Source organism: Cohnella sp. AR92 (assembly GCF_003990975.1).
In the GTDB taxonomy this organism is placed as follows: Bacteria; Bacillota; Bacilli; order Paenibacillales; family Paenibacillaceae; genus Cohnella.
The window spans coordinates 115,344-173,014 of the sequence record NZ_RZJR01000008.1 but is presented as its reverse complement, the minus strand read 5'-3'; the positions used below and the strand labels follow the sequence as shown (position 1 = coordinate 173,014).

47 protein-coding genes and 1 pseudogene (2 of these 48 cut by a window edge) are annotated in these 57,671 nt (G+C 58.6%); 33 read left to right on the top strand and 15 right to left on the bottom strand.

The genetic code is table 11. The features are described from left to right. The 12 genes from ELR57_RS14690 to pnp all read left to right on the top strand — a co-directional run. Positions 1-1,020, top strand: partial view of a PolC-type DNA polymerase III gene (locus ELR57_RS14690; RefSeq protein WP_126959850.1) — the 3' end only. The gene continues 3,303 nt to the left of window position 1, outside the view; only the last 1,020 of its 4,323 coding nucleotides appear in the window; the start codon falls outside the window, past its left edge; its stop codon occupies positions 1,018-1,020. Between the two features lie 187 nt (positions 1,021-1,207). Beyond that, a complete protein-coding gene (gene rimP, locus ELR57_RS14685; RefSeq protein WP_126959849.1) occupies positions 1,208-1,669 on the top strand; it encodes a ribosome maturation factor RimP in 462 nt (153 codons plus the stop codon). 25 nt (positions 1,670-1,694) lie between these two features. After that, positions 1,695-2,795: a transcription termination factor NusA gene (gene nusA / locus ELR57_RS14680; RefSeq protein WP_126959848.1), complete on the top strand. Its 1,101-nt coding sequence runs from the start codon at positions 1,695-1,697 to the stop codon at positions 2,793-2,795. Positions 2,796-2,849: 54 nt separating this feature from the next. Then, a complete protein-coding gene (gene rnpM / locus ELR57_RS14675) occupies positions 2,850-3,167 on the top strand; it encodes an RNase P modulator RnpM (protein ID WP_126959847.1) in 318 nt (105 codons plus the stop codon). Beyond that, on the top strand, positions 3,154-3,483 hold the full coding sequence (locus ELR57_RS14670; protein WP_126959846.1) for a L7Ae/L30e/S12e/Gadd45 family ribosomal protein: 330 nt from the start codon (positions 3,154-3,156) through the stop codon (positions 3,481-3,483). Before rnpM ends, ELR57_RS14670 begins: the two co-directional genes overlap by 14 nt. Positions 3,484-3,538: 55 nt before the next feature. Then, positions 3,539-6,469: a translation initiation factor IF-2 gene (infB, locus tag ELR57_RS14665; protein ID WP_483296222.1), complete on the top strand. Its 2,931-nt coding sequence runs from the start codon at positions 3,539-3,541 to the stop codon at positions 6,467-6,469. 27 nt (positions 6,470-6,496) lie between these two features. After that, a complete protein-coding gene (gene rbfA / locus ELR57_RS14660) occupies positions 6,497-6,853 on the top strand; it encodes a 30S ribosome-binding factor RbfA (RefSeq protein WP_126959844.1) in 357 nt (118 codons plus the stop codon). After that, positions 6,850-7,833: a DHH family phosphoesterase gene (locus tag ELR57_RS14655; protein WP_126959843.1), complete on the top strand. Its 984-nt coding sequence runs from the start codon at positions 6,850-6,852 to the stop codon at positions 7,831-7,833. The genes rbfA and ELR57_RS14655 overlap by 4 nt, the downstream gene beginning before the upstream one ends. Beyond that, positions 7,830-8,771, top strand: coding sequence for a tRNA pseudouridine(55) synthase TruB (truB, locus tag ELR57_RS14650; RefSeq protein ID WP_126959842.1), 942 nt, complete (start codon positions 7,830-7,832; stop codon positions 8,769-8,771). The genes ELR57_RS14655 and truB overlap by 4 nt, the downstream gene beginning before the upstream one ends. 46 nt (positions 8,772-8,817) lie before the next feature. Further along, on the top strand, positions 8,818-9,789 hold the full coding sequence (locus ELR57_RS14645; protein ID WP_126959841.1) for a bifunctional riboflavin kinase/FAD synthetase: 972 nt from the start codon (positions 8,818-8,820) through the stop codon (positions 9,787-9,789). A 147-nt stretch (positions 9,790-9,936) separates the two neighbouring features. After that, positions 9,937-10,206 (top strand): 30S ribosomal protein S15, encoded by a 270-nt coding sequence (gene rpsO, locus ELR57_RS14640; protein WP_126959840.1) that lies wholly within the window; start codon positions 9,937-9,939, stop codon positions 10,204-10,206. 191 nt (positions 10,207-10,397) lie between these two features. After that, entirely contained in the window at positions 10,398-12,494 is a 2,097-nt protein-coding gene (gene pnp / locus ELR57_RS14635; protein WP_126959839.1) for a polyribonucleotide nucleotidyltransferase, read from the top strand. 139 nt (positions 12,495-12,633) lie between these two features. Here the strand turns inward: pnp and ELR57_RS14630 are convergent, their stop codons facing one another. Continuing rightward, complete coding sequence (locus tag ELR57_RS14630) at positions 12,634-13,545, bottom strand: LysR family transcriptional regulator (RefSeq protein WP_126959838.1); 912 nt, start codon at positions 13,543-13,545, stop codon at positions 12,634-12,636. A 136-nt stretch (positions 13,546-13,681) separates the two neighbouring features. On the opposite strand from ELR57_RS14630, the gene ELR57_RS14625 reads away from it, so the two are divergent. From ELR57_RS14625 to ELR57_RS14600, 6 genes are all read left to right on the top strand, one after another. Continuing rightward, positions 13,682-14,437, top strand: coding sequence for an SDR family NAD(P)-dependent oxidoreductase (locus ELR57_RS14625; protein ID WP_126959837.1), 756 nt, complete (start codon positions 13,682-13,684; stop codon positions 14,435-14,437). A gap of 21 nt (positions 14,438-14,458) precedes the next feature. Next, complete coding sequence (locus ELR57_RS14620; protein ID WP_126959836.1) at positions 14,459-15,202, top strand: SDR family NAD(P)-dependent oxidoreductase; 744 nt, start codon at positions 14,459-14,461, stop codon at positions 15,200-15,202. 225 nt (positions 15,203-15,427) lie between these two features. Next, positions 15,428-16,447 carry a polysaccharide deacetylase family protein gene (locus tag ELR57_RS14615; RefSeq protein ID WP_126959835.1) on the top strand — a complete coding sequence of 340 codons (1,020 nt, stop codon included), beginning with the start codon at positions 15,428-15,430 and terminating at the stop codon, positions 16,445-16,447. 85 nt (positions 16,448-16,532) lie between these two features. After that, positions 16,533-17,813: a M16 family metallopeptidase gene (locus ELR57_RS14610; protein ID WP_126959834.1), complete on the top strand. Its 1,281-nt coding sequence runs from the start codon at positions 16,533-16,535 to the stop codon at positions 17,811-17,813. After that, positions 17,776-18,219, top strand: coding sequence for a dUTP diphosphatase (gene dut, locus ELR57_RS14605; RefSeq protein WP_126959833.1), 444 nt, complete (start codon positions 17,776-17,778; stop codon positions 18,217-18,219). Before ELR57_RS14610 ends, dut begins: the two co-directional genes overlap by 38 nt. Positions 18,220-18,341: 122 nt before the next feature. Next, positions 18,342-18,809 (top strand): SRPBCC family protein, encoded by a 468-nt coding sequence (locus ELR57_RS14600; RefSeq protein ID WP_126959832.1) that lies wholly within the window; start codon positions 18,342-18,344, stop codon positions 18,807-18,809. Positions 18,810-18,955: 146 nt separating this feature from the next. Here the strand turns inward: ELR57_RS14600 and mtnB are convergent, their stop codons facing one another. From mtnB to ELR57_RS14565, 7 genes are all read right to left on the bottom strand, one after another. Further along, entirely contained in the window at positions 18,956-19,612 is a 657-nt protein-coding gene (mtnB, locus tag ELR57_RS14595; protein ID WP_126959831.1) for a methylthioribulose 1-phosphate dehydratase, read from the bottom strand. Then, entirely contained in the window at positions 19,609-20,298 is a 690-nt protein-coding gene (locus ELR57_RS14590; protein ID WP_126959830.1) for a 2-hydroxy-3-keto-5-methylthiopentenyl-1-phosphate phosphatase, read from the bottom strand. Before ELR57_RS14590 ends, mtnB begins: the two co-directional genes overlap by 4 nt. Further along, positions 20,295-21,542, bottom strand: a complete 1,248-nt coding sequence (locus ELR57_RS14585; RefSeq protein WP_126959829.1) for a 2,3-diketo-5-methylthiopentyl-1-phosphate enolase — start codon at positions 21,540-21,542, stop codon at positions 20,295-20,297. The genes ELR57_RS14590 and ELR57_RS14585 overlap by 4 nt, the downstream gene beginning before the upstream one ends. A 34-nt stretch (positions 21,543-21,576) precedes the next feature. After that, positions 21,577-22,449, bottom strand: a complete 873-nt coding sequence (gene proC / locus ELR57_RS14580) for a pyrroline-5-carboxylate reductase (protein WP_126959828.1) — start codon at positions 22,447-22,449, stop codon at positions 21,577-21,579. 90 nt (positions 22,450-22,539) lie between these two features. Continuing rightward, positions 22,540-23,787, bottom strand: a complete 1,248-nt coding sequence (locus ELR57_RS14575; protein ID WP_126959827.1) for a glutamate-5-semialdehyde dehydrogenase — start codon at positions 23,785-23,787, stop codon at positions 22,540-22,542. Then, complete coding sequence (proB, locus tag ELR57_RS14570) at positions 23,784-24,905, bottom strand: glutamate 5-kinase (RefSeq protein WP_126959826.1); 1,122 nt, start codon at positions 24,903-24,905, stop codon at positions 23,784-23,786. The genes ELR57_RS14575 and proB overlap by 4 nt, the downstream gene beginning before the upstream one ends. Before the next feature lie 516 nt (positions 24,906-25,421). Then, positions 25,422-26,600 (bottom strand): pyridoxal phosphate-dependent aminotransferase, encoded by a 1,179-nt coding sequence (locus ELR57_RS14565; RefSeq protein WP_126959825.1) that lies wholly within the window; start codon positions 26,598-26,600, stop codon positions 25,422-25,424. Between the two features lie 187 nt (positions 26,601-26,787). Between ELR57_RS14565 and ELR57_RS14560 the strand changes: the two genes are divergently transcribed. Beyond that, on the top strand, positions 26,788-27,606 hold the full coding sequence (locus ELR57_RS14560) for a carbon-nitrogen family hydrolase (protein WP_192896575.1): 819 nt from the start codon (positions 26,788-26,790) through the stop codon (positions 27,604-27,606). 63 nt (positions 27,607-27,669) lie between these two features. Here ELR57_RS14560 and ELR57_RS14555 read toward each other — a convergent pair whose 3' ends face one another. Next, positions 27,670-28,590, bottom strand: a complete 921-nt coding sequence (locus ELR57_RS14555; protein ID WP_126959823.1) for a LysR family transcriptional regulator — start codon at positions 28,588-28,590, stop codon at positions 27,670-27,672. Between the two features lie 488 nt (positions 28,591-29,078). Between ELR57_RS14555 and leuC the strand changes: the two genes are divergently transcribed. The 11 genes and pseudogenes from leuC to gyrA all read left to right on the top strand — a co-directional run bounded on the left by leuC (position 29,079) and on the right by gyrA (position 48,049). After that, positions 29,079-30,500 (top strand): 3-isopropylmalate dehydratase large subunit, encoded by a 1,422-nt coding sequence (gene leuC, locus ELR57_RS14550; protein WP_126959822.1) that lies wholly within the window; start codon positions 29,079-29,081, stop codon positions 30,498-30,500. 18 nt (positions 30,501-30,518) lie between these two features. Continuing rightward, positions 30,519-31,127 carry a 3-isopropylmalate dehydratase small subunit gene (gene leuD / locus ELR57_RS14545; protein WP_126959821.1) on the top strand — a complete coding sequence of 203 codons (609 nt, stop codon included), beginning with the start codon at positions 30,519-30,521 and terminating at the stop codon, positions 31,125-31,127. Between the two features lie 216 nt (positions 31,128-31,343). Then, positions 31,344-32,918: an N-acetylmuramoyl-L-alanine amidase family protein gene (locus ELR57_RS14540; RefSeq protein WP_126959820.1), complete on the top strand. Its 1,575-nt coding sequence runs from the start codon at positions 31,344-31,346 to the stop codon at positions 32,916-32,918. A gap of 56 nt (positions 32,919-32,974) precedes the next feature. Continuing rightward, on the top strand, positions 32,975-35,680 hold the full coding sequence (locus ELR57_RS14535; RefSeq protein WP_126959819.1) for an S-layer homology domain-containing protein: 2,706 nt from the start codon (positions 32,975-32,977) through the stop codon (positions 35,678-35,680). A 171-nt stretch (positions 35,681-35,851) separates the two neighbouring features. Next, positions 35,852-36,490: pseudogene (gene nth / locus ELR57_RS14530) on the top strand (endonuclease III); the annotation flags it as partial. Positions 36,491-36,700: 210 nt separating this feature from the next. Beyond that, positions 36,701-40,420, top strand: a complete 3,720-nt coding sequence (locus tag ELR57_RS14525) for a dynamin family protein (RefSeq protein ID WP_126959817.1) — start codon at positions 36,701-36,703, stop codon at positions 40,418-40,420. 189 nt (positions 40,421-40,609) lie between these two features. Further along, positions 40,610-41,494, top strand: coding sequence for a GDSL-type esterase/lipase family protein (locus tag ELR57_RS14520; protein ID WP_126959816.1), 885 nt, complete (start codon positions 40,610-40,612; stop codon positions 41,492-41,494). Between the two features lie 34 nt (positions 41,495-41,528). Continuing rightward, positions 41,529-42,494 carry an ABC transporter ATP-binding protein gene (locus tag ELR57_RS14515; protein ID WP_126959815.1) on the top strand — a complete coding sequence of 322 codons (966 nt, stop codon included), beginning with the start codon at positions 41,529-41,531 and terminating at the stop codon, positions 42,492-42,494. After that, positions 42,487-43,473 carry an ABC transporter permease gene (locus tag ELR57_RS14510; protein ID WP_126959814.1) on the top strand — a complete coding sequence of 329 codons (987 nt, stop codon included), beginning with the start codon at positions 42,487-42,489 and terminating at the stop codon, positions 43,471-43,473. The genes ELR57_RS14515 and ELR57_RS14510 overlap by 8 nt, the downstream gene beginning before the upstream one ends. Before the next feature lie 110 nt (positions 43,474-43,583). Continuing rightward, positions 43,584-45,557, top strand: coding sequence for a DNA topoisomerase IV subunit B (parE, locus tag ELR57_RS14505; protein WP_126959813.1), 1,974 nt, complete (start codon positions 43,584-43,586; stop codon positions 45,555-45,557). A gap of 20 nt (positions 45,558-45,577) precedes the next feature. After that, entirely contained in the window at positions 45,578-48,049 is a 2,472-nt protein-coding gene (gene gyrA / locus ELR57_RS14500; protein WP_126959812.1) for a DNA gyrase subunit A, read from the top strand. Here gyrA and ELR57_RS27885 read toward each other — a convergent pair. Further along, positions 48,040-48,216, bottom strand: a complete 177-nt coding sequence (locus ELR57_RS27885) for a hypothetical protein (RefSeq protein WP_158630041.1) — start codon at positions 48,214-48,216, stop codon at positions 48,040-48,042. The two genes, gyrA and ELR57_RS27885, sit on opposite strands and share 10 nt — an antisense overlap. 208 nt (positions 48,217-48,424) lie before the next feature. Here ELR57_RS27885 and ELR57_RS14495 point away from each other — a divergent pair, with 208 nt between their 5' ends. Next, positions 48,425-48,946 carry a MarR family winged helix-turn-helix transcriptional regulator gene (locus ELR57_RS14495; RefSeq protein ID WP_238162533.1) on the top strand — a complete coding sequence of 174 codons (522 nt, stop codon included), beginning with the start codon at positions 48,425-48,427 and terminating at the stop codon, positions 48,944-48,946. 11 nt (positions 48,947-48,957) lie between these two features. On the opposite strand, the gene ELR57_RS14490 is transcribed toward ELR57_RS14495, so the two are convergent. Genes ELR57_RS14490 through ELR57_RS14480 form a run of 3 tightly spaced genes read right to left on the bottom strand, consistent with a single transcriptional unit; the run spans position 48,958 to position 51,964 of the window. Further along, the gene (locus ELR57_RS14490) at positions 48,958-50,274 is read right to left on the bottom strand and encodes a CapA family protein (protein WP_158630040.1); all 1,317 of its coding nucleotides are present in this window, start codon (positions 50,272-50,274) and stop codon (positions 48,958-48,960) included. Positions 50,275-50,309: 35 nt separating this feature from the next. Continuing rightward, positions 50,310-51,179 carry a class I SAM-dependent methyltransferase gene (locus tag ELR57_RS14485; RefSeq protein ID WP_126959809.1) on the bottom strand — a complete coding sequence of 290 codons (870 nt, stop codon included), beginning with the start codon at positions 51,177-51,179 and terminating at the stop codon, positions 50,310-50,312. Between the two features lie 59 nt (positions 51,180-51,238). Then, positions 51,239-51,964 (bottom strand): response regulator transcription factor, encoded by a 726-nt coding sequence (locus ELR57_RS14480; protein WP_126960022.1) that lies wholly within the window; start codon positions 51,962-51,964, stop codon positions 51,239-51,241. Between the two features lie 132 nt (positions 51,965-52,096). Between ELR57_RS14480 and ELR57_RS14475 the strand changes: the two genes are divergently transcribed. Further along, positions 52,097-54,202: a sensor histidine kinase gene (locus ELR57_RS14475; RefSeq protein ID WP_158630039.1), complete on the top strand. Its 2,106-nt coding sequence runs from the start codon at positions 52,097-52,099 to the stop codon at positions 54,200-54,202. Positions 54,203-54,261: 59 nt separating this feature from the next. On the opposite strand, the gene ELR57_RS14470 is transcribed toward ELR57_RS14475, so the two are convergent. After that, on the bottom strand, positions 54,262-54,618 hold the full coding sequence (locus ELR57_RS14470; protein ID WP_126959807.1) for a helix-turn-helix domain-containing protein: 357 nt from the start codon (positions 54,616-54,618) through the stop codon (positions 54,262-54,264). A 244-nt stretch (positions 54,619-54,862) separates the two neighbouring features. Here ELR57_RS14470 and ELR57_RS14465 point away from each other — a divergent pair, with 244 nt between their 5' ends. Then, on the top strand, positions 54,863-56,302 hold the full coding sequence (locus ELR57_RS14465) for a nicotinate phosphoribosyltransferase (RefSeq protein WP_126959806.1): 1,440 nt from the start codon (positions 54,863-54,865) through the stop codon (positions 56,300-56,302). 105 nt (positions 56,303-56,407) lie between these two features. On the opposite strand, the gene ELR57_RS14460 is transcribed toward ELR57_RS14465, so the two are convergent. Further along, positions 56,408-57,671 carry the 3' portion of a catalase gene (locus ELR57_RS14460; RefSeq protein ID WP_126959805.1) on the bottom strand. It continues 359 nt past the right edge of the window, so only the last 1,264 of its 1,623 coding nucleotides appear in the window; its start codon lies beyond the right edge, outside the window; the stop codon is at positions 56,408-56,410.

Below are 57,671 nucleotides of genomic sequence, written 5' to 3'. Positions count from 1 at the left end.
ATGATGCGGATGCTGCAGGACTTGACCGGCGTGGACCCGACGACGATTCCGATGAACGATCCGAAGGTCATGAGCATCTTCAGCTCCGTCGACGCCCTCGGCGTCCGGCCGGACCAGATCCGGACTCCCGTCGCGACGTACGGCGTTCCCGAGATGGGAACTCGATTCGTTCGCCAGATGCTCGAAGAGACGAAGCCGTCCTCGTTCGCCGACTTGCTTCAGATATCGGGGCTGTCGCACGGAACGGGCGTATGGCTCGGCAACGCGCAGGAGCTGATCAAGAACGGCACGTGCACGATCAAGACGGTTATCGGGTGCCGCGACGACATCATGCTGTACCTGATTTACAAGGCGGGCATGGACGCGTCGCTCGCGTTCAAGATCACGGAGAGCGTCCGTAAGGGCAAAGGATTGACGCAGGAATGGATCGAAGAAATGAAGCGCTGCGGAGTGCCGCAATGGTACATCGATTCCTGCCTGCGCATCGAGTACATGTTCCCGAAGGCGCACGCCTCCGCTTACGTCATCTCCGCGGTGCGGACCGCGTACTTCAAGCTGTATTACCCGATCCAATATTATGCGACCTACTATTCGGTGCGCGCCGCCGACTTCGACGTCGACCTGTTCTGCCAAGGCTACGACGCCATCCTGAAGATGCTCGTCGAGATCGAACAGAAGGGCTTCCAGGCGACGACCAAGGAGAAGAACATGATCTCCATCCTCGAGATGGGGCTCGAGATGACGGCCCGCGGCTTCAAGTTCAAGCCGATCGACCTGTACCGTTCGGACGCGACGCGCTTCATCATCGACGGAGACTCGCTCATTCCTCCGTTCGCGGCGATCGCCGGCATCGGGGAGAACGCGGCCAAGAGCATCGCGGCATCCCGCGACGACGGCGAGTATCTGTCAGTCGAAGACTTCCAGCGCAGGTCCAAGGCGAGCAAGACGATCGTCGAGGTTCTGTCCGGAATGGGATGCTTCCGGGGCCTGCCGGAATCGAACCAGCTATCGCTTTTCTAGGCTTCCTTATGCCAAAATTTCAATTGCTATCCGATTCAAGGTTATGGTATATTATTTCTGGTAATCATGTGGATATCACTGTCTGCAGAAGAGTGGGGAAACCCACTCTTTCCGTTTTGCCATGGGACTTTTCGGTCTTACGCAGCGGAAGCGATAGAGCCATTCGCAGCAAGCGGGAGGTCATGATTTGAGCGTATCCAAGATCAAATCCATCGTAGAAGCCTTCGTCTCTCCGTTCCTGGAAGAGAACGGCTATCAGCTTGTGGATGTAGAGTATGTGAAAGAAGGAAGCAACTGGTTCCTCCGCGTCTATGCGGATAAGGAAGGCGGCATCGATCTGGACGATTGCAGCCGCATAACCGAATTCGTCAGCGCGAAGCTGGATGAGCTGGATCCGATCACCGACCCTTACTTCCTGGAAGTAAGCTCGCCGGGAGCGGAGCGTCCGCTGAAGAAGCCCGAGGATGTGGCCAAGGCCGTCGGCAAGCATGTGTTTGTCACGACTTACGAGCCTTTTGACGGCGCCAAAGAGTTCGAAGGAAGGCTGGCAAGCTTCGACGGACAAGAGATGCAGATCGAGATCGGCCGTCGTACGACTTCCATCCCTTACGATAAAGTGGCCTCGGCTCGCCTGGCCATTGTTTTCTAATCCTGGAAGGAGGAATCATTCCCCAATGAGCATGGAGTTTATCGAGGCTTTGTCCGAAATCGAACGTGAGAAAGGCATAACCAAAGACGTTCTGCTCGAAGCGATCGAAGCGGCATTGATCTCAAGCTACAAGCGCAACTTCAACACCGCGCAGAACGTGCGCGTAGACATCAATCGCACGACCGGAGTGATCAAGGTGTACGCCCGCAAGACGGTCGTCGAAGAAGTGCTTGATCCGCGGCTCGAGATTTCCGTTGAAGCGGCGCGCAGCATCAACCCGCATTACCAACTGGAGGACATCGCAGAGATCGAAGTGACGCCTCGCGACTTCGGCCGGATCGCCGCCCAGACGGCCAAGCAGGTCGTCACGCAACGCATCCGCGAAGCGGAACGCGGGCTCATCTACAACGCATACGTTGACAAAGAGCAGGATATCGTAACGGGCATCATTCAACGCCAGGATCTTCGCAACCTGTACATCGATCTTGGCAAGGTGGAAGCGGCTCTTCCGTTGACGGAGCTGATGCCGACCGACAAGTTCAAGCAAGGCGACCGGGTCAAATCTTATATCACGAAGGTCGAGAATACGAGCAAGGGACCTCAAATCATCCTTTCGCGCACTCATCCGGGTCTGTTGAAGCGGTTGTTCGAGCTTGAGGTGCCGGAGATCTTCGACGGCACGGTAGAGATCCGTTCCGTTGCGCGCGAAGCCGGCTTCCGTTCGAAGATCGCGGTTTATTCCCGCAACGAGGAAGTCGATCCGATCGGCTCCTGCGTCGGACCTAAGGGCATTCGCGTGCAGACGATCGTTACCGAGCTCAAAGGCGAGAAGATCGATATCGTACGCTGGTCCGAATCGGTCGAGGAATACGTAGCGAACGCGCTCAGCCCTTCCAAGGTGCTTGAGGTTATCGTGTTCGAGAACGAGAAGATGGCCCGCGTCATCGTCCCGGACTACCAGTTGTCGCTGGCGATCGGCATCAAGGGGCAGAACGCCCGCCTGGCCGCCAAGCTGACCGGTTGGAAGATCGACATCAAGAGCGAGACGCAAGCGGAGCAGGAATACGGCCGTCCGAAGACGACGAACGCCGACGTCATGCACCAGGACAGCGTGTCCATCGATTGATCGCAGGATCGCGGGGCGTTCCGCTCTAGACTTCAAGGGGGGAGGGGATAAACCTTGAGAACGAGGAAAATTCCGCAGCGAAAGTGTGTGGCTTGCCAAGAAATGATGCCGAAGAAGGAACTGATTCGCATCGTTCGCTCGCCTGAAGGGGACATCCAAATCGACTTGACAGGCAAAAAGCCGGGGCGCGGAGCTTATCTTTGCGGGAAGACCAGTTGCTTTAAGCTGGCCAAGAAATCGAAGGCGTTCGAGAGAGCGCTGAAGACTCCTGTCGCGCCGGAGATATACGATAAGCTGGAAGCGGACTTCATTAAGGTGGAGGACGAATTCCAGGCGAACAAGGAGCTCGTGCAGGACGATGACGACGAATAAAGCATTGTCGCGGATGGGACTTGCGATGCGCGCGGGAAAGCTGGTCTCCGGGGAGGAGATCGTGCTGAAGGCCATTCGGTCCGGCGAAGCGAAGCTTGTCCTGCTGGCAGAGGACGCCTCGGACAATACGAAGAAAAAAGTTGCCGACAAATGCGAAAGCTATGGGGTAGAGCTTCTTATCGGTTATACCCGTTTCGAGCTTGGGGGAGCCGCAGGAAAACCCGAACGGGTATTGTTCGCCGTGACGGACAAGGGTTTCGCGGACATGATTCGAAGCGGTTGGGTTCAACATTCGGAGGTGGAGAATATTGAGTAAACAAGAAGACAACAAGGATAAGCTGCGGGTTTACGAATACGCGAAGCAGCTCAATATGAGCAGCAAGGAAGTCATTACGATCCTGAAGCGGGTGAACCTGCCCGTCAACAACCATATGAGCGTCATGGAAGACAACATGGTCGGCGCCGTGGAGAAGTTCTTCCGCGACGTGAAGGCGAATGCCGCGGCCAAGATGGCGCAGGCTCCTAAGCAAGGTGGCGCGCAAGCGGTCGGTACGGCCGCGCAAGCTAAGCCTGCCAACGGCGGAAGCCAAGGCCAGGGCCCCGCACCGCAGCCGCGCAGATCCGAAGAGGCTCCGGCTGCGGCACGTCCCGCGGCTCCGCAAGCGTCCGTCGCGTCGACGCCGAGCGCAAGCTCGTCTTCCGCTCCTGCGGCCAGCCAATCGAACGATCGCCCGCAAGGCGACCGTCCTCAGGGAGATCGTCCGCAAGGCGACCGTCCGCAAGGCCAAGGCGGCTACAACCGTCCGCAAGGCGACCGTCCGCAAGGCCAAGGCGGCTACAATCGTCCGCAAGGCGACCGTCCGCAGGGCCAAGGCGGCTACAATCGTCCGCAAGGCGACCGTCCGCAGGGCCAAGGCGGSTACAACCGTCCGCAAGGCGACCGTCCGCAGGGCCAAGGCGGGTACAACCGTCCGCAAGGCGACCGTCCGCAGGGCCAAGGCGGGTACAATCGTCCGCAAGGCGACCGTCCGCAAGGCCAAGGCGGGTACAACCGTCCGCAAGGCCAAGGCGGCTATAATCGTCCGCAAGGCGACCGTCCGCAAGGTCAAGGCGGCTACAACCGTCCGCAAGGCGACCGTCCGCAGGGCCAAGGCGGGTACAATCGTCCGCAAGGCCAAGGCGGCGGATTTAACCGCCCGCAAGGCGATCGTCCGCAAGGCCAAGGCGGCGGCTTCAACCGTCCGCAAGGCGGCCAGAGCAGCGCGGGAGGCTTCGGCGGAGGCCGTTCGCAGAGCGGCTTCGGAGCGGGTGTCGGCGCCGGCCGTTCTTCTTCCGCACCGGCTGCGGCAGGCGGCAATCGCAATGCCAGCCGTCCGGGCGGACGTCCGGATTCGAACCGGAGAGACCAGGATTCGAATCGCAATGCTGCGGGCAAACGCAAGGATAACGAATTCAATAACCGGTTCGGCGAAGACCGGTTCCGCTCGAAGGGCAAGGGTGGCAAGAATGCCAAAGGCAAGAACCAGCCGCCGCGCGAGAAGATCGACAACACGCCGAAGAAAGTTATCGTCCGCGGCGACATGACGGTCGGAGAACTCGCTAAGATCCTGCATAAGGACGCTTCCGAGGTCATCAAGAAGCTGTTGATGATGGGCGTCATGGCCACGATCAACCAGGATCTTGACCTCGATACCGTCTTGCTTGTTGCAGGCGAGTTCGGCGTCGAGACGGAAGTCAAGATCGTCGTGGAAGACACGAACTTCGAGACGATCGAAGAGAACGACAACGAGGATGATCTCATAACGCGTCCTGCCGTCGTCACGATCATGGGTCACGTCGACCACGGCAAGACGACCTTGCTGGATGCGATTCGCGAAACTCATGTCGCGAGCGGCGAAGCAGGCGGCATCACCCAGCACATCGGCGCTTACCAAGTCGAAGTAAAGGGCCAGAAGATTACGTTCCTGGATACCCCGGGCCACGAAGCGTTCACGACGATGCGCGCCCGCGGAGCACAGGTTACCGATATTACGATTCTCGTCGTTGCGGCGGATGACGGCGTCATGCCTCAGACGGTCGAAGCGATCAACCACGCGAAGGCGGCGAACGTTCCGATCATCGTAGCGGTCAACAAGATCGACAAGCCGGGAGCCAACCCGGACAAGGTGAAGCAAGAGCTGACCGAATACGGTCTCGTTCAAGAAGCATGGGGCGGCGATACGATCTTCGTCGAGCTGTCCGCCAAGCAGCGCATCAATCTGGACGGCTTGCTCGAGATGATCCTTCTCGTAGCCGAAGTGAACGACTACAAGGCGAATCCGAACAAGCGCGCCCGCGGTACGGTTATCGAAGCCGAGCTCGATAAGGGCAAGGGACCGATCGCCCGCATCCTCGTGCAGAACGGTACGCTTAAGGTTGGCGACGCCTTCGTTGCCGGCGATTGCTTCGGACGCATTCGCGCGATGACGAACGATCGCGGACGCCGCGTGAAGGAAGTCGGCCCGTCGACGCCGGTTGAAATTACAGGTCTGACGGAAGTGCCGCAAGCCGGCGACCCGTTCATGGTGTTCGAAGACGAACGCAAGGCTCGCGAGATCGCGGAGAAGCGTTCGATCAAGACTCGCCAAGAGACGATGAAGTCCAACCAGAAGGTAACTCTCGACGATCTGTTCAGCAAGATCAAGGAAGGCGAGATCAAGGATCTCAACGTCATCCTGAAGGCGGACGTGCAAGGCTCCCTCGAAGCGCTCAAGGGCTCCTTGGAGAAGATCGAAGTCGAGGGAGTACGCGTCAAGACGATCCACAGCGGCGTCGGCGCCATCACCGAATCCGATGTTTCCCTGGCTCTGGCTTCGGCAGCAATCGTCATCGGCTTCAACGTTCGTCCGGAACCGCGCGCGGCCGCAACGGCTGAGCAGGAGAAAGTGGACGTTCGACTCCACCGCATCATCTACAAGGTGATCGAAGAGATCGAACAAGCGATGAAGGGCATGCTAGATCCGATCTTCAAGGAGAAGGTCATCGGCCACGCCGAAGTTCGCGAGACGTTCAAGGTCAGCAAGGTCGGTACTATTGCCGGCTGTATGATCACGGACGGCAAGGTGGCTCGCAACGCAGAAGCCCGCGTCATTCGCGGAGGCGTTGTCGTGCATGAAGGCAAGCTGGACTCGCTCAAGCGGTTCAAGGACGACGCGAAGGAAGTATCCGAAGGCTACGAGTGCGGCATTACGCTCGAGAAGTACAACGATCTTCAGATCGGCGACGTCATCGAGGCCTTCGTCATGGAGAGCGTTGAACGTTAAAGCGTCGAATAAAGAGGTGAATACCGCATGGCGAAATTTCGCGTAGGTCGAGTGGGAGAGCAGATCAAGAAAGAGATCAGCACGCTCATCCAAACCGAGCTCAAAGACCCGCGCATCGGGTTTATCACGGTAACGGGAGTCGACGTGACGAACGACTTGTCGCTCGCTCGCGTATACCTCAGCATTCTCGGCAACGAGGAGCAGAAGGAAGCTACCCTGCACGCGCTCGGCAAGGCGAAGGGCTTCCTTCGCTCCGAGCTCGGCAGAAGAATGAAGCTAAGGCATACCCCGGAGATCGAATTCCGCTTCGACAGCTCCATCGAATACGGAAGCCATATCGAATCGCTTCTCGCCGAGATCAACCGGGAGAACCGCAACTTATGACGTGGACGGAGCAGCTCGAGGCGGCGGCCGATTACATTCGTGAGCGGGACGACTTCCTGGTGGTGGCACACGTCCAACCGGACGGGGACGCCATCAGCTCCACCGTTGCGGTCGGATGGCTGCTGGAGAAGCTCGGGAAGACGTACACGATGTATAACGACGGCCCCGTTCCTTCGAGGCTCGCTTACTTATGGAAGAGCGAATCGATCGCAACCGCGGCATCTCGCCCGGATCGCAAGTTCAAGCATGTGATTAGCGTGGACTGCGCGGATTTCGGACGCTGCGGAGCGTCGAAGGAGCTGTTCGAGGAAGGGTACGACCTTCTGAACATCGACCATCATCCGACGAACGACGGATTTGGCACCGTTAACCTGCTGGACTTCGAAGCGGCGGCGACGGTCGAGATTCTGCACGATCTGTGCGAGACGATGCAGATGACCATGGACGAAGCGGCTGCTACGGCTATCTATACCGGACTCATGACGGATACCGGAGGTTTCCGCTACTCGAATACGAGCGCGAAAGTGATGGAGATCGCTTCGGCCTTGCTTCGCGCGGGAGCTAACGGCCCGCAATTGGCCGAGACTCTCCTGGAGCGCATGACCATGGGCCAGATGCGAATGATTCAGACGGCTCTTACTCGTTTGGAATTCAGTTCGGATCAGCGAATCGGATGGTTATGGGTGACCGGCGAGGATCTGGCCGAGACCGGCGCATCGAGCGAGGACCTGGAGGGACTCGTCAACTATCCTCGCAACGTCGAGGGAGTCGAGGTCGGCCTCTTGTTCAAGCAGACGGCTCCGGATTCGGTCAAGATCAGCCTTCGTTCTGCCGGCGTGGTGGACGTATCGGCCGTGGCCCAGCAATTCGGAGGCGGAGGGCACATTCGCGCGGCCGGCTGCCGCGTGGGCGCGACTCTCTCGGAGGCGATCCCGCAAGTCGTCGCCGCCGTCCAGAAAGCGTTGGATGAGGCCGGATGAACAAGAATTCCGTAACCGTTCCAGAAGGGGTATTGGGCATCTGGAAGCCTGCAGGCTGGACTTCGCACGACGTAGTCGCCAAGGCAAGAAGGATACTCGGCGTGAAGAGAATCGGTCACACGGGAACGCTTGATCCTTCCGTGACCGGGGTTCTCCCGATCTGCGTCGGACGGGCTACCCGGATGGTGGAATACCTTCAGGAGATGTCCAAGACGTATGAAGCGACTCTTCGTTTCGGGATTGCGACCGACACGGAGGATGCCGACGGCAACGTAGTGGAGACGGCCGACGCCAGCCACCTGACGGCAGAGCAGATATCGGAAGCCGTGCTTTCCTTCGTGGGGGATATCGAACAAATTCCTCCGATGGTATCCGCCTTGAAGGTCGACGGCAAGCGCTTGTACGAGCTGGCGCGCGAAGGCGTAACGGTCGAGCGCAAGCCCCGGCCGGTCACGATCCACGAGATCGAGATTCTCCATATCGAAGGCAATGGACCGTACCCGGAGGTTCGCTTCTCCGTACGATGCTCGAAAGGGACTTATATCCGAACGCTATGCGTGGATATCGGACGCAAGCTCGGGGTGCCCGCGGTTATGGCCAGCCTGATCCGGACGGCCAGCGCCGGGCTGACCCGCGAGAATTGCGTGACCTTGGAGGATCTGGCGGAGCTGAAACGGCAAGGCGACTTGTCCGCTCGCTTCCTGCCGGCGGATGAGATGCTCGCGTTCCCGCGAACCGTAGCGCCGGAACGCGAGGCCGTCTTCGCGCTGCAAGGCAAGACGCTTGCCGGATCGTCCTTGCTTCCACCTCCCGATCGGGAGGGGCTGTGGAGAATCTACCGAAGCGGGGATGGCGTCTTTCTGGGGCTTTTCGACAGCGATCCGGCACGCGGTACGGTTCGGCCGATCAAGGTGTTCCATCCCGCGGAAGAAGGCTGACGAACCATCCGAAGGACGGCTAGTTTGGGATCCAGGAGGACAGCAGGTGGAACTTTACGAAATATCGTTTGATGAGCAGACGAACTCTTTCGTCATACCGCAACAAGCCGTTAAGCCCCAAGGGCTGTCTCTCGCGATCGGCTTCTTCGACGGCGTGCATCTCGGGCACTGCGAGGTCATCCGCAAGGCTGTGAAGTTAGGCCGCGAGCGCGGGCAGACGCCGGCCGTTCTGACGTTCGACCCTCACCCTCGGGTCGTTCTTGGGCGCGATCAATACCATTCGGTGCTTACGCCGATGGAACATAAGCGGGAGCTGTTCACGGACAATGGGGTAGAAGCGTCGCTTATCATGTCGTTCGACAAAGCCTTCTCGCAGGTAACGGCCGAGCGCTTTATCCGGGAGCTGCTGCTTCCGCTTGGCGTTCGGACGGTCGTGATCGGATTCGACTTCCGGTTCGGCCACCGCGGACAGGGCGATGCCGAGCTGCTGAAGCATTTCGGCGGCGAACGGCTGGATGTGCAGGTCGTAGAGCCTGTTTTCCAGGACGGCTCCAAGGTCAGCAGCTCCCGAATTCGCGAGTTGCTCTCCGAAGGCGACTGCAAGGAAGCTTCCAAGCTGTTGGCCCGTCCTTATGAGATCAGAGGCGAAGTCGTTCATGGCAAGGCGCTCGGCAGACAGCTTGGTTTTCCGACGGCTAACGTGAACCCCGCATTTTCCTATTTTCTTCCGAAGCACGGGGTTTACGCTGTAACGGTCACGCTGGATGAGGATCCGGAATCCGTCCCTTACAAGGGAGTCATCAATGTCGGTCTCCGTCCGACGGTGGAAGAGGGGGCCGCAGAGCCCAAGCTTGAAGTCCATCTGCTGGACTTCAACCGGGATTTGTACGGACAGAACCTCAGGATTCTTTTCCATGATTTCCTTAGGCCGGAGATGAAGTTCGGGTCGCTCGACGCGCTGATCGAACAGATCGGCAAGGATGCTCGGGAAGCGAGAAATCGATTGGCATTATTGTAACGGACATTTGACTATGTTATACTAGTGAACGTTGCGGACATGGCTCAAGCTAGGAACGCAACCGAACCTTGGCTTGGCTGAACGCTCTCACCGGCGTCGGCGAGGCTAACGGCGATTACGAAGTAGAACCCAGGAGGTGAATGAATCATGGCATTGACCCAAGAACGCAAGCAAGAGTTGATTCAGGAACATAAGACTCATGCGACGGACACCGGATCCCCGGAAGTCCAAATCGCTATCCTGACGGAGAACATCAACAACTTGACGGAACACTTCCGTTCCCACAAGAAGGACCATCACTCCCGTCGCGGATTGCTGAAGATGGTTGGTCAGCGTCGTAAGCTTCTGGCTTACCTGAAGAACAAAGACGTTAACCGTTACAGCAGCCTGATCGCGAAGCTCGGCCTGCGCCGCTAATTCGCTTTGGTAGAGAGCAACCTGATCGTGTCGCGAGGGAGGGTTCCCGACCGACACCGGGTTGCTTTTCCTACTTTACGGGAATAAATTGGGTTGCGTCCGCGAATGAACGCTTGCCTAAGAAGCTAGAAGCAGGAAATAATGAGTAATGTGTCGAAAATACATAAGTCTACTATGAGGAGGGAATAGAAGTGGCACAAAGCGTTGAAATGCTGTTGGGAGGCCGACCGCTGTCTCTGGAGACGGGACGTCTGGCCAAGCAAGCCAACGGCGCTATCGTCGTCCGATATGGAGATACCGTCGTGCTGTCCACCGTAACGGCGTCGTCCGGTCCGAAGGATCTGGACTTCTTCCCGTTGACGGTCAACTATGAAGAACGTCTTTATTCCGTCGGCAAGATCCCGGGCGGATTCATCAAGCGCGAGGGACGTCCGAGCGAGAAAGCGATCCTGGCCAGCCGTTTGACCGACCGCCCGATCCGTCCGCTCTTCCCGGAAGGCTTCCGGAATGACGTTCAGATCGTGAACCTGGTCATGAGCGTGGATCAGGACTGCTCGCCGGAGATTGCCGCGATGATCGGCACCTCGGCTGCCCTGGCGATCTCCAACGTTCCGTTCAACGGACCGATCGGAGGCGTTGTCGTCGGTCGTATCGACGGCCAATTCATCATCAATCCGACCGTCGCCCAAGAAGAGAAGAGCGACATGTATGTCGTCGTCGCCGGTACCCGCGACGCGATCATGATGGTCGAAGCGGAAGCCAACGAAGTGCCGGAGATGGACATCCTGGAAGCGATCATGTTCGGCCATGAAGAGATCAAGAAGATCGTCGATACGATCGACAAGCTGACGGCCGTTGCCGGAACGCCGAAGATGGAAGTGAAGCTTCACGAGGTGGATTCTGCCGTTGCGGCAGAAGTGAACGCCTTCGCTCAGCAGCGTCTGGTCGAAGCGGTCCGCATCGAAGAGAAGCATGCCCGCCAAGAAGCCATCGACGCGATTAACGACGAGACCGTAGAACACTTTACCGCCGTGTATGCGGAGACGCCGGAGAAGCTGGCCGACGTGAAGGAAGTCCTGTACGATATCGTCAAAAACGAAGTTCGCCGATTGATCACTCACGACAAGGTGCGTCCGGACGGCCGCAAGCCGAACGAGATCCGCCCGATCTCCGGGGATGTGTCTATCTTGCCTCGCACGCATGGCTCCGGCTTGTTCACGCGCGGCCAGACGCAAGCTCTCAGCATCTGTACGCTGGGACCGCTCGGGGACGTTCAGATTCTCGACGGCATCGGCACGGAAGAAACGAAACGCTTCATGCATCATTATAACTTCCCGCCGTTCTCGGTCGGGGAAGCTCGTCCGCTTCGTCCGCCGGGCCGCCGCGAGATCGGACACGGCGCACTCGGGGAACGCGCCCTGCTGAAGGTCATTCCTTCGGAAGCGGAATTCCCGTACACGATCCGCCTCGTCTCCGAAGTGCTGGAATCGAACGGCTCTACCTCCCAGGCAAGTATCTGCGCGAGTACTCTCGCGATGATGGATGCGGGCGTTCCGATCAAGGCTCCGGTAGCCGGCGTGGCCATGGGTCTAATCAAGGACGGCGAACACTTCACGATCCTGACCGATATCCAAGGGATGGAAGACCATCTCGGCGATATGGACTTCAAGGTCGCGGGAACGTCGAAGGGCGTAACCGCCATTCAGATGGACATCAAGATCGACGGAATCGATCGCTCCATTCTGACGCAATCGCTTGAGCAAGCGAAGGAAGGACGCATGTTCATCCTCGGCAAGATGATGGAAGTCATCCAGCAGCCGCGCGAAGAGCTCAGCCAATACGCTCCGAAGATCGTCACGATGCGAATCAACCCGGACAAGATCCGCGACGTCATCGGATCGGGCGGCAAGGTCATCAACAAGATTATCGAAGAGACAGGCGTCAAGATCGATATCGAGCAGGACGGCATGGTCTACATCGCTTCCGCGGATGCGGCAGCCAACGAGAAGGCGCGTTCCATCATCGAAGGCATCGTCCGCGAAGTGGTGGTCGGCGAGATCTATCTCGGAACGGTCAAGCGCATCGAGAAGTTCGGCGCTTTCGTCGAGATTCTGCCGGGCAAAGACGGCCTCGTTCACATCTCGCAGCTGGCTAACGAGAGAGTCGCGAAGGTCGAAGACGTCGTGAACATCGGCGACAAGATCCAGGTCAAGGTGACCGAGATCGACGCGATGGGCCGAGTCAACCTCTCCCGTAAGGTGCTGCTCAGTCCGGAAGAAGTGAAGTAATAAGCAAGAAGAGAGAAGAGACCGATCCTGTCAGTCTCTTTTTTTGCGTCCGTCATTACTTTGAATGCGAAAGCGTAAAAAAAGCGTTCCCTCTGGAAGTCCGGCTAAAAGGCCGCAGCTTGCAGAGAGGAGCGCTTTTTTAGGTATCGTTCAGGAATTGAAGCTTTAAACGATCGATGAAGAGCTTCAATATCCTTGATTCGGCAGCGTTCCGATGCGTGACCCAGCCAAGCTGCACGGGCAGGTTGCTCGGCACTTCCATCTCCTTATAAGCCATATCTTCGGTCAAGCCCTCGTAGACGGATCCATTGCGGAACGTGTAATCCAGACCGATCGAGAAGGCCATCTCCTCTCGAAGCGCGCCGATGATGGCATTGACGTTGTTCGAGGTGAACACGACGTTGGCGGGGCCGTGAAGCCTTCCGAACTGCTCCATGAACCAGATCAGGTAATCTTCCTTGTAGAGGACCATCGGGTAGCGATGGAAGTCTTCGATCCGAACCGCTTGCTGATGCGCCAGACGGTGGCTCTTGTTCAGGAAGCAGATGAGCTTGGCATCGATTACCTTGACGAATTCGAATTGGTCCCTCACATGCTTCAAGTCCTCATAGAGAACAATAAGGCCAAGATCCACTTTGTGCTGCTCAAGGTCGCGGATAATCTCTTGCGAGCTCATCTCGGAGACCTCGATTCGAACATTTGGGTAATCCCTCTTGAAGCCGGCAAGCGTCTTTACGAGATGGGACATGGGTCCGGGAATGGCGGCCAGCCTCAATTCGCCGCTGAGCGTCTCGGAGAAGCTTCTCGCTTCTTCCTTGAACTCGCGGATTTTCTCCAAGATGACGGCTGCACGCTGAAGGAGGGCTTGCCCTTCCGCCGTCGGAACCGTACCCGCACGGGAACGTTCGAACAGCTTGACCTCGAGCTCCGTTTCCAGGTGGGTGACGGCTTGGCTAAGAGCCGGTACGGAGACGTACAAGTTGTTCGCTGCCGCAGATAAGGATCGGGTCTTCGCTATCTCCAGGATGTATTCCAATTGATCGATATTCATGGGCTCTCAATCCTTAATCAAAAATTAAGTCGATCTAACATATCGTTAATTTAATTTTACACAAAGCAAGCCTATAATAAAAGGGCAAGGAGCATTAAGCGAAAGTATCCTATTCAGCAAAAGAAGGTGCGCATCCATGCGTTTGGAGAGCAAAATCGCGCTTGTTACCGGGGGCGGCACGGGAATCGGAAGAACGACCGCCATCCGTTTCGCCAATGAAGGAGCCAAGCTCGTCGTTACCGATATTAATGAAGCGGGCGCAGCGGAGACCGTCGAGCTGATTCGCAAGAACGGCGGCGAAGCGATTGCGTTCCGCCATGACGTCAGCAGCGAAGACGATTGGAAGAGAGTCGTGCAGGAAGCCGTGGAAGCTTACGGAACGATAGACGTCCTCTTTAATAACGCCGGAATTTATGTCATCAAGCCCTTATTCGAGACGACCATCGAAGAATGGAATCGCATGCTGAACATCAACGTGACGGGCGTGTTCCTCGGGATGAAGCACGTCATCCCCGTCATGGCGAAGCGGAAGAAGGGATCGGTTATCAACGCTTCTTCCATTGCCGGCCTCATCGGAGCTCCGGGCCACGCGATGTACGGGGCGAGCAAAGGCGCCGTTCGCACGATGACGAAGGATGCCGCGATCGAGTTCGCGGGGACGGGCGTTCGCGTCAACTCCATTCATCCGGGCTATATCAACACGGCCATGGCGCAATACGCATCCGAGCAAACGCATCAATCCGAGCAGGAGCTTGGCCAGTCGACTTCGCCTATGGGGCGGCTCGGGACGGTGGAGGACGTCTCCAATCTCGTGCTGTTCCTAGCTTCGGACGAGTCATCCTATATAACGGGCGCCGAGCACGTGATCGACGGCGGCGCTACGGCAAGATAACGAATAGCGGGAGGGTAAACCATGAGATTTGAGAATAAAGTCGCGATCGTAACGGGCGGAGCGAGCGGAATCGGAGAGATGACGGCGAGGCTGTTCGCTACGGAAGGCGCCAAGGTCGTCATTGCCGATTTCTCCGAGAAAGGGGAAGCCGTTGCGGCAGAGCTGCGCTCCGAAGGACGCGAAGCGCTGTTCGCGAAAACGGACGTCACGAAGGAAGCGGACGTTCAAGCGATGGTTCAAGCGACGGTCGAGAAGTTCGGAAGGATCGACATTCTGTTCGCGAACGCCGGCATCGCGAACGACGCTCCGGGTCATCAGCTTCCTTACGACAAGTGGCAGCGCACGATCGATATCAACCTCTCCGGCGTATTCCTGTGCGACAAATACGTTATTGAGCAGATCTTAAAGCAAGGCTCGGGCGGCGCGATCGTCAATTGCGGCTCCATCCATAGCCACGTCGGCAAAGGCGGCGTTACCGCCTATGCGGCGGCCAAGGGCGGCGTGAAGCTTCTCACGCAATCGCTGGGAATCGATTACGCGAAGGAAGGCATTCGCGTGAACGCCATCTGCCCGGGCTATATCGATACGCCGCTGATCGCCGGCCGGAACGAGGCGATTAACGAGCACCTGATCAGCCTTCATCCGATGGGACGCCTCGGCCGTCCGGAGGAAGTGGCCAAAGCGGTCCTCTTCCTGGCTAGCGAGGATGCTTCCTTCATCACGGGCACGACTCTGCTTGTCGACGGCGGTTACACCGCGCAATAAGAGGAAGAAGCGGTAACCGATAGCGATTGCAGAGAGTTTATTCAACGGCTGCTCCTGTTTCTCGTAGGACGAGGAACGGGAGCGGCCGTTGTCGTTTCCCGCTCGTTTGTCCTTTCCGTACATAATACAACGGATTTTGGCATAGGATGGAGGCGAGGCGGATTGGCCAAGCCAATCCCCGGAACCAAGCGCCTAACGGCGCAAGAGAGCGGAGGCAGAGGTCCAATGAGAGTAACGTCGCCCATGGTACTCGCGGCGATGCTTCTATGCCTCGTTGCCATCCTAGCCGCAGGCCGATATGGCCCCATTAGCGCCTATGTGCAACAGGTAAAGAGCGAATCGAAGGCTGAGCGAGCCTTCGGGAACGAGAAGGAAGAGGATACCCTAAACGGGTTGAGAGAATGGATCCGGACGGAAGCGAAGAAGCGATACGAGGCCCCGGTCAATGCCTCGCTGGACCGGGTATGGAAGGCGATACCGGGCTATAATGGCCGGGAAGTGGACGTGGAAGCGACCTACGAGAAAGCGAAATCGATGGGATTCCGTGCGGGAACGGGCGGCGGTTCTTCTTTTCCATGGGTATACCGAGAAGTGAAGCCTGACGTCAATCTGCCCGACCTTCAGCCGAATCCGATATATCGCGGCAACTCCCTCAAGCCGATGGTCGGTCTCATGATCAACGTCGCCTGGGGAGAAGAATACCTGCCTTCGATTCTTAGGACGCTGGACGAGGAGAAGGTTAAAGCGACGTTCTTCTTCGACGGGAGCTGGCTATCCAAGCATGTCGATATCGCGCAGGATATTCTTAAAAAGGGGCATGAAGCGTCCAACCACGCTTATTCGCATCCTAACATGAGCGCGCTCGGTTCCGTCCGCCAGCGGCAGGAGATCGTCAAGACGGAGAACCTTCTCCGTACGAAGCTCGGCGTGGAGAACAAATGGTTCGCACCTCCTTCCGGAGACTTCAATCAGCGAACCGTTGAGATCGCGAGGGAACAAGGACTGCAAACCGTGCTCTGGACGCTGGACACGGTCGATTGGAAGAAGCCGCCGGCATCCAGCGTCATCAACAAGGTATATGCCCGCGCGGGTGCCGGCACGCTTATCCTGATGCATCCGACGGAGACGACGCGGGACGGGCTGAAGGGCATGATTCGCGCGATCCGGTCGAAAGGGCTGACTCCCGGAACCGTCTCGGACACGCTGTCCACCGAGCGGATGAAGGAAGAGAAGAAGGGGCAATAAACGGCATTCGCATGGCTCGTCCCTCGGTTGTGACGAATAAGGATATTTGTTATAGTGTTACTATTGATCTGTAGGGGGAAAATGGGTGGAAAAATTTACGTTAAAGAACGGTCTGCGAGTGATGGTGGAACCGATTCCGACAAGCCGCTCCGTATCGTTCGGCATCTGGGTGAAGACAGGATCCCGTTATGAGACCCCGGTGGACAACGGGATATCCCATTTTATCGAGCATATGCTCTTCAAGGGGACCAAACGCCATTCCGCTAAGGAGATTGCGGATCGATTCGACGGAATCGGCGGCAACGTGAACGCGTTTACCTCCAAGGAATATACGTGCTATTATGCCAAGGTGCTGGATCAGCATCTTCCGATCGCCGTCGACGTTCTCTCCGACATGTTCTTCGAATCGTTGTTCGACGAAGAAGAGCTGGCCAAGGAGAAGAATGTCATCATCGAGGAGATTTCGATGTATGAGGACACGCCGGACGACATGGTTCACGACCTGGTCACCCGAGCTTCGCTGGGCGATCATCCGCTCGCCTATTCGATTCTGGGAACGGCCGAGCGTCTGAACGCGATGACCTCGGACGACCTGCGCGGCTATATGGCGAGAAGATACACGATCGAGAATACGGTCATCAGCTTGGCCGGCAACGTGGACGAGAAGGTCGTCGAGCTGCTCGAGCAGCACTTCGGCGGATTCGACGTGCGCGGCGGATCGGTCGATCTCGCGCCTCCTGTCTATCGGACGAACGCACTGTTCCATAAGAAGAAAACCGAACAGAATCACCTGTGCTTGACGTTCCCGGGCTGCTCCATTCAAGATCCGAAGATGTACGCGATGATTCTGCTCAATAATACGATCGGCGGCGGCATGAGCTCGCGTCTCTTCCAGGAGATTCGGGAGAAGCGCGGACTCGCTTATTCGGTCTACTCGTATCACACGTCTTATGCGGACAGCGGCTTGTTCACGGTCTACGCCGGTACCGCTCCCAAGCAGACTCAGGACGTGTACGATCTCACGCTCGAGATGCTGAACGAAGTGAAGTCGCAAGGGCTGACCGACGCCGAGATTCATCGCGGCAAGGAGCAGCTCAAGGGCAATCTGATTCTCAGCCTGGAGAGCTCCAGCAGCCGCATGAACCGTCAAGGCAAGAACGAATTGATGCTGGGCCGTCACCAGACGCTCGACCAGATGATCGAGAGAATCGACGCCGTGACGAAGGACGACGTCGCCGAGATGATCGACCGCGTGATGAGCGATACGTGCGCGATCGCGGTCGTCGGCGCCCAAGAGAAGGTATTGCAGGGATTAGGGAGGGAATTCGTTGTATCCAGTACAGCTGAAGCGGCTGCCGGGGAATGAGGACATCGCCCTGCCGCGCCAAATGTCCGAATGGGCGGCGGGCTTTGACCTGCATGCGGCCGTCGTAGAACCGCTAGTCTTAGCGCCGGGCGAGAGGGCTCTCGTTCCTACAGGCTTCGCCATGGCGATGCCGAGAGAGCTCGAAGCCCAAATCCGCCCGCGCAGCGGCCTTGCTTACAAGCATGGCATTACCTGCCTGAACTCTCCGGGCACGATCGACGCGGATTACCGCGGAGAAGTGAAGGTGCTTCTGATTAACCACGGGCAGCAGCCGTTCGCCATCGAACGCGGGGAACGCATCGCGCAGATGGTGTTCCAGCTTGTTCCGCAAGTGTCGCTGGAGGAAGTCGACGAACTGTCCGAGACGCTTCGCGGCGAAGGCGGCTTCGGGCACACCGGCAAGTAAAGCACTTTATCAATTCATAAGAGAACCGCGCGCCAGCTGGATCGTTTCCGTCGGCGCGCGGTTTTCGTTATACTGTAGCTATTAAATCGACCTATTAAATCGATATTGGAGGAACAGATCGGATGACAACTGACAACCGCATGCCAACCGTCAAAGCGGAGATGCTGATCCGCAAGTCTGTCGAAGCCGTATTCGAAGCTTTCATCAACCCGGAAGTAACGACCCGTTTCTGGTTCACCAAGAGCAGTGGTAGATTGGAAGCCGGTAGCAAGATCCGGTGGGAGTGGGAAATGTACGGAGCAGCGGACGAAGTGCAGGTGCTCGTGCTGGAGAAGAATCGAAAGCTAAGAATTCGTTGGACGGATCGCTCCGAGACGGAATGGAGGTTCGTCGACAGAGCGGATCGGACTACCTATGTCACGATTACGACTTCGGGATATGAAGGAGACGAAGAGTCGCGGGTTAATCGGGCCATCGATGACATGGGAGGCTACACCATCGTTTTGTGCGGGTTGAAAGCCTATCTGGAACACGGAGTGGTTCTGAATCTCGTAGCCGACAAAGCTCCCGATCTCAATGTGAATCGTTAAACGACTCCCGGTATTAAAAAAAGCCCATGCGTCATTCGCATGTGCTTTTTGGCGTTCTTCTGTTGCTTATTAGAAGGTGGGGGTGCTTACCATGTTGCCGAACAGATCCGAGTACTTGTCGAAGTCGGCGTCGGTCGCGGAACTCATTAACGTCCTTGGACAAGCTTAAGCTTATAAACGTATTCGAACAGGAACTCGAACGCTTCGAGATGCTTTCGGGCTTCGAACGCGTCGCGACCCCATGCGTAAATGCCGTGCTTGCGAAGAAGGATGCCCGGAATGCGCTTGTCCAAGCGATCGCGCACCTCCGGAACGATCTTCGGGATGTCCGCGAAGTTGGAGACGATCGGAACGTCGATGACGGCTTCCTCGTCCCAGATGTTGAACGCCTTGATCAGTTCGACGCCTTCGACCGGAACGGACTTGCGGTCCCAGAACAGCTCCGATACGAGACTGTTGTAGACGGTATGAATATGGAAAATAGCGCCGCATCCGGTCTGGCGGTAGATCTCGCAGTGAATCAGCGTCTCGGCGGACGGCTTCAGCGCGGTCGGCTCGCAAGGGGCTCCCTTCTCGTCGACGAGAAGGAAGTCCTCCGGCGTCGAAGCGGCCTTATCCTTGCCGCTTGCCGTGACGGCGAAGGTGAATTGTTCCGGGCTAAACCCGCCGACGCGCATCGACAGGTTGCCGCTCGTGCCGGGGAACCAGCCGCGGGAAGCGAAGTCGGACTTCACCCGGTCGAGCTCCCGATAGACGCGCTGCTTCTCCTCCAACAGGATGGACTTGCTCGGATGCTCGCTCATTTTCTCCAGTCTCCTTGCTCCAGGTAGTGGACGATGTCGTGGAAGTTCTCGAACGGAATGTGCGGAAGGCCCAGCTCGCGGCATCTCTCCGTCAAGTGGGAGCGGGAGAAGACGAGGTCGACCAGCTTGGCTCCTTCGAAGTCCGTGATGCTGTCTCCGATCAGGATGCGGCTGTAATCTTCCTTCGGATAACGGCGGATGACCGCCGCCTTGCACATGCCGCAATCGTTCTTGCAGTGCTCGTCGCAGGGATGAGGCCACAGGATCTCGATGCGTTCTCCGCTGAAGTCGCTGCCGTTGCAGAAGATATGGTCGCGCGGGATTCCGAATGGCTCAAGCAGCGGATAGACGAAGAAGTCGATCCCGCCGCTGGTAACGTAGAATTCGACGCCGTGCTTCTTGCACCATTCGAGAAGCTCGGGGAAGCCTTCGCGAATGCCCGCCGTATTCAGAATGAAGTCGGTAATCTCTTGCTTCATGGAAGAAGGGAAGAGGGCGAACATCTCGCCGACTCCCTGGCGCAGAGACTTCTTGAACGACACGATGTCCTTCATGATGTCTTCTACGCCTTCCGGCTTGAAGTGCTGCATCACGGCGACGATATTGTCGCTGAGCGTGATCGTTCCGTCGAAGTCGCAGAACAGGACGGGAGGCTTAGTCAGGCTGCGGGTCGTGCCGGTCGTCATGCTTCCCGTACCCCCCAACGTTCGATGGCGAGACGAAGCTCTTCGTGATCGTTCGCGTATTCGGACAGGCCGACTCCCGCCTGAACGGCATCGATCGCTTGGCGGAACGCGCGGCCGCCCGCCGCCGCTCCTTGGGCGTGTCCATGCACGCCGCCGCCCGCATTGACGACGACGGCTTCGCCGAAGTCCCGCATGATCAGCGGCACGAGGCCGGGATGAATGCCCGCGGATGGGACCGGGAAGGCCGCCTTCAACGGAAGGGACGGGTCCAGCAGGTTCGCCTGCACGGCCAGGTTCTCTTCCTTCGGCATGACGACCGAGCCGTAAGGGGAAGGGAAGAGGGACAGGTCCGCGCCCGCGATCCGGACAAGCTTGCCTAGCAGAAGCGGGGCCGCGATGCCATGGTAAGGCGACGGATAATAAGCGCCTGCGAGCGCCGGATGAGCGGCGATCGGCACGTTGATGGACGAATCGTTAGCAAGCTCGGTGAGCGCGTCGTGCCCATAAGCCAGAACGTTGAACAGCAGGCCGTTCGCGCCCGCGTCGATCGCGCGGCGAGCGTTCTCCCGCAGCTTGGACGTCGGCCCGGTCAGATTCGTGAAGTAGATCAGCTTCTGGCCGGTTACCTTCTCGGCTTCGCGCGCCGCATCGACGCACGTCTCCACGCGGCGCTCCAACGGGGTGAGCGGATTCTCGAACAGAATCTCGTCGTCCTTGATCAGGTCGACGCCGCCCAAGGCCTGCTGCAGGAACTGTTCGTGCAGATTCGGGAGATCGTATCCTATCACGGATTTGAAGATGCTCATCAGAAGAGGCCTGTCCGTCACGCCGAGCTTCTCGCGAACGCCTTGCATGCCGAACTTCGGTCCGGAGAAGGCTTCGAGGAAGGCGGAAGACGGGTTCAGGTCGAGCAGCTTGATTCGGCCGTCCATCGACAGCTTGCCGAAGGTCGTGACCAAGAGGGCGGGGATATCCCTCGAGAAGTTCAGATCCGGGTAGGCGATCGTAATATCCGCATAGCGCTCGCCCGGGGCGGCGTTCTCCGGTTCATGGGCTTGGACCGAGACGACCTGCCCCAGATAGGGCTCCATTCGCTGCTTGGCGACCTGCGGAAGCTCGGTCCAGCTTCCGACGGTCAGGCCGACGGCGATTCCTTCGGCTTTCTTGGCGAAGTCGGCTTTATCGTCGAATAAACGATAAGTAGCGGTGCTGTAACCGGGTGCTGCGGGTTTGCTGGTGCTCATGTCTATCAACTCCTGCTCTCCAAGAAAATGAATGTTAACGAGTCAAAGCCTCATCCGCGATAGCCCGCCCCATCTCTTCCGAGCGTTCCGCGCAGCGATCCATCGCCTGGCGAACGGCGCCCGGGAAGCCGAGCCGATCGAGCGTCTCGATCGCGGCCTGCGTCGTTCCGTTCGGAGACGTCACCTTGCGTCTCAGGTCGGCAGGGTCTTCGCCGGTCAGCCGAACCATCTCGGCAGCGCCGCGCACGGTCTGCACGACAAGCTCCCTAGCGGCTTCCGGAGCCAACCCTTGCGCGATGCCGGCGCTGATCATCGATTCCATCATGAAGTAGATGTAGGCCGGTCCGCTGCCCGAAACGGCCGTAACGGTCTGCAGCAGGCTCTCCTCGACGACGGTCGCCAGTCCGATCGCTCCGAACATTTCCAGAGCAAGGGATCGGCCATCCTCGGGAACGGAGCCGGAGAAGCTGATGCCCGTCGCGCCGAGCCCGATGGAGCTCGAGGTGTTCGGCATCGTCCGAATGATCGGCTGCTCGGTCTCCAGCAATTGATGCATGGTCTGGATCGACAAGCCGGCGACAAGGGAGACGATCTGCTGCTCCGGTCGCAGCAGCGGCTTGAGAGCAAGCAGCGCCGTTACCGAGTCCTTCGGCTTGATGCCCAGCACCACCAGGTCCGATTCCGCCAGGGCGGCGTTCTTCTGTTCCGGGGTAAGCGCCGGAACGACGCCGTACTTCTGCTGAAGCTCGATCAAGCGGTCGCCGTTCGAACGGTTCAGCACCTTGATGTTGGCCGGGGTCGCGACCCCCGTCTCGACGATCCCGCGAATAATGGCTTCGGCCATCGAGCCCGCGCCATAGAAAACAATCGTTTTATCTTTTAAACGAGAGACGGTTTGCTTCGTCATGTCATCTTTCACTCCTGCATTTCGAATGAGTGCCGCTTCATGGATGATCTCCCAATCCGACGGCTCGTAATCGCTCGGGCCAGGTCCTCGTTATCCGCGGACCTGCCCGGAGCCCTGAATCCGGTATTTCGTCGAGGTAAGAGCGGGAAGGCCCATCGGTCCTCTCGCGTGCAGCTTCTGGGTGCTGATGCCGATCTCGGCGCCGAAGCCGAACTCGAAGCCGTCGGTGAAGCGGGTAGATGCGTTGTGGTACACCGCCGCCGCGTCAACCTCCGCCAGGAAACGGTCCGCGTTCGCGCTCGTCTCCGTGACGATGCATTCGGAATGCATCGTGCCGAAGCGGCGGATATGAGCCATGGCTTGATCGAGATCGTCGACGATCTTGACGTTCAGGATGTAATCGCCGTATTCGGTCGCGTAATCCTTCTCGGTTGCGGGCTTCGCCCAAGAAATGAGCCGGCTTGCGCGTTCGCAGCCGCGAATCTCCACGTCTCTGGCGCGGAAAGCTTCGGCCATGGAAGCCAAGTGTTTCTCGGCATAGGAGGCGTGGACGAGGAGAGTCTCCATCGAGTTGCACACGGAAGGCCTCTGAACCTTGGCGTTGAGCGCGATCTCCTCCGCCATCCTAGGAACGGCTGTCTCGTCCACGTACGTATGGCAGATGCCCGCGCCCGTCTCGATGACGGGAACCGTCGCGTTCTGCACGACGTTCTGGATCAGCGAGGCGCCGCCGCGCGGGATAATGACGTCGAGCAAGCCGTTCAGCTTCAGCATCTCGTCGACGGAAGACCGGTTGGCATCCTCGATCATCTGAAGGGCCTCCACGGGAAGAGCGGTCGACTCGAGAGCTTCCCTCATCAGCCGAACGATGGCTCGATTGGACTCGAGAGCCGCCGAGCCGCCGCGCAGGACGACGGTGTTGCCCGTCTTCAGGCACAGGCCCGCCGCGTCGACGGTCACGTTCGGACGGGCTTCATAGACCATGCCGATGACGCCGATCGGGACGCGATGCTTCTCGATATGAAGGCCGTTGGGCCGATCGATCGTCTCCAGAACCGTTCCGACCGGATCGGGAAGGTCGACTACCTGCCTCAAGCCTTCCGCGATCGCCTCGATACGGCTCGGATTCAGCTTCAACCTGTCGAGCAGGGAGGCGCTGGTGCCGTTCGCCGCGCCGTTCTTCATGTCCTTCTCGTTCGCTTCCAGGATAACGGCCTGACCTTCGATCAACGCGTCGGCCATTCGCAGGAGCGCTTCGTTCTTCTGTTCCGTCGTCGCTTTGTTCATGGCCGCCGCGGCTTCCTTGGCCAGCGCGGCCTTCGTTCTCACTTCGCTCATGCTTCTGACGCCTCCTTAACGTGGGTCGTGACCCATTCGTCTCGATGTATCACTTCAATGCGGGAAGGCTCGACCCGCCGTAACGCCTCGTCGCTCGACAAGCCCGCGGCCGCCGTCACCTGCCAGGAAGAATAGTTGCTGACTCCCCGACCGAGCGCGCGCCCCGCGGCATTGACGACCTCGACCACGTCGCGCGGGTGGAATTCTCCGCTGACCCCGGTTATCCCGGCGGGCAGCAAGCTCTTGTGGCCGTTCAGCAGCGCTTCCTCCGCGCCGGCGTCCACGACGATCCGGCCTTGCGGTACCGAGAGGTAGCCGATCCACTTCTTCTTCGCCGGCAGCGAATGAAGGGAGGTGGTGAAGTAGGTGCCCCGTCCGGCGCCTTCCGCCGCCTTGAGCAGATCGCCCGGCTCCGTGACGCGGCCGATGAAGGTGGAGACGCCGCCGCCCATCGCGATGCGGGCCGCTTCGATCTTGGAGCGCATGCCGCCCGTCCCGACGGAGGAGCCCGCGCCGCCGGCGATTCGGTACAGATCGTCGGAGATCACGTCGATTCGATCGATTCGCTTCGCGTCCGGGTCCTTGCGCGGGTCGGCGGTGTACAAGCCTTCGATATCGGTCAGCACGTACAGCTCATCCGCCTTGACCAAGGCGGCGACGAGGGCGGACAGCGTATCGTTCTCGCTGAACTTGAGCTCGTCGATGGCGACGGTGTCGTTCTCGTTGATGACCGGCACGACGTTCAGCCGCAGCAGCTCCTCGATCGTTCTCTCCGCGTTCTGCGAACGGGAACGGTTGCTGAAGTCCGGCCGGGTAAGCAGGATCTGGGCGGCCGTAATGCCGTGGGCGGAGAAGGCTTCCTGGTAAGCTTCCATCAGCAGCGCCTGCCCGACGGCCGCCGCGGCTTGCTTCTCGTAGACCAGCTTGGGACGGGTTGCGTAGCCGATGCGCTTGAAGCCGGCCGCGACCGCGCCGCTGGTGACCAGCAGGACCTGATAGCCTTGCTGCTGCAGGCGGGCAATCTCGGAAGCGAAGAAACGAACCCGCTCGCGGCTGAGCCCTCCTTCTTCGGAGGTTAACGAGCTGCTTCCTATCTTGACGACGATTCGCCGTTTCATAGCCTTCACGATCCTCTCATATGCTTCGGTTAGGGTAGGGGAGAAGAGCGCCGGAACCAAGCGACAACGACTGGGGCGTTCCTCCGGGCGCTGAAGCAGGATTGCGGAGGTTATTCGGGAATGGGTAAGCAAGAAGCGTAAACCTTCCGAATAACGCAAAAAAACTCTCATCCTCCAACATCAAAGGACGAAAGTTTCCTTCCGCGGTACCACCTTTATTGATGCCGCAGCGCTCCTGAGGAACGGGAACGGCATCCGCTTGTCATCCTGGTAACAGCAGGGAACTGTCCGGCTCGTCGCCGACCGCTCGGGGGCGGGAGAAGCGGCCGCTGTCGTCGAATTCTTCCAGCCGTGGAATTCGATCTCTGGGCGATACGGTTCCGCTTCATTCCCCGTCATTGCGTTTGAGCTTAAACCGCCTTGCTCCGGCGGCTTCATATTAATGTTAAGAATACCATGCGCCGCACGGCCTTGTAAAGGAAAGAAGGCCCTGCAAGGACGATCCGGAGCGCCGAATTAAACGAACAGCTTCAGCCGGCCGATGCGCTCCGCCACCTCGCGAAGCCGCTCCTCCGGCGCAAGCAGGCCGAGGCGGACATATCCTTCTCCGTGCTCCCCGAAGCCGTTGCCCGGAGCGACGACGATGTCCGCTTCCTCGAGCAGCTTGTCGGCGAAGGACATCGAAGTGAAGCCTTCGGGAACGGGCAGCCAGCAGAAGAACGAGCCCGCCGGTCTCAAGGCTTGCCAGCCGATGTCCGCCAAGCCTTCGTACAGGGCGTTACGGCGGTTCTCATAGGTGCGGACAAGCGCGGCCACGGAGTCTTGTGGGCCGGCCAGCGCCTCGGTCGCGGCTTCTTGAATGCCCCCGAACAGGCTGCAATAATAATGATCCTGGATCAGGTTCAGCATCTCGACGATCGTCTTGTTGCCGAGTGCGAACCCGACGCGCCAGCCTGCCATGTTGTACGACTTCGAGAGCGTATAGAACTCGACGCCGACGTCCTTCGCGCCCGGGGTCTCGAGGAAGCTGACCGGCCGCTTGCCGTCGAAGCCGATGGCGCCGTAAGCGAAGTCGCTGGCGACGACCACGCCGTTCTTCTCGGCGAAGCGAACCGTTTCTTCATAGAAAGAGCGAGTGGCTACCGCCGAGGTCGGGTTGTTCGGGTAATTCAGGAACATCAGCTTGGCGCGCTCCAGCTCGGCAGCGGGAATCGCTTCGTAATCGGGAAGGAAGCCGTTGCTCTCCAACAGAGGCATGAATGCCATCCTCGCTTCCGCCAGGGCAACGCCGGACCAGTAGTCCGGATAGCCGGGATCGGGAACGAGGCAGACGTCTCCGGGATTCAGCAAGCATTGGCTGATCTCGATGAGCCCCGTTTTGCCTCCGAACAGCACGGCTACCTCCGTGTCGGGATCGAGATCGACGTTATAGTCTTCTTTGTAGCGCTTGGCCACCGCTTCTTTAAGGAAACGGAACCCGCGAAACGGCGGATATTTATGATAGAGAGGATTATCCGCGGCGCGCTTCAGCCTCTCGACGACCGCTTGCGGAGTCGGAAGGTCCGGGTTGCCCTGCCCCAGGTTGATCACATCGCGGCCGGTCGCCGCTCTTGCGTTGGCTTTGGCGACGAGCGCCGCGAAAAATTGCTCGGGCAGCGTCTTCAGGCGTTGCGCCGGTTCGATTCGTATCGTCATGGTCGGTATGTCACTCCGCTTTCGTTCCGCGATTAAGGAAAAGAGATAAAATGAATGTAGCATAACGAAGCTTCTATTATCAATCGGAAAAGAAGGAATACCTCGTCTTGTCGCGTTCGCCTGAAATAAGGTACGATGGGGAAAAGGCCGCCTGCCGGCGGCCATGAATTCGAAGGAGAGTTCCCCTATGCCTAATCCTCTGCGCCTAGCGCTCATTCAGATGCACATCGACGCCGGTTATCCGGAGCAGAACTACGCAAGGCTCGAACAGCGGCTCAAGGAGGCGGTCGCCGCCGACCCGAAGCCGGACGTCATTCTCGTGCCGGAGATGTGGAATACCGGCTACGCGCTCGAGCGGATCCGAGAGCTCGCCGACCCCGCGGGCGTTCGCACTCGGGCCTTCGTCTCCGAATTCGCCAAGCGCCACGGCGTCAACGTCATCGCCGGTTCGATCGCGGAGCTTCGCGAAGATGGCGGGGGAGAACGGCCGAAGACGGTCACCAACACGGTTTACGGCTTCGATCGGCACGGGGACGAGATCGCCGAATATTCGAAGATCCATCTTTTCAAGCTGATGGATGAGCATCTTCATCTCGAAGCGGGAGAGAAGCCGGGACGCTTTACGCTCGAGGGCTGTCCGGCCGGCGTCATGATCTGCTACGACATCCGCTTCCCCGAGCTGGCTCGCAAGCTTGCCCTGGACGGGGCGAAGGTGCTGTTCGTGCCGGCTGAATGGCCGCATCCGCGCCTGCATCACTGGAGGACGCTGCTTCAGGCGAGGGCGATCGAGAACCAGATGTACGTCGTGGCCTGCAACCGGACGGGCGTCAGCGGAACCACCCGTTTCTTCGGCCATTCGATGATCGTCGATCCTTGGGGCGAAATCGTCGCCGAAGCGGGAGAAGAGGAGACGATCGTGACCGCCGAGATCGACCTCGACCTCGCGGATGAGGTGCGCGGGCGGATTCCGGTATTCGCCGACCGCCGTCCGGGCTTGTACGAATAATCCGAGCTCCGCCGCGGCCGATCGCTACTCCCGGGTTATTTTTCCGCGAGCCGACCCGCCTTATTATTTGCCCGGGACTTGCTGCGAGAGGGAATGCATGGTCTTGCGGAAAATATCGATGAACGCCTCGGCCGCATTGGACAGGTAACGCCCTTTGCGATAGCCGATGACGAGCGTTCGGGTCGGCTTGCCCTTCAGTCGGATGTAGGCGGGGGTATGGCTTCCTTCCTGCGCGCTCCTGGCGACCATATGCGGCACGAAGCCGACGCCCATGCCGGCGGCGACCAGCGATTGGACGGTCTCGATGTTGCTGCTCTCGAACACGACGCGCGGCGCGAATCCGGCTTTCTGGCACAGGTCGTACGCGATCGCCCGGAAGCCTTGCCCTCTCTTGAGGAGAACGAAGGATTCGTCCTTCATCTCCGCGAGTTCGATCGGTTCCCTGGAACCGGACTGGGCAAGACGATGATCGGGCGGCACCGCCAGGAAAATCTCCTCTTCGATAATCGGTTCGTACGTAAGGGAAGAATCGATGACGGGCAGGGAGAGCAGGCTGACATCGGCGCCTCCGGAGGCGGTCAGCTGTTCGAGCTGCAGCGTCGTCTCCTCGACGAGAGCGATCTCGATGCTCGGATGAGCCTGGCGGAACGCCGTCAGCACGTCGGGGAGAACGTGGGCTCCCGTGATCGGCAGGCTGCCGACGATGATGCGGCCCTTGCGCAGATCCGCGATGTCCTCCATCTCCTGGCGCAGCTGCTCGGTCATATCGACGATCTGCTTCGCTTTCTCGACGAAGATGGTCCCGGCATAGGTGAGTTCCACGGAGTTCGTGCTTCGCTTGAACAGCAGGATGCCGAGCTCCTTCTCGAGCTTGGAGAGCTGCTGGCTAAGAGACGGCTGGGCGATATGAAGCTTCTCCGCGGCGCGGGAGAAATTGCGTTCCGCGGCGATCTGAATGACGTACTGCAGCAGGCGCAGTTCCATGGGAGAGCTCCTTTCTTGCCTCAAGCTTCCGCGCTTGGGGCATTCAAATGGTTGTTATCATTATAGCATGAAACTATGAAGGCGTCGGACTTAATAGTTGGGATATGGCGAGACGAATAAAAAAGAGCAGGAGGGAGGTCCTCGCCGCTCCATTGGCTTCATTGCTGTTAAATTTTGAAGCCTTGAAGCCGAATCCAGCATCGTTTAGGTTAGAAGAGGAGGTTGATAAGGAGAGATTCTCAAGCGAAAACGTTTATTGGCCTTGCGTTTGTTTATAGCACGAACCTATCAAGCTTATAGTTATTATATCTTGGAGCAATGAAACAAGGGATGTTATAGTAGAGGCATATTCAGATCGGAATCGGTTCAATCGCCGCTAGAGCCTGCATGGCCGGGACGCGGAGCGGCGGGAAGCCTGACGCTCCATCCGCTTCCCCGCCGCTTGGCCGATCTCGCAGAGATAACATTTCATATGGGGTGAATGTAGAATGAGCAAACTGACGATGTTCGAGAAAATTTGGAACAATCACGAGATTCATTCGGAAGCGGGCAAGCCGAGCATTCTGTACATCGACTTGCATCTGGTTCACGAAGTAACTTCTCCGCAAGCGTTCGAAGGCCTTCGCATGACGGGCCGCAAGGTTCGCCGTCCGGAGCTGACCTTCGCGACGATGGACCACAACGTGCCGACGAAGGATCGCTTCAACATCGCCGATCCGATCTCCAAGCAGCAAGTGGACACGCTGACGAACAATTGCCGCGAGTTCGGCGTGAAGCTGTACGACCTGAACACGCTCGACCAAGGCGTCGTTCACGTCATGGGTCCTGAGCTGGGCCTGACTCATCCGGGCAAGACGATCGTCTGCGGCGACAGCCACACGTCGACGCACGGCGCGTTCGGCGCTCTCGCCTTCGGGATCGGAACGAGCGAAGTCGAGCACGTTCTGGCTACGCAATGCCTGCAGCAAGCCAAGGCGAAGACGATGGAAGTCCGCTTCGTCGGCAAGCGCCCCGCCGGCATCACGGCGAAGGACTTGATCCTCGGCCTGATCGCCAAGTACGGCACCGACTTCGCTACCGGCTACGTTATCGAGTACACGGGCGAAGCGATCCGCGAACTGTCGATGGAAGAGCGCATGACCGTGTGCAACATGTCCATCGAAGGCGGAGCCCGCGCCGGCCTGATCGCTCCGGACGAGACGACCTTCAACTACCTGCGCGGCCGCGAATACGCTCCGCAAGGCGAAGACTTCGACCGCGCCGTCGAGCAATGGAAGGCATTGACCTCCGATGAAGGCGCCGTCTACGACACGGTCGTCGAACTGAACGTCGAGGAGCTCGTCCCGCAAGTGACTTGGGGCACAAGCCCGGGCATGGGCACGGGAATCACTTCCTCCGTTCCTTATCCGGAGAAGCTGCCTACCGAGAACGAACGCAAAGCCGCCGAGAAGGCGCTTGAATACATGGATCTGAAGCCGGGCACTCCGATGTCCGAGATTCCGATCGACTACGTCTTCATCGGCTCCTGCACGAACGGACGCATCGAAGACCTTCGCGCCGCCGCCAAGGTTGCCCAAGGCCACAAGGTCAGCCCGAACGTGACCGCGATCGTCGTTCCAGGCTCCGGCCGCGTCAAGCTGCAAGCCGAGAAGGAAGGCCTCGACAAGATCTTCACCGCCGCGGGCTTCGAATGGCGCGAAGCGGGCTGCTCGATGTGCCTCGCGATGAACCCCGACGTGCTGAAGCCGGGCGAGCGCTGCGCGTCCACTTCGAACCGCAACTTCGAAGGTCGCCAAGGACGCGGCGGCCGCACGCACCTGGTGTCTCCGGAGATGGCTGCCGCAGCGGCGGTCAAGGGCAAGTTCACCGACGTTCGCAACTGGGAATTCCGTTCCGAAGTAACGGCATAAGAAGGGAGATTCGATACCATGGAAGCATTCAAACAACTTACGGGCATCGTTACGCCGGTCGACCGCGTGAACGTGGATACCGATGCCATCATTCCTAAGCAGTTCCTGAAGAGAATCGAACGCAGCGGCTTCGGCCAATTCCTGTTCTTCGAATGGCGCTGGGACGAGAAGGGCAACGTCATTCCGGAGTTCAGCCTCAACCAAGAGCGCTACCAAGGCTCCAGCATCTTGATCTCCCGCGCGAACTTCGGCTGCGGCTCCTCCCGCGAGCACGCTCCGTGGGCGATTCTGGACTACGGCTTCCGCGTCGTCATCGCTCCTTCGTTCGCGGACATTTTCTACAACAACTGCTTCAAGAACGGCATCCTGCCGATCAAGCTCAGCGAAGAGCAAGTCGAAGACCTGTTCCAGCGCACGAACGCCAACGTCGGCTTCAAGCTGACGGTCGACCTGGAGAACAAGGTCATCACGGACGGCGCGGACCTGACGATCCGCTTCGAGCTCGACGAGCATCGCCGCCAATTCCTGCTGCTCGGCTTGGACGACATCGGCCTGACCCTGCAGCACAGCGACCTGATCGCGGCATACGAAGCGAAGAACGAAGCCCGTCTGGCGAACAAGTTCTAATAGACCGCTCGAGGCCGGGCATCGGCTCGGCAAACGATAGAAGGCAGCGTGGAAGACCCTGGATCCCGATACGGCATATTTCGGGAACCGGGGTCTTTTTTTCCTCGTTTTCTCGCAACTTTTGGCGAATCGGCACGTCTAATGTTCGTGGGCAAGCTGGGTGGGCAATCCATCGGCAAGATTGCACTTTCACAACATTAGACACCGAGGTGAAGCATGAAGAAGTGGACGTCCCTGTTGTTTGTCGTCGCCGTCATGCTGTTCATGGCTTGCGGAACCGCCTCTGCCGAGGTCACTCCGAAGCTTGTACTGGACGGCAAAATTTTGAATCCGGTTGAACCTCCTGCCTTGATCGGCAACTTTACGATGGTTCCCGTGCGGATCGTCGGGGAGAACCTGGGCTACAAAGTCGATTACGACAGCAGCAAGAAACAGGTGACGGTGAAGAGCGGAAGCTCGACGGTTCAAATGGTGCTAGACAAGAAGACGGCTACGGTCGACGGCAAAGAAGTTTCTCTGCAAGCGCCGCCAACGGCCAAGTCGGGCAGCACGCTCATCCCCTTGCGTTTCGTGGGGGAGGCTTTCGGCCTTCAAGTGTATTGGGAGAACACGAACAAGTCGGTCTTCCTGTACAGCAACACCGGGAGCTCCGGCTCCGATTCCGGATCTAACGGATCCGGCAACACAAACGGCACAGGCAATTCCAACGGCTCAGGCAGCTCTAACGGATCCGGAGGCTCTAACGGCCCCGTCGATAACGGCAGCCCGGGAGGCAGCGGAGATCCGAGCCTACCGGAGGGCGGAGGAACGGAGTCCGAGAACGGCGGTTCCGGCAGTCAGAACGGCGGAGGATCGGAGAACTCGGCGATTGCGCAGATCCAATCGGTCTCCTACGGGAACAACGCCATCGTTCTGAAGTACAGCGGCTCCTTGCAGCCGAAGACCTCCGTGTTGACCGGACCGGATCGAATCGTCATCGACCTGCCGATGACGGAATTCGCGAGCGGCTTCCAGCCGGCGCTTCCGGTCGACGCCAACGGAAACGTGAAGTCGTTAGGCGAGATAGCGGTGACGGATCACGTCGCCTTGACGAAGATTCGCTATTCGCTGTTCTCCGACAACCCCAAGACGCTGAGGTTCGTGCTGGACTTAAAGCAAAAGTGGGGCTATGAGCTATCCAACGACGCGGCGACCCAGACCCTGACCATCATCCTCGCGGATCCGACGACCATTCCGCCGAAGCCTTCGACCGGAGTCTATACGATCGTGCTCGACGCGGGACACGGCGGCTCCGATCCCGGCGCTTCCAGCATCACCGGCAGGCTGGAGAAGGACTTCAACCTGGCCGTCATTCTGAAGCTGCAAGCGATTCTGGCTGCGGACTCGAGGCTGAACATCGTCATGACCCGCTCGGGAGATACATACCCTTCGTTGGCCGACCGTTACAATCTGGCCAACTCGATCAAGGCCGATCTCTTCCTGTCGGTTCACGGCAACAGCAATACGAAGAACACGATATCCGGAACGGAAGTCTATTATACGCGCGACGCCAGCCTGTCTTTCGCGAAGATGGTCCAGACCTACGCGACGCCGACAACCGGTCTCCGAGACCGCGGAGTCATTCAGAAGAGCTTGGCGGTCACGCGGGAGACGACGATGCCGGCCGTTCTGTTCGAAGCCGGGTATCTGTCGAACTCGGGCGACGAGAGCGTGATGTATACGGATAAATTCCAGAGCAATCTGGCTCAAGGCTTGGCAACCGCCATCAAGAAGTATTTGCAGCTCGAGTAGCGAACGGAAGCACTCATCTTCTCTAGAAGAACAATTCGAATAGGAGCGATAGGGATATGGCGATAGCTTTGCGAGGCAAATCATGGATCAGCCTGGTAATAATCTTGGCTTTGGTGTGGACGGGGTTGGCGTTCCACGCCCCTCGCGCCTCTGCGGCGGCTTCGACGCCGTTCTCCGATGTGCCGGCAGGCCATTGGGCGGAGAAGCATATTGCCAAGCTGGCCCTGCAAGGGCTGGTCAAAGGCAATAACGGCTTGTATTCTCCGAATTCTTCTTTAACCCGCCAAGAGGCGGTCCTTATCGCACTTCGCTTCATGGGCTTGGAAGACAAGGTGAATACCAGCGATGTCGTGGCTTTCCCCGACACGTTCTCGGTCGATAATTATTTCAAGCCGTACGTGAATTACGCGTTCAAGCAAAATCTGATCAGCATGTCCGAAGAGTTCGAGATCGCGAACAAGGAATCGGCCAAGAAGTGGGGAAGCACGCCGGCCAGCCGCGAATGGATCGCAAGGCTGCTGGTCCGCGCGATCGGCAAGAACGCGGACGCCGCGGATCAAGCGGGCAAGGCAACCTCCTTCGCGGACAATGCCTCGATCGGCTCCGAATATCTCGGCTTCATTAACGTTGCGGTCAGCAACGGCTTGGTGAACGGCATCGACGGCAACAAGTTCGATCCCAAGGGCAACGTTACCCGCGCCACGGCGGCGACGCTGTTCAGCCGCGCGGAAGCCAAAGCCGCGACTTCCTTCCCGGGCCAAGCCACGGGCATCTTGCTGCAAGTGAGTCCGACGCAGCTGAAGCTGCTGCAATCGAACGGCACGATTACGAATTACGCGGTTACGGACGGCACGCTGTTCTCCCGTTCCGATACGGAGAAGCTGGGAACGGTCGCCGGGCTCAAAGCCTATGGCGAAGCGCTTGTCATCGGCTCCGGCGACGGCACGGCCGCTTATGCGGAACAGCTTAGCGATACCGCCCGCGTGAAGACGGCGGAAGGAGAGCTTGTCGTCGTAAGCGCGAGCAAGAGCCAAGTGACGGTCTTGAACGGAGACGATGTCGCTACTTATCCTTACGATTCCGCCAACCTTCCGGCGGTAACGGATTCCGAGGGCAACGCGATCTCTTTGTCGGACATTCCGGCAGGCGCGAAGCTGAAGCTCGTCGTTGACAATTACAGCTCCGCAGGCAAGCTTCTGGCCGTATCGGTCACGACTTCCACGGTCAATAAGTCGGGCAGCGGCACGATCGTAAGCTTCGATTCCGCGACCGGCGCGCTGACGGTCAAAGACAGCGCGACGGCCGTATCGGAGACAAGAAGCGTAGCCTCCACCGCAACGATCCAGAAGGACGGCGAATACGTCAAGAAGACGGAATTGAAGGCAGGAGCCTCGATCACTTACAAGATCAGCAACGGCGAGTACACGGATATCGTCATTACCAAATCTTCGGGGCAGACGGTCAGCGGGTACTTCTTCAAGGCCGACACGACGGAGAAGACGATTCAGTACACGTCCTCGTTGAATTCGAGCGACATCAAGGCGAAGTTCTATGACAAGAACGTCACCGTCGCGATCACGGGCGTGACGAACACCGGCCTGAACGATCTGTTCAAGGGCGATTCCATCGAGCTTACCGTCAACGATTCCGGTACGGTGATCGGCATTGCGGTCAAGGACCGTTCGATCAAGACTTTGTCCGGCGGCACGATCTCTTCGTACGTAGCGGACGACAACATCGTGCTGATCAAGGATAGCAGCGGCAAGTCTTCTGCATACGAGATCAATGCGAACACGCGTTACGACTACAACGGCACGACGATCACCAAGGCGACGGCGCAGAATTACTTCATCAAGGGCCGCAAGGTCGACATCGGCTATTCGGAAGGCGTCTTGTACTACATCTCCTTCGTATCGAGATACAGCGGCACGGTCATTACTAACGATACGAGCACCCATTCGCTTACGCTGAAGCTGGCGGATGGCACCAACCAGTCGCTTTATTACGGAAGTCCGACGGTTGAGCTGTTCGGCAAGTCTTCGGCGACATATGCCAACGTTGCCAAGGGCGATGTCGTTACCGCTTATCTGTCGAGCGATCAGACGTCGATCGTCTCCATCAAAGTGTTGAAGACCGCGCAGCTGGAGGTTGTATCCGTCGATGCGAATACCAACAAGCTGACGGTTCAGAATGCTTCGACAGGCGTCACGACCTCGTGGACCATCGATTCTTCCGTGAAGTTCACCAACGTGAACGGAAGCGCCTCGACGTTGTCCGCCCTTACGGCAGGCGACACGATCAACGCGACGCTGCTGGGCAACACCCTGCAGTCCGTCCAGTCGATTAAAATCACGCTCGGCATTCTCGAATCGGTAGGAAGCTCTTCGCTTACCGTCAACACCTACGATGGAGATTCGGAAGTGATCAACGCCGCTTCGACGGTCATCGTAACGAAGGGCGGAGCCACCTACAGCACGCTTTCTTCCTTGAAGACGGACGATCGCGTCGAGGTTCGCGTGAACGAGAATGGCCAAACGATCGTTAACGTGCTGTCTCCTATCACGAAGACGGTTTGGTACCTGAACGGGGATACGGTTTACTTCAAGAAGTCGTCGACGACGGTCGAAACGGAGTATGTGGCCGTCCGCACGGGCGCCTACATTCATTCCGGCGACGCGACGATCGCGCTCTCCTCGCTCGCCAACGGGGTTTCCGTTACGTATTACGTTTATCGCAACCAAGCGATCGAGATCGTCAAATAATCGTTTTTCTTGGCGGAGGCTGCCTTCGGTGATCCTTAAAGATCCCGGGGCAGCCTTTTTCGATGGGAATCGCATCCTCAAAGTGTTGCCGCTTGTTCAAAGTTTCGGTAAACTTGTAACGTGATTTTCATTGTTTTATTCCTTTCTTAGAGAAGAGATTGGAGCTGCCTAATGAACGCTGTAAGAATGAGGCATATACTGGATACGATCGCCGAGATGTTCCCGGATGCCCGCTGCGAGCTCAATCATCGCAACCCGTTCGAGCTGACGATCGCGGTGCTGCTGTCGGCCCAATGCACGGACGAGACGGTCAATAAAGTGACGGCGACGCTGTTCGAGAAGTATCGCCGGCCCGAAGATTATATGTCCGTTCCGTTGGAAGAGCTGGAGAACGATATTCGCCGGATCGGCCTGTTCCGGAACAAAGCGGCCAATATCCAGAAGCTGTCCCGGATTCTGATCGATAAATACGACGGCGAGGTCCCGCGCGAGCACTCGGCTTTGACGGAGCTGCCGGGGGTCGGAAGGAAGACGGCAAACGTCGTCGTATCCAATGCGTTCGACGTGCCGGCGATCGCGGTGGACACTCACGTGGAACGCGTCTCGAAAAGGCTCGGTATCGCGAAGCCGGACGACAGCGTGCTAGAGGTCGAGAAGAGACTCATGAAGCTCGTTCCGCGCGAGGAATGGACGATTACGCATCATCGCTTGATTTTCTTCGGGAGATATCATTGCAAAGCCCAGAATCCGCAGTGCGACGTTTGCCCTCTGCTTGACGTGTGTCCGGAGGGGAAGAAACGCATGAAAGCAGCCCTCCAGCCCGCGAAGGCGAAGAGAGGCGGAAGCGCAGGCAAGTCGGTTAAGACCGCAAAGGCCGGCAATTCAGGCGGGGCAAGCGAATCGGCCAAGGCGCCAAAACAAGAGAAACCGAAGGCAACGGCCGGCAGCAAGCGGAGCATGAACACGAAATCCAAGGACCAAGCGCCTTCCGGCGCTTCGACATAGGGAAGGGAATAACGAATGACGCGACAGGGAACGGAAGCAATCGAATTATCGACATACGGAACGGCGCTGCGCCGAATGGCAGAGCAGGCAGGCGCGGCGGGAGACGAGATTCAACGGGACAAATTCGGCGAGCTGGCCGACAAGCTGGACAGAGGGCTGCTTACGATCGCCTTCTGCGGCCATTTCTCCGCGGGCAAGTCCACGCTGGTGAACGCTCTGATGGGAGCCGATCTGCTGCCTTCCTCCCCGATTCCGACGACGGCGAACGTGGTTACCGTCCGTGACGGCGAGCCGGCCGCGCACGTGCTGTTCCGCTCCAAGGACGGCCGGACGACCGAGACGCCGAATCTGCCCGTCGAGCGGCTGAACGATCTGGCGATCGACGGCGAAGGCGTAGCATCCATCGACGTGACCTATCCGGTGCCTCTGCTGCGCGGAGGCCTTGCTCTGGTCGACACGCCGGGAGTAGATTCGACCGACGGCGCTCACCGGGCGGCGACGGAATCGGCCTTGCACCTTGCCGACGTCGTCTTCTTCGTCAGCGACTACAATCATGTCCTCTCCGAGGTCAACTTCCGCTTCATGCGCACGCTGCACCGCTGGGGCAAGCCGACTTATTTGATCGTCAACATGATCGATAAGCATCGGGAAGAAGAGGTTTCCTTCGCGAAATTCCGCGACGGATTGCGGCAGGCGATGAACAATTGGAAGATCGAGCCTGCCGGCATGGTCTTCCTGTCGCTGCGGGTGCCGGAGCATCCGCTCTCGCAATGGGAAGAGCTGATCGACGTCATCGAAGGGCTGAAGCCGCTGCGAGAGCCGCTCATGCTGCGAAGCGCGAGACGATCCGCCGAGTATCTGGGCGAGCAATTCCGCGAGTTCGTGAAGCAAGGCAACTCCGATGAGCGCGAGAAACTGGTCGAGCAGGCGGGCGGACTGGAAGAATTGACTCGCCTTCAGGCAGAGCACGCCAGCCTGGAGAAGAGGCTGGCGGAGCTGGAGGGCGACAGCGAGAGCCGGCTGACGCTGTTCCGCGATCGCCTCGACCGGCTGCTGAACAACGCGAACCTCACCCCTGCCGAGACTCGCGATCGCGCGCGGGAAGTGCTTGAGAGCCTGCAGAACGGCTTCAAAGCCGGAGGCTGGTTCGGAGGCGCCGCGAAGACGGAAGCGGAGCGAGAGCGCCGGCTCGCCGAGCTTGCGCGCGACCTTGCCAGCCAGCTTGCGGCGAACGTCCATGGGCATGTGGCGGAGCTGCTGCGGCAGGACGCCAAGGAGGCTGGCTACGAAGGGGAAGCGCTGGAAGCGAAGCTGGAGCGGCTTCAGCCGGAGCTGACCCCGGAATGGATCCGTCAGCAGGTGAAGCCCGGCGCGAGCGCGGACGGCCAAGCGACGATTCACTTCTCTTCGGAGCTGAGCGCCTCCCTGAAGGCGCAAGTGAGAAGAGCGGCGCTGGACCTGGCGTCCGAGCTGGACGCACTTCGACAGCCTGGACGGGAGGAAGCTCGGCAGAGACTCTTGGGCGAGCTTCGCGGGCTGGCGGCGAGCGAAGAGGCGGCCGACCGGCTGGCCGAGCTCGAGGCCGAGGAGCAGGCGGCCGAGCGGCAATTGCTGCGCCTGCTGCCGGAGTCGTCCGCCGCATCCGTAGCGGCATTGCCCGAAGTGAAGGAGCTGGACGCCGCGCAGCTGGATCAGCGAACGGAAGGCGTTCGTACGGCGGCGGCGGCCTCGATGACGATCGAGGCGCTTCCGTCTGCCGGGCTGGAAGCCTCCGATCAGGCAGGTCGGGATCAACCGGCGGAGGAGACCGCCTTCGTCGGTGCCCAGCAAGGCGCGGCGGAGCTTCTCGAGCGGGCGGCCGGGCTCCTCGTTCCTTTCCCTACGCTGAGAAAGCAAGCGGAGGGAATCAAAGCGAAGGCGGAGCGATTCCGCAACAATCGCTTCACGATCGCCCTGTTCGGCGCGTTCAGCGCCGGGAAGTCGTCGTTCGCGAACGCGCTGGTCGGCATGCCGGCGCTTCCCGTCTCGCCCAATCCGACGACGGCGACCATCAACCGGATCGTCGCTCCGGCCGAAGGCTTCCCGCACGGGACGGCGCTGATCAAGATGAAGACGCCGGAAGCGATGCGGGAAGACGTCGCCCATTCCCTCGATCGCATCGGCGTCGGGGCGGAGGAGATCGCGAAGGCCGGCGAGGACGTCGGAGCCCTGCTGAAGCTGGCCGCCCGTATGACCCCCGACGAGCTTCATCCGAAGGGGCGGCCTCACCTCGCGTTCCTCCGGGCCGCGGAATCGGGCTGGAGCCGTTACGGGGAGAAGCTCGGCACGGAGCTTCGCGCGGAGGAACAGGAGTACCGCCGCTTCGTAGCGGAAGAGGAAGCGTCCTGCTTCGTCGCGTCGGCGGACCTTCATATCGATGCGCCGCTGACGAGAAGCGGGGCGGTGCTCGTCGATACGCCGGGGGCGGATTCGATCAACGCCCGCCATACCGGCGTGGCGTTCCAATACATCAAGGATGCCGACGCGGTGCTGTTCGTCACGTATTACAACCATGCGTTCACGGAAGCCGACCGCAGCTTCTTGAACCAGCTCGGCAGCGTTAAGGACGTCTTCGAGTTGGATAAAATGTTCTTCGTCATCAACGCGGCCGACCTAGCTTCGTCAGAAGAAGAATTAAGATCGGTCGAAGAGCATGTCGCTAGCCAGCTCCTGAAGCACGGAATCCGCAAGCCGAGATTGTACCCCGTCTCCAGCTTGAACGGCCTCAAGGCGAAGCTGGAGCGGTCGGCAGCGGCGCTGCAGGCTTCGGGCCTGTCGGCGTTCGAGAAGGCATTCCGCCGCTTCTCGGAAGAGGAATTGGGAGGCCTTGCCGTCGCGGCGGCCCAGAAGGAGCTCGAACGGATCGACGGCCTGCTGACGAAGCTGCTGGAATCCGCGAACGAAGACACGGCGACGAGACAGGCGCGCAAGCAGCGCATGCTGGACCAAGCGAACCAGCTTCGCTCGCGGATGGAATCCGCGAAGAACGACGCGGCCGTCCAGCCGATTCTTCAGGAGCTCGGAGACCAGCTCTACCACCTGAGACAGCGGGTCAAGTACCGCTTCAACGAGCACTTCATGGGAGCGTTCCACCCTTCGGTACTTCAGGACGACGGACGGGACCTGAAGAAGCTGCTCCCGGCTTGCTGGGCGGACCTCCAGCGCAGCGTCGGCGAAGATCTGCTGCAAGAGCTGCGCTCGGCCGGCTTGCGGCTGGAGAATGCCTTGAATAAGCAGGTAACCGCACGCATCGGCGAAGAAGCGGCGAACGCGTCGCTGGAAGGCTTCGTTCCGGAAGCGCCGGCGAAGGCGAAGCTGGAGCTTCCGGTCTCCGAGCCGTTCCCGACCGCGCTGAGCTTCGATGCCAAGCGGCTGTGGAACGCCTTCCGCAGCCCGAAGCATTTCTTCGAGAAGAACGCCAAGGTTGCGCTGCGGGATGAGCTTGAGGTCGAGCTGTTCCGGGCGGCGGACGTCTGGCTGGAGCAGGTGAAGCAGCTCTGGAACGAGGCGACCGCGGAAGCGTTCCGGCTGGAGACCGCCCGCGCGGCGGAAGGGCTGGCGGGCGAACTTACCTCCTTCGCCCAGGGGCTGGAAGAGACGCTCGGGGAAGCCGGAGAAGAGCTTAAGCTGGCGTCCTTGCAGCAGCAGTGGCGCAGCATCCGATTGGCGGCAGCCCAGACCCATTCCGTGTCTTAATAGGATCATCCATTGCCCTCCTCATCCAACTATCGGATGGGGAGGGCTCTTTATGATGCGGATCCGCTTGCGCGACGGGAGCTCATTTTCTGACACATTTGAAAATCATTTCAAGAAGGAGTATCTTGTATAGACATGAAAGCCGCCGGAAGCTTTACGCACTCGCACCCATGAAGGAGCATCAGGTTCGTGATCCATCCAACGAAGCATTCCGACTCCCGGACGGAGCCGGAGATCAACAGACAATTCCCCTCGCCGAACAGGCCGGCATCGAAGCTTTGGCCGATTCTCGGCATGACGATGGCTGCCTGCTTTGGGCTTATGCTCGGCGGCTTTGGCTGGGCTTTGAAGGATGTCTGGCATCCTGCGCAAGGCTTGGCGATTCCCGAAGCCGCCACTCGAGCCAAGGAAGCGGGAGGGAACTGGGAAGCCAAAGAGGAGATAAAAGTCGTCGCGCTCGGCGATTCCCTCACCCGCGGAATGGGAGACGAGACGGGTGAAGGGTACGTTCTGAACGCGATCGCCAAGCTGAAGGAAGCCTTCGGCAAGAAAGCCCGGCTCGTTAATAATCTCGCAATTAACGGGCTGACCGCGGCCCGTTTGAATAAGCAATTGGCGAACAACGGATACGCTTCGTTCCTCGGTCAAGCCGATCTGATCTTTCTCACGATCGGAGGGAACGATCTGTTCCGGATCGCCCGCAACGGCGGCTCGTTCGAGCAGGGGGCGGATGTCTCTCCCGAGCAGCTGAGGGCCAAGCTTCCGGAGGCGGAGGAGCTGCTGCGGGAGGCCTTCGGCAAGCTAAGAGACCTCAATCCGACTGCCAGAATCGTCTATATCGGCCTGTTCAACCCGTTCTACGACGTGCCCGAAGCGCGCGCCTTCAGCGACTCGATCGCGGAGTGGAATGCCTACGCGCACCGGCTGACGGCCGAGGACGGCAACGCGACGATCGTTCCGACTTATGACTTGTTCGAATCGCATATCGCCCGCTACTTGTCCTCGGACCATTTTCACCCGAATGAGAAAGGGTATGCGAGAATCGCGGATCGAATCGTTCAAGCCTTGCAATAGATTGGATTCCTTCCAAAAGGAGAGATAAGCTCAGATGGACCGCTCTTCCGACGAAATCGTCCTATCGGTGCAGAAGGTCAAGAAGACGATATCGAACAAGCCGATCATCAAGGACATCACCTTTGACGTTCGCGCGGGAGAGGTGTTCGGGTTCCTCGGACCGAACGGCTCGGGCAAGACGACGACGATTCGCATGCTCGTCGATCTGATCAAACCGACGGAAGGAACCATTCTCGTCTGCGGGGAGGATGTCAATCGCCGCCCGGAGCGAGCGCTCCGCCACGTCGGGTGCATCGTGGAGAACCCGGAGATGTACCCGTTCTTCTCCGGCTGGGAGAACCTGGAGCACTTCGCGCGAATGCAGCCGGGGATTACGGCCGAACGGATCGCCGAGGTTGCCCGAATCGTGCAGCTGGACCAGCGGATCCATGAGAAGGTAAGAACTTATTCCCTCGGCATGCGCCAGCGGCTCGGAATCGCCCAAGCGCTGCTGGGGAAGCCGCGCCTGCTCATTCTGGACGAGCCGACGAACGGGCTCGACCCCAAGGGCATCAAAGAGCTGAGAGCGTTTATCCGGCAGTTGGCCGATCAGGGAATGAGCCTTTTTGTCTCCAGCCACCTGCTTAGCGAGATTCAGTTGATGTGCGATCGGGTGGCGATCATCTCCCGCGGAGAGGTCATCGCCGTCGGACGGGTGGACGAGCTGCTCGAGCAAGCGGGGACCTACACGGTCTGGCAGTTTGACAAGCCGGCGGATGGGAGAAGCTTGCTAGAGAAGAGCTCCGAGGTGACGCTGGTGCGCGAGAGCGAGCATCGGCTTGACGAGGCTTGCTTGAACGGGCTGACGGGGGCGGTGGTAACCGTCATGGATCCGGCTTCGATTCCCGATTGGATCCGGCGTTTCGCAAGCGCGGGAATCGGCGTGCTGGCCGTCCAGAAAGCCGCTCCTTCCTTGGAGGATCTCTTCTTGACAGCGACGGAAGGTGAGACGAGTGACTAACCTGCTTGCCCTGGTGCAGAACGAAACGTTAAAGGTGTGGAAAAAGAAAAGGTTCGCCGTCATCGTCCTCGTTCTGCTGGTTCTGATTCCTATTTTCGTCTACGCTCAGATGAAGGTCGCGCAGAATAACGCCGCGAAGTTCGCCGACTGGCGCTCCGAGCTTCAGCAGCGAATCACCGACAACATGAATTCGCTCTCCAGCAACCGGATTCCGGAAGAGTGGAAAAAGTGGCGGCGTTCGCTCGTCCAACAGCTTCAGTACTATCTGGACCACGACGTGAATCCGGATTCCCCGAACGCGGTGACGTTCACGAGCAGTTTTGTCGACCGGTCGGTGTCGTTGTTCATTCCGCTCATGGTGCTGGCCGTCGCATCCGACCTCGTCTCCTCGGAACGAACGGCGGGGACGATCAAGATGCTGCTGACCCGGCCGGTCCGGCGGTGGCGAGTCCTCGCTTCGAAGCTGATTGCGCTGACGCTGTACGTATCGCTGATCATCCCGACGACCGCGGGCCTCTGCTATTTGATCTCCGGGCTGGCCTTCGGCTATGAAGGCTGGGGCGCGCCCGTGTTCGTCGGCTTCGGGATGAACAAGACGACGATCGATACGACCTCTGTCCATGCCATCTCCCAAGGGGCTTATCTGCTCATGGAGATGGGGCTGGCCTGGTTCTCCGCCATTGTCGTGGCGTTCATCGCCCTCTTGATGTCCGTTCTGCTGCAAAGCACGGCCGCAAGCCTCGTGACCATGATGGCGGCGGTCATCTCCGGAACGATTCTGTCGAATATGGCTTCTTCTTGGCACAGCGCCAAATATTTATTTAACGTGAACCTGAATTTAACCTCTTATTTGCAAGGAACGCCGCCTCCGATCGAAGGAATGTCGCTCGGGTTTTCCCTTATTGTTCTAGCGGTTTGGGGGATCGGCGCGGTTGCGGTCGCGTTTGCGGTCTTTACGAAGCGCGATGTTTTGAATTAGAATGATCGAAGCGAGCTTGCAAGGATGGCAATCGAAGGAAGCGCTTTAGGCGACGAACCGATGGGCGGCAGACTTGAACAAGCGGAAGAGATAAGCAAGGAGGACCCTACGTGGCCGATCAATTAGACCTATTCGCCGAAGCGGCGGCGCAGGCCGGAACGGAATACAGCGCGGACGATATTCAGATTCTCGAGGGACTGACTGCGGTACGCAAGCGGCCCGGAATGTATATCGGAAGCACGACTTCCTCCGGTCTCCACCATCTGATCTGGGAGATCGTGGACAATGCCGTGGACGAGCATCTGGCGAAGTTCTGCACTCGGATCGACGTGACGGTTCATGCTGACCATTCCATTACGGTCCAGGACAACGGCCGAGGCATTCCGACGGGCATGCACAAATCGGGCATCCCTACGCCTCAGGTCGTTTTTACGATTCTTCATGCCGGGGGCAAGTTCGGAGGCGGCGGGTACAAGAAGTCCGGCGGCTTGCACGGCGTCGGCGCCTCGGTGACGAACGCGCTGTCCGAGTGGCTGGAAGTCGAGATCTACCGTGACGGGAAAATACATAAGCAGCGCTTCGAGACTTGGGTCGACAATGCCGGAGTCGAGCATGTCGGCGAGCCGGTCGGCGATATGCAGGTGCTGGGCAACACGAACAAGACGGGAACGAAGGTCACGTTCAAGCCCGATCCCAAGGTATTCCACGGCAACGTGACCATTAACTACGACACGCTTTCCGAGCGTCTGCAGGAAATCGCTTTCCTCAACTCGGGGCTGAAGGTCGTGCTGAAGGATCAGCGAACCGGGAACGAAGAGACGTTCCATTACGAAGGCGGGGCCAGCCAGTTCGTTCAATTCCTGAACGAAGACAAGACGGTGCTCACGGACGTCGTTCACTTCACGGCGGAGAAAGACGACATCGAAGTGGAGATCGCCCTTCAATACAACGACGGCTATACCGAGACGATCGTCTCCTTCGTCAACTCCATCCCGACGCGCGGCGGAGGAACGCACGAGACCGGCTTCAAGACGGCGTATACCCGCGTCATGAACGAATATGCCCGCAAGATCGCGCAGCTCAAGGAGAAGGACAAGAACCTGGAGGGCAACGATCTTCGCGAAGGCATGATGTGCGTCATCAACATCAAGATGGCCGAAGTCGAATTCGTGGGCCAGACGAAGGACCAGCTCGGGAGCGCCTCGGCGCGCAGCGCGGTGGACGCCGTCGTCTCCGAGAAGATGGCGGTCTTCCTGGAAGAGAATCCTCAGGTCGGCCAGCAGCTGATCCGCAAGGCGGTCCAAGCGGCGAAGGCCCGCGAGGCCGCGCGGAAGGCGAGAGACGAGATCCGTTCCGGCAAGAAGCGCAGCGACAGCCCGAGCCTCGGCGGCAAGCTGTCGCCGGCTCAATCCAAGGACGCTTCCCGCAACGAGCTGTTTATCGTCGAAGGCGATTCGGCGGGCGGCTCGGCGAAGCAAGGCCGGGATTCGAAGTATCAGGCGATCCTTCCGCTGAAGGGCAAGCCGATGAATCCCGAGAAGGCGAAGCTCGTCGATATTCTGAAGAACGAGGAATACAAGGCGATCATCGCGTCCATCGGCGCCGGAATCGGCTCCGAGTTCGAGGTCGACGAGAGCAATTATTCGAAGATCGTCATCATGACGGACGCCGATACCGACGGCGCCCATATTCAAGTATTGCTTCTGACCTTCTTCTACCGCTATATGAAGCCGCTTATCGATAGCGGCAAGGTGTTCATCGCCCAGCCGCCGCTGTACAAGATTACGAGGAAGTCCGGCAAGCTGGAGACGGTCCGCTACGCTTGGACGGACGAGCAACTGCAGAATTACATGAAGGAGTTCGGCAAGAACGCCGAGCTGCAACGCTACAAGGGACTCGGGGAGATGAACCCGGAGCAGCTGTGGGAGACGACGATGAATCCCGAAACGCGCACCCTGCTTCAGGTTCAGGTCGAGGACGCGGCCAAGGCCGAGCGACGGGTATCGACGCTGATGGGCGACAAGGTCGATCCGCGCAAGCGCTGGATCATCGATAACGTCGACTTCACCGAATTCGAAGAATAACCTCGGAAAGGGGGAGAACGATGAGTATGATGGAGCAATACCTGCCAGCGTTCCTGGAAGAGGTCGTGGGCGACCGCTTCGGACGCTATTCCAAATATATCATTCAAGACCGGGCGATCCCGGACGTTCGCGACGGGCTGAAGCCCGTCCAGAGGCGAATCCTCTATGCAATGTACGACGGAGGCAACACGCCGGACAAGCCGTACCGCAAGTCGGCGAAGACCGTCGGCGACGTGATGGGCAACTATCACCCTCACGGCGACTCATCCATCTATGAGGGCATGGTCCGCATGGCGCAGCCTTGGAAGATGGGGCATACGCTCGTCGACGGGCACGGCAACTGGGGCTCGATGGACGACGATCCGCCGGCGGCCATGCGTTATACCGAAGCCAGGCTGTCTTCGATCGCGATGGAGCTTATCCGGGATATCGAGAAACGAACGGTTCTCTTCAAAGATAACTTCGACAACACGGCGAAGGAGCCGGTCGTGCTTCCTTCCCGCTACCCGAACCTCTTGGTCAACGGGGTCAGCGGCATCTCGGCGGGCTTCGCGACGGAGATTCCGCCTCACAATCTGAGAGAAGTCATCGATGCCTGCGTCGCGTTCATGGACAAGCCGGAGATGACGACGTCCGAGCTGATGGCCATCGTCAAAGGCCCGGATCTTCCGACCGGCGGCATCATCATGGGCGAAGAGGGCATTCGCGAGGCTTACGAGACCGGCAAGGGACGGATGTACATCCGCTCGAAGACGGCGATCGAGGACGTTCGCGGCGGCAAACAGCAGATCGTCATTACCGAGATTCCGTATCAGGTCGTCAAATCCAGGCTCGTTCATGCGATCGACAACCTCAGACTGGAGAAGAAGGTCGAGGGCATCGCGGAGGTTCGGGACGAGAGCGGACGCGCGGGCATGCGAATCGTCATCGAACTGAAGAAGGACGCCGACGCCGAAGGCATTCTGGCGTACCTGCTGAAGAAGACGGATCTTCAGGTAACCTACAGCTTCAACATGGTCGCCATCGTGAACAAGGCTCCGCGCCAGCTGGGGCTGAGAGCGATTCTGGAAGCGTATATCGCGCATCAGAAGGAAGTCGTCACGCATCGCACCCAATTCGATCTGGAGAAGGCGGAAGACCGCGCTCACGTCCTCGAGGGGCTCGTCAAGGCGCTGAACCTGCTGGATGCCGTCATCGAGACGATCAAGGCCTCCAAGAACCGCCAGGACGCCCAGAACAACCTGGTTGCCAAGTTCGGCTTCTCCGAACGCCAAGCGGACGCAATCCTGACCTTGCAGCTGTATCGCCTGACCAATCTGGAGATCACTTCGCTCGAGAAGGAACACGCCGACACGCTCAAGAAGATACAATACCTGCGTTCGATTCTGGACAACCCGAAGAAGCTGATCGGGGTCATCAAGGATGAGCTCGGAGAGATCCGGACCAAATACGGCATCGACCGCCGCTCGGTCATCCAGGGCGAGGTCGAAGAGATCAAGGTCAATATCGAAGTGACGGTGCCGGCGGAAGAAGTCATCGTGACGCTCAGCCGCCAGGGCTATGTGAAGCGGACAAGCCTGATGTCGTTCACCCGATCGGGCGGCGACATGGGAAGCTCGGGAGTGAAGGAAGGGGACGGCATCCGCTGGAGCCTTCAGCCGAACACGCTGGATTCGCTACTGCTCTTCACCCAGAAGGGACAATACTTCCAGCTGCCCGTCCACCTGATCCCGGAATTCAAGTGGAAGGATACCGGCACCGCCATCGTGAACGTGCTTCCTCTGACGAAGGACGATCGGATCGTGAGCCTGATCCACGTGAAGGCCGGCGAATGGCCGAATCCGGAAGCCCAGGCTGCCGGCGCTCCGGTACTCGTGTTTATTACGCGGAACGGCCAAGTCAAGCGTACGCCGCTCGCGGATTACGCGACGACGCGCAGCACGGCGATCGCCGCCGTCAAGGTAGGAGACGGGGACGAGGTCGTCAACGTCTACTTAAGCGACGGCAGCGGGGAGATCATGCTCGTGACCGAACAGGGCATGAGCATCCGCTTCCTCGAGAGCGACGTCAGCCAGCAAGGCCGCGTGGCCGGCGGCGTTCGCGGCATCTCGCTCAAGGACGGCGACGCGGTCGCGGACGGCTTCGCGGTAAGCGGCGACGAAGGCGAGATCCTCGTCCTGTCCGATTACGGGTACGCGAAGCGCTCGCTCCTGTTCGATTATCCTCAGCAAGGCCGGGGAGGCAAGGGAATCCAGACGTTCGAGTTCAAGGAAGGCAAGCGGGTGAAGCCGAACGGCACCCGCATCATCGGCGCCTTCTTCATCAAGGACGCCTTCACCATCGAAGCGGTGACGGCAAGCGGAGTATCGATGGAATTCCTGTCCGAAGCGGCTCCGATCGACGACCGCAAGTCTCATGGCCGAACGATCGCTCAAGTGGAACGGCACGATCTGCTGGCGGAAGCCTTCCCTAAGCCGATAAGTCAATCGTAAGGGCCGTCTCTCGGCTCCGTGCGGTCAAGCCACTTTAGCAGCATATCCAATACGACCCACAGAGGCACCGGCTCATCCAGCCGTTCCAGCCAATGTGGGTCTTCTAATAATCCGGCTTCCTTCGCCATCTGCCCGATCATTTTCTTGCGCTCGTCTATCGGGTTCATGCTCGTTCCCCTCCGCCATGCCATCCCCGGTTGTCCTTCCGTTCAACACGGTTTGTCACCAGTATATGACTCAAGCTGTCGGATCGTACCAGAATATGAGGATTCACGTCGTAAATAATTAACTTCGTTAAACTATCATTCGACAGTGGCGACGCGTATAATATAAAGAGAAGGCATTGTTCGGGATATGGGGGGAGATGGAATGGAGATGGCGGCGGAATTTGTGAAAAGCTGGATGAAACTTTCGAAAGATTGGAATACCCAGATGGACGCGGAGCTGGCTCCGCAGCTGACGGGAGGTCAATTGCAAGTACTGGAGCTGATGCTTCAATACGAACCGATGAAGCCATCCGATCTGCTTCCTTATCTGGAGACGACGCCGGCGGCGGTCACCACGCTGCTCGATCGCATGGAGAGGAACGGGCTAGTGCGCCGCGATCGGGACGAGCAGGACCGGCGAATCGTCTGGGTCAGCATGACGGAGCTTGGACGTTCGGAAGCGGAACGGGGGCTGAAGATCCGCGGCGATATCGTCTCCCGTTCGCTCGAGCGTCTGTCCTTGCACAATCGGCAGCTTCTGATCTACCTCATCGGCAAGGTAGCCGGAACGTGGGAGCCTCCGGCCTCGTCCGCCCAATCGGACAAAGGCGCGGACAAGACCGCGGAGACGGCCGTCCCGTCGTCGGCCGCCTCCGAGACCGGCGCGAGCTCGGAGACGACGGACGAATAACATCACCCTTATCAGCCTGCGCTTTGCGACGAGAGTCGTTTAAGGTGCAGGCTGATGCCGTTCAGATAGGTTCTCATCTTGCCGTATTCGGCCGAAGTCCATTCTTTGCCGGCCGCATCGGCCAGCGTCTGAGGAAGCGGCAGAACCGTGTACCGCTTGAGCCCGTTCGCGACTCTCTGGTTCACCCAGGTCGGCGTTGTCTCCACGTCGCTCCAAGTCGTGCTCGAATGGCCGTCCGGCCATACCGTCTTGCTAAGCTTCAAGTGAAGGATGACCCCGACGTCCTTCCATTCGTCCTTCTGATTGGAGATGAAGTTGCCTAGGGAATAGATGACGAAGCCCCGGCGCTTTCCGCTATCCGCTTCCGGGTCGTCCACTTCGATCGTCTCGTATGGCTGAATGACGTGAGGATGGGAGCCGAGAATGATATCGGCGCCGGCTTCGATAACCGAGCGCGCGAGCGCTTTTTGTTCGTCGTTGGGCATTCTTTGGTATTCGATGCCGAAGTGAAGGGAGACGACGATGGAATCGGCGCCGGCTTCCTTCAGCTCGCGGATATCCTCTTGGATCTTCGGAAGGGAAATCAGATTAATGCCGTACTCTTTGCCTTCCGGGATAGGAATGCCGTTCGTTCCATACGTATAGGACAGGAACCCCAGCTTGATGCCGTTCTTATCCACGATGACCCGGCGAAGGGAATCGTAGTTGGAGACGGAAGTCCCCACCGGAATCAAGCCTGCATCGCGAACGTTGTTAAGGGTTCTCTGGATGCCGGTAAACCCTCTGTCCAGGGAATGGTTGTTGGCCGTGGACACGATGCCGAATCCGGCATCGACAAGAGCCTTCGTTAATTCGGTCGGAGCGTTGAAGCGCGGGTAACCGGAGAACTTCAGGTCGGCGCCCGCAACCGGGGTCTCCAGATTGCCGATGACCCAATCCCCTTGAGACAAGAGAGGCTTGACCTTGCGGAACCACGGTGTGAAGTCGTAACTGTCCGCCGCCGCGTCGTAATAAGCCGGCAGCTGAGGGGAATGGACCATGATGTCGCCCGTCGCCAGCAGAACGGCTTCGGTCGTCACGGGAGACGGAATCGCCGTTTCCTTGCCGGACTCTTCCGCGCTCGGATTCCCGGAGGAAGAGGGCGGTTCCGTCGGCTGCGTCGCTTGCGGAGTCCCGGAAGCCGGCGGCGATGCCGATGCTGAGACGGAAGCGGAAGGCGAGGGAATGGCGTCGTTGCCTTGCGTATCCGCGAAACAGCCCGACAGAAGAAGAAGGCTGCTTGCCAGCAGCCCTCGATGCGTCCATTGTATGAGTATAGAGGTGTTCATGTTCGGTTTACCTCCTGTTATCGGCAGCCGAATCTTTATACCTTGCTCTCCCAGCGCCCGTAGATCCCGCATGGAAGCGTCAAGCCGTTCGAGGTAATCGGCAGTCCGACCTCTCCGCAGTCGATGCTGCCGCCGAACTTGCGACCGATCGACATGTGGAGCATATTGGCCAGCACGGTCGGAGAGAAACCGGTCGTGTAAGAATTCACGAGCACGAACAACGGGTTGTCCGACAGAATGTTGACGCAGCTCTCCAGGAAGGGATACAAGTTCTCCTCGAGCTTCCACATCTCGCCGCCCGGGCCCCGGCCATAGGAAGGAGGATCCATGATGATCGCTTCGTATTGGCGGCCGCGGCGCTGCTCCCGCTGGACGAACTTGAAGACGTCGTCGGTGATGTAGCGGATCGGAGCCGATTCCAGACCGGACAGCTCCGCGTTCTCCTTGGCCCATTGCACCATGCCCTTGGCGGCGTCGACGTGGCATACCTCGGCTCCCGCCGAGGCGGCCGCGACGGTGGCTCCGCCGGTATAGGCGAACAGGTTCAACACCCGAATCGGACGTCCCGCGTTCTTGATGCGGTTCATCATCCAGCTCCAATTGACCGCTTGCTCGGGGAACAAGCCCGTATGCTTGAAGTTCGTCGGTTTAATATGGAACTTAAGCGGACCGTACCCGATGCTCCATCTCTCCGGCAGCTTCTTGTTGAACTGCCATTGACCGCCGCCGGAGGAGCTCCGGAAATAATGGCCGTCGGCTTTGCGCCACTCGGCGGTTTCTTTCTGCAAGGGCCACAGAATCTGCGGGTCAGGCCGGCGAAGAATGACATCTCCCCAGCGTTCCAGCTTCTCTCCGTTGCCCGTGTCCAGCAATTCGTAATCTTTCCACTCGTTAGCCAATCTCATGTTTCCGCTGACTTCCTTTACCTGTCTGATGGTGTAACTATTATTGCCAATTGACTGGCTTACGCTTCCGCACGAACATCCTGGCAGGCGGAGAACCGGTAGCCGAATCCTCGTACGGTCTGTATGTAGCTTGGGTTGAGAGGATCGGGTTCGATCTTCTTGCGCAGATTGCTGATATGGACCATCAACGTTCGGGTGTCGCCCATGCTGTCGGAATGCCAGACGAGACGATAAAGCTCATCCAGCGGGAATACCCGGTTCGGCTGCCTGGACAGGACGGTCAAGAGCTCGAATTCTTTGACCGACAGGGGAATCAATTCCCCGCCTCGCTTCACTTCGAACCGCTGCATGTCGATCTCCAGCTCCCCGAAGATCAGAACCGTGTCCGTTGCTTCCGGAAGCCGTTCCCTCATGCGCCGCCGGCGAATGTGCGCGCTGACGCGAGCGACCAGCGTGCTCGGGCTGAACGGCTTGGTGATATAATCGTCGCCGCCTTCCGACAAAGCATGAATAATGTCGTTATCCTCTGCCTTGCAGCTTAAGAAGAGGATAGGAATATAGGCTCCGGAGCCTTTCCGCAGGGAACGGCACACTTCGATTCCGTCGGGCTGTCCCAGGTTGATATCCAGAATAATGAGATCGGGCGCCACCGAATCGGCCAAACGGATCGCATCCGGGCCGTTGTCCGCCGTATGAACGCGGAAGCCTTCCCTCTCCAGATACAAGGCTATTAGATCCGTAATCTCCGATTCGTCATCGACGACGAGTACGGAGGCGTTAGGCATGCTCACCGCGTCTACCCCCATAGCTTCATGAACATTCGTACACGTACATACGAACTTATTATACTTAAAGCGTTGACGGAGAATCAATGCGGGATTACGATGAGGGGAGGTAAATTTTCGGGAGAGATTGTCATGAATGGCAAAAAAACGTATACCATAAGGTGGAAAATAAGCCTTATATTGCTTATAGGGGTTTTGGTTTGCTTCCTTGGTTCGATTCTGGGCTGCACGATGAAAAGAGAAGCGCCCGCTTATCAAGCCAAAGGCGGAGTGCTCGACATCCGCGATCATTCGTTCGACAAGGGGGGGACCGTTCCCCTTGATGGAGAGTGGCGCTTCGAGTGGTTCGGAGCTAAGGCCGGAGAAAAGGCGGAGGGGTTCATTCCGGTGCCCGGCACTTGGGGAGCGACGGCGTTGAAGGACGGTACCAGGCTGTCCGATCATGGCCGCGGAATTTACCGTCTGACGATCCTTCATCGGGCGACGGACGGATACCTGGCCGTTCGCCTGCCCAACCTGTCCACCGCTTATAATCTGTATGTGAACGGAGACTTGCAGCTTTCTAGAGGAGTCGTAGGGGGGGAGCGGAAGCTGACCACTCCCTATCAGCTTCCGGCCATCGCCTATCTGGACGGGCAGGAAGAGAAGACGGAGCTGACGCTCGAAGTCGCCAACTACCATCATCGAACTGGCGGAATCCGCACCGGCCTGGTCATGGGAACGCTGTCCCAGATTCACGCGCTCCGCTTTAATCTGCAATCGCAGGAGCTGGTAGTGTTCGGCGCTTTGCTCATCATCGGCGTTTACCATCTAGGCTTGTTCGTCCTGCGCCGCCAAGAATGGTCGAATCTGTTCCTGGCGCTGCTCTGCATCGGGGTCGCCTGCCGAATGGGGGTCATCGGCGAGGGAATGTTCCCTCATTGGATTCCGTCGCTGACTTGGACCTTCGAGATGAGAATCGAGTACATGGCTTTCGCGCTCAGCACCTTGTTCGGATTTGCATATTATCAGAGAATGTACTCTCAGGAAATTTCCGTTAGGTGGCTGAAGCTTGGCGCTGCGGTCGGCATCGTTCTGGCGCTTGGCTGCCTGACGCTGCCCGTGCTGCAATTCAGCCGTTTCTTGGCCGCGTACCAGATCTATGTGATCGGCTTGAGCGCCGTTACTTTGTTCGGGCTGGCTCTCGCGCTCATTCGCCGCCGCGAGGGGGCGAGACTGGCCATCCTGGGAGCGGGGGGGCTCGTGCTGACGATCGTAAACGATATCTTCTTCTACAATGGATGGATGGAGTCCGTCAATCTGGTCTCGTTCGGGCTGCTCTTCCTTATCCTAATGAACGCTTTCGCTATCTCGCTCCGCACCTCGAGAACCCATGACCGGGCGGAGCAGATGTCGGTCGAGCTGACGGAATGGAACCATTACCTGGAGGATCGGATCGCCAAACGCACGGAGGAGCTGCAGAACTCTTACGAGGAGCTGGCCGAGAGCAAGCTAGGGTTGGAGAGGATGGAGCAATCGCGCAGGCAGCTGATCAGCAATATCTCCCACGACCTGCGCACGCCCATTACGCTTCTTCAAGGCTATCTAGAAGCCCTGCGTGACGGGATCATCGCGGATCCCCAGCAGAAGGACAAGACGCTGAAGCTCATGCTGACCAAGGTCGAGGGCTTGAACGGGATGATTCAGGATCTGTTCGACCTGTCCATGCTTGAGTCCAGGCGCATTCGAATGAACTTCGAGCTTGCCGCCATCCGGGATTGGCGGGAGCGGCTGCGGCTGGAGTACGAACAGGAGCTTCAAGAGAAGGGAATCGCGTTCGGGTGCATCGGGCCGAACGAAGAAGAGGCGCTGGAGACGGTGCTGGTCGACGAGCATCGAATGGATCGGGTGTTCGCCAACCTGATCTATAACGCGGTCAGACATACGCCGAGAGGAGGCAGCATTACTCTTCGCTTTGCGGTCGACTCCAAGAGCCGGCAAGTGCGGATCGACGTCATCGACACCGGAACCGGAATCCTGGAGAGCGATCTGCCCTTCATCTTCGAACGTTTCTATAAGAATAGCAAGTCGCGTCATTCTTCCTCCGGCGGAAGCGGCCTGGGGCTGTCCATCGCCCGCGAGATCGTCGAGATGCACCAAGGCAGCCTATTCGCGGAGAACGGCACGAACGGAGGAAGCGTCTTTACGATTACATTGCCCTTGTTCAGCGAAGAGGATCGGAAGACGATCTCGTCTTAACCCCGAATCCGGGCCGAAGCATGTTCCGAGTGCGCGGCCCGTCCGGTTCCTCGTCCGGTTCAGCCGTTGCCTTTGATCCTGGCATCGTTCTTCATCATCTCATGAAGCAGGCCGAGCGATTGTTTCCTTTGTTCGTGATTCATCCCTCGAAGCAGCCGCAGAATCTCATGGGAGTCGGTCGCATCGGGCAATTCCCGGGACGAGGCGGATTGGGAGAGGGCATTGCCGCCAATAATGTAATCAAGGGAGACGTCGAAATAAGCGGCAAGCTTGATCAGCGTCTCGTAGATGGGCTGCCTGTTGTTGATCTCGTAATGGCTGTAGGCGGAACGGGTGATCCCGATATGGCGGGCAACTTCCTCTTGAGATACATTCCGTTTCAGCCGAAGCTCTCGAAGACGTTCTCCCATGTTCATGTTCTATTCTCCTTGAACCTTTGAATTGAGTTTGTGGACGACGTATCGGCCGAGTGGCCCGAGCGGGGGAAGACAAGTTGGTCTATTAGTAATTTATGATACAAAACGTATCTATGTCAAGGGTTTGTCTTGTAAAAACTAAGAAACTGTCCATATTTCGCGAAAAGATCTCCATTTTCATACAATATGTAGCTTAGGTGCGCAAAATGGGTAATCGCGGTTGCCCTGCAGAGCGGAGGAACGGATGAAATACGAGAATTTAACGCTTCATACCGACAAGTACGAGATCAACATGATGTACGCTCACTGGTATCATGGAACCGATCGGGACCGGGCCGTCTTCGAAGCCTACTTCCGCAAGCTTCCGTTCGGCAACGGGTTTGCCGTGTTCGCCGGACTAAGGAGATTCGTCGAATACGTGCAATCGATCCGGTTCGATGAAGAGACGATCGCGTATTTGAGCGAGCAGGAAGAGAATTACGATCCGAGATTCCTGGATAAGCTGCGCCAATTCCGATTCGGCGGCAACATCAAGTCGGTGGAGGAAGGAACGATCGTCTTCGCCAACGAGCCGCTCGTCCGGATCGAAGCGACGGTGTTCGAAGCCCAACTGCTGGAGACGGCGCTGCTCAACTTTATCAATTACCAGACGCTGATCGCGACCAAGGCGGCGCGAATCCGTCAGGTCGCCGGATCCGATATGCTCATGGAATTCGGGACGCGCCGGGCTCAAGAAGCGGATGCGGCCGTGTGGGGAGCGCGGGCGGCCTGCATCGCCGGCTTCGATTCGACCTCCAACCTGCGTGCGGGCATGATGTTCGGCATTCCGACCTCGGGAACGCATGCCCATGCCTGGGTCCAGCACCACGACTCGGAGGAGCGGGCGTTCGAGCGTTTCGCCGAAGCGCTGCCGAACCAAGTGTCGCTGCTCGTGGATACGTACGATACGCTCGGAAGCGGCGTTCCGAACGCCATCAAAGTGGCGAAGAAGATGGAGAGCAAAGGCAAACGGATGCTGGCCATTCGGCTGGATAGCGGCGACCTGGCTTATCTGTCCAAAGAAGCGCGCCGGATGCTGGACGAAGCGGGCTTGCCCGACGTAAAGATCGTGGCCTCCAACGACTTGGACGAGAATATCATTATGAACTTGAAGGCTCAGGGAGCCCGCATCGACAGCTGGGGAGTCGGCACTCAGCTGATCACCGCTTCGGATCAGCCTTCTCTCGGGGGCGTCTATAAGCTGGTAGAGGTGCAGAAGGACGGGAAGTGGGAGCCGGTCATCAAGATCTCGGGCAATCCGGAGAAAGTGACGACGCCCGGCGCGAAGGACGTCTACCGCATCATCAACCGCAAGACCGGAATGGCCATGGCGGATTATGAAGCGTTGACGGACGAAGAGGAGGTCAAGAACGGCGAAACGCTGGAGCTGTTCGATCCGATTCATCCCTATATTCGCCGCAAGGCGACGGACTATGAAGCGGTGTCGCTGCTGAAGCCGATTTTCCAAGAGGGGAAGCTGGTCTACGACCTTCCCGAGCTGAGCGAGATTCGGGAATACCATGCGAGCCAGCTGAAGCTGTTCCGTCCCGAGCTGCTCCGCAAGCTGAACCCGGAGAATTATGCCGTCGTTCTAAGCCCGAAGACTTGGCAGCAGAAGATGGATCTGATCGAGAAGTTTAAATAAGTTCGGCCGGCTAGACAAAACAGGGGCTTCTCGGGAACGCCGAATGGACGCGAGAAACCCCTGTTTTTATTCAAAGTATTGACATGGGATGCTAGTTATTCGAGATCAATACGGATCCTGAGCATGTCCCTTATCGACGGCAGCTTGTACGGCTTGCTGCGCTTTGCCCGCCCCTAGCGGGTGCTGCCATTCTTCGGCGAATTCCGAATCGCCGACGCGCCTGCCCGGAGCTTTCCCGGCTAATCCTTCCCTTAGGCGGCGTCCGTATTCCTCATCCGCTTGCTCCGCGAGGGCGATCATCTTATCCTGAATATCCTTCGGGCAGATCGAGAGATCGTTCACGAGGTTGTTCAGGAGCTCGTCCTTCTCCCATTGCTCGAAGTGACGGTAGGTATCCCCGGCTTGTTTCGTGTTGTCGTCGCGGTCGATGGACTGCCGGACCAGGTTCCCCTCGACGTGCGGCGTGTATTCGGTTCCGGCTTGCTCGGCTTCCTTTAAACCGCCCATGGATGAAGGCTCGTAGTTGATATGCAGGTTCTGGCCGGGCGCTTTGTCGTTGAAGTACCGCAATTGGCCTCCTTCCTGGTTCGTGGCGACCCGTTTCTTGGCCGCGTTGATCGGCAATTGCAGGTAGTTGGCTCCGACGCGGTAGCGCTGGGTATCGGAGTAGGAGAACGTTCTTCCCTGCAGCATCTTGTCGTCGGAGAAGTCCAGGCCGTCGACGAGCACGCCCGTCCCGAAGGCGGCTTGCTCGACCTCGTTAAAGTAATTGTCGGGATTCTTGTCGAGGACCATGCGGCCAACCTTACGCCAAGGGAACTTGTCCTCCGGCCACAGCTTCGTGTCGTCCAGCGGGTCGAAATCGAGCTCGGGATTCGGGCCGTCCGGCATCAATTGAACGAGCAGCTCCCATTCCGGATGATCGCCGCGTTCGATCGCCTCGTACAAGTCCTGCGTGGCGTGATTGAAGTTCTTGCCCTGAATGGCTGCCGCTTCGGCGGCCGTCAGATTCTTGATTCCTTGCTTCGGTTCCCAGTGGTACTTCACCAGCATGCCTTGTCCGTCGCCGTTCACCCATTTGTAGGTGTTCACGCCGGAGCCCTGCATCATGCGGTAATTGGCCGGAATGCCCCACGGGGAATAAATAAAAGTCACCATATGGAACGATTCGGGCGAATTGGCGCAGAAATCGAAGAATCGCCTTGCATCCTGAATGTTGGTGACGGGATCCGGACGGAAGGCATGGATCATGTCGGGGAATTTCATCGCGTCGCGAATAAAGAAGATTTTGAGGTTGTTGCCGACCAGATCCCAGTTGCCGTCGTCCGTATAGAATTTAACCGCGAAGCCGCGAGGGTCGCGCACCGTC

What these genes read in the sequence shown, in the direction of transcription:
- leuC (WP_126959822.1), top strand. Translation starts at nt 29,079, where the DNA reads ATGAGCAAACTGACGATGTTCGAGAAAATTTGGAACAATCACGAGATT.
- ELR57_RS14535 (WP_126959819.1), top strand. Translation starts at nt 32,975, where the DNA reads ATGGCGATAGCTTTGCGAGGCAAATCATGGATCAGCCTGGTAATAATC.
- ELR57_RS14575 (WP_126959827.1), bottom strand. Translation starts at nt 23,787, where the DNA reads ATGAGCGAAGTGAGAACGAAGGCCGCGCTGGCCAAGGAAGCCGCGGCG.
- rpsO (WP_126959840.1), top strand. Translation starts at nt 9,937, where the DNA reads ATGGCATTGACCCAAGAACGCAAGCAAGAGTTGATTCAGGAACATAAG.
- ELR57_RS27885 (WP_158630041.1), bottom strand. Translation starts at nt 48,216, where the DNA reads ATGAACCCGATAGACGAGCGCAAGAAAATGATCGGGCAGATGGCGAAG.
- proC (WP_126959828.1), bottom strand. Translation starts at nt 22,449, where the DNA reads ATGACGAAGCAAACCGTCTCTCGTTTAAAAGATAAAACGATTGTTTTC.
- ELR57_RS14620 (WP_126959836.1), top strand. Translation starts at nt 14,459, where the DNA reads ATGAGATTTGAGAATAAAGTCGCGATCGTAACGGGCGGAGCGAGCGGA.
- proB (WP_126959826.1), bottom strand. Translation starts at nt 24,905, where the DNA reads ATGAAACGGCGAATCGTCGTCAAGATAGGAAGCAGCTCGTTAACCTCC.
- ELR57_RS14590 (WP_126959830.1), bottom strand. Translation starts at nt 20,298, where the DNA reads ATGACGACCGGCACGACCCGCAGCCTGACTAAGCCTCCCGTCCTGTTC.
- ELR57_RS14465 (WP_126959806.1), top strand. Translation starts at nt 54,863, where the DNA reads ATGAAATACGAGAATTTAACGCTTCATACCGACAAGTACGAGATCAAC.
- ELR57_RS14615 (WP_126959835.1), top strand. Translation starts at nt 15,428, where the DNA reads ATGAGAGTAACGTCGCCCATGGTACTCGCGGCGATGCTTCTATGCCTC.
- ELR57_RS14565 (WP_126959825.1), bottom strand. Translation starts at nt 26,600, where the DNA reads ATGACGATACGAATCGAACCGGCGCAACGCCTGAAGACGCTGCCCGAG.
- rbfA (WP_126959844.1), top strand. Translation starts at nt 6,497, where the DNA reads ATGGCGAAATTTCGCGTAGGTCGAGTGGGAGAGCAGATCAAGAAAGAG.
- ELR57_RS14475 (WP_158630039.1), top strand. Translation starts at nt 52,097, where the DNA reads ATGAATGGCAAAAAAACGTATACCATAAGGTGGAAAATAAGCCTTATA.
- mtnB (WP_126959831.1), bottom strand. Translation starts at nt 19,612, where the DNA reads ATGAGCGAGCATCCGAGCAAGTCCATCCTGTTGGAGGAGAAGCAGCGC.
- ELR57_RS14515 (WP_126959815.1), top strand. Translation starts at nt 41,529, where the DNA reads ATGGACCGCTCTTCCGACGAAATCGTCCTATCGGTGCAGAAGGTCAAG.
- ELR57_RS14585 (WP_126959829.1), bottom strand. Translation starts at nt 21,542, where the DNA reads ATGAGCACCAGCAAACCCGCAGCACCCGGTTACAGCACCGCTACTTAT.
- ELR57_RS14625 (WP_126959837.1), top strand. Translation starts at nt 13,682, where the DNA reads ATGCGTTTGGAGAGCAAAATCGCGCTTGTTACCGGGGGCGGCACGGGA.
- nusA (WP_126959848.1), top strand. Translation starts at nt 1,695, where the DNA reads ATGAGCATGGAGTTTATCGAGGCTTTGTCCGAAATCGAACGTGAGAAA.
- ELR57_RS14490 (WP_158630040.1), bottom strand. Translation starts at nt 50,274, where the DNA reads ATGAACACCTCTATACTCATACAATGGACGCATCGAGGGCTGCTGGCA.
- ELR57_RS14600 (WP_126959832.1), top strand. Translation starts at nt 18,342, where the DNA reads ATGACAACTGACAACCGCATGCCAACCGTCAAAGCGGAGATGCTGATC.
- ELR57_RS14555 (WP_126959823.1), bottom strand. Translation starts at nt 28,590, where the DNA reads ATGGAACTGCGCCTGCTGCAGTACGTCATTCAGATCGCCGCGGAACGC.
- ELR57_RS14470 (WP_126959807.1), bottom strand. Translation starts at nt 54,618, where the DNA reads ATGAACATGGGAGAACGTCTTCGAGAGCTTCGGCTGAAACGGAATGTA.
- ELR57_RS14485 (WP_126959809.1), bottom strand. Translation starts at nt 51,179, where the DNA reads ATGAGATTGGCTAACGAGTGGAAAGATTACGAATTGCTGGACACGGGC.
- ELR57_RS14525 (WP_126959817.1), top strand. Translation starts at nt 36,701, where the DNA reads ATGACGCGACAGGGAACGGAAGCAATCGAATTATCGACATACGGAACG.
- ELR57_RS14540 (WP_126959820.1), top strand. Translation starts at nt 31,344, where the DNA reads ATGAAGAAGTGGACGTCCCTGTTGTTTGTCGTCGCCGTCATGCTGTTC.
- leuD (WP_126959821.1), top strand. Translation starts at nt 30,519, where the DNA reads ATGGAAGCATTCAAACAACTTACGGGCATCGTTACGCCGGTCGACCGC.
- ELR57_RS14670 (WP_126959846.1), top strand. Translation starts at nt 3,154, where the DNA reads ATGACGACGAATAAAGCATTGTCGCGGATGGGACTTGCGATGCGCGCG.
- ELR57_RS14655 (WP_126959843.1), top strand. Translation starts at nt 6,850, where the DNA reads ATGACGTGGACGGAGCAGCTCGAGGCGGCGGCCGATTACATTCGTGAG.
- ELR57_RS14480 (WP_126960022.1), bottom strand. Translation starts at nt 51,964, where the DNA reads ATGCCTAACGCCTCCGTACTCGTCGTCGATGACGAATCGGAGATTACG.
- gyrA (WP_126959812.1), top strand. Translation starts at nt 45,578, where the DNA reads ATGAGTATGATGGAGCAATACCTGCCAGCGTTCCTGGAAGAGGTCGTG.
- ELR57_RS14560 (WP_192896575.1), top strand. Translation starts at nt 26,788, where the DNA reads ATGCCTAATCCTCTGCGCCTAGCGCTCATTCAGATGCACATCGACGCC.
- ELR57_RS14495 (WP_238162533.1), top strand. Translation starts at nt 48,425, where the DNA reads ATGGCGGCGGAATTTGTGAAAAGCTGGATGAAACTTTCGAAAGATTGG.
- truB (WP_126959842.1), top strand. Translation starts at nt 7,830, where the DNA reads ATGAACAAGAATTCCGTAACCGTTCCAGAAGGGGTATTGGGCATCTGG.
- ELR57_RS14630 (WP_126959838.1), bottom strand. Translation starts at nt 13,545, where the DNA reads ATGAATATCGATCAATTGGAATACATCCTGGAGATAGCGAAGACCCGA.